Origin of the sequence: Allobosea lathyri, assembly GCF_900108245.1 — a bacterium.
GTDB lineage: Bacteria > Pseudomonadota > Alphaproteobacteria > Rhizobiales > Beijerinckiaceae > Allobosea > Allobosea lathyri.
This window is the reverse complement of record NZ_FNUY01000009.1, coordinates 169,352-227,022: the sequence shown is the minus strand read 5'-3', so window position 1 is coordinate 227,022 and position 57,671 is coordinate 169,352. Positions and strand designations below refer to the sequence as shown.

Sequence of the window (57,671 nt, the reverse complement as noted above, 5' to 3'; positions counted from 1 at the left end):
GCAGTACGCAGCTTATATGAGCGAAGTTTACCGCGCCGGCCTCGATGCTCTTCCCAAAGGTCAATGGGAAGCAGCGACGGCGCTGAATCTTTCGAAAACGCGGACATATCGAACCGTCGTTCTTCCGCAGATGATCCCGCGGGTCCTGCCGGCGCTCGGAAACTATCTGATTTCGATGATGAAGGACACGCCGGTGCTTTCGACCATCACCGTCGTTGAAATGTTGAACCTGGCTAACCGAATCGGGGACCGGACTTTCGAATATCTCGTCCCGCTTTCCTTGGTTGGCGCCATCTTTTTCGTCCTCACCTGTGTTTGTTCGGCGCTGTTGCGCGGCTTGGAACGCTTCGTTCCGCAGAAGGGAATTGCGCTGCGATGAGCGCCTCCATTGAATTCAACCAACTCCATAAGCGGTATGGCGCCCATCCCGTGCTCCGCGATTTCGATCTCAAGGTGCAGGCTGGAGAGACAGTGACGCTCATCGGGCCAAGCGGGTCTGGCAAATCCACAGTACTGCGGATTTTGATGACGCTCGAGCCGTTTCAAGAGGGGTGCCTCACGCTCGATGGCATCAGCTATCATCAGCCTCATGGAAAGCCGCCGTTCTTTGCAAGTGACGTGCATCTTCACAAGGTGCGGGCCAAGGTCGGCATGGTGTTTCAAAGTTTCAACTTGTTCCCGCACATGACGGTTCTGCGAAATTTGGTGGAGGCGCCGACGGCAGTCCTGGGTTTGAGCCGGGACGAAGCTGAAGGACGGGCTGTCGAACTGCTCCACATGGTCGGCCTTTCCGACAAGGCTAAGGCCTATCCGGGGCAACTGTCGGGCGGTCAGCAGCAGCGTGTAGCCATCGCCCGTGCTCTTGCGATGCGTCCGCAAGTGCTTCTGTTCGACGAGCCAACCTCAGCGCTCGATCCGGAGCTCGTGGGCGAAGTGTTGAGCGTCATTCGTTCCCTGGCTCACGAGCATGATCTGACCATGCTCATGGTCACTCACGAAATGCGGTTCGCCCGTGAAATCTCTGACCGGGTCTGCTTTTTCGAGGGCGGACGCATCGTAGAGCAGGGAAAGCCCGATCAGATTTTCAACGCTCCCGAGCAGGAGCGCACCAAACGCTTCCTGTCTTCGGTGTTAAACGGATGATCATCTTGGCCAGCTCCCCCGTACCTGCCCACAGCGTTGGCGAAATCGGTCCCTTCGCCCGTGCAGAGTTTGAACGGCGCATCGAGGACGCGCGGTCGGCGATGACCCGCTATAGGCTCGACGCGATCGTGCTGACCTCGGAAGCCAACATCGAATATTTGGCTGGATTCGAGACGCAGTTCGCTTGGAACACGCCCTCCCGCCCCTGGTACTTCGTTGTGCCTCGCGCGGAGTCGCCCATCGCCATCATCCCCGAGATTGGCGAAACTAATTGGCTGCTCACCTCCTGGTGTCAAAATATCGTAACTTGGCCATCGCCCCGGCCGCATGATGAAGGCATCAGCATCCTGACGCAGCATCTGGGTCAGGTCGCTCGGTCTTATGGGCGAATTGGCTTTGAGATCGGCCCCGAGTCCCGGATCGGCATGCCGGTTAGCGATGTTTTCAGGCTGCAAGCAGCCATCGGTGGCGAGATGGTCGATTGCACGTTGCTAATGGCCGGGCTGCGCGTGCTCAAGTCGGCAGCTGAAGTTTCGCGCATCCGCCACATCTGCCAGATTGCCGGTCAGGCCTTCCACGATCTGCCGTCATTCGTGAACGTTGGCGACAGCGAGCGGGAGATCTGCCGAAAATTCGCGGCGGACCTTCTTCTAAAGGGTGCAGACAAGGCACCCTACACCTCCATTGGTTCCGGCCAGGGGGGGTATGATAGCATTATCATGGGTCCAACCGACCGAAGGGTGGCGGTAGGCGATGTTCTGATGCTCGATACTGGGGCCAGGTATGGCGGCTACTTCTGCGATTTCGATCGCAACTTCTCGTTCGGTAGGCCGACGGACGAGGTCCGACGGGTCAATGAGGCGTTGTGGCTCGCCACTGAAGCAGGCATCCAGGCAGCTCGGCCCGGGCGAACCGCAGCCGACGTGTTCAAGGCGCAAGCGACGGTCTTGAGCCGATATGGCTTCGATGTCGGAAACGTCGGGCGTTTTGGGCATGGGCTCGGCAAGGTGCTGACGGAGCCCCCGTCGAATGCGCCGTCGGACCAAACCGTTCTGAAACCCGGCATGGTTCTGACGATTGAGCCTTCCGCCATGTTCGGGAACGGCCGCATCATGGCTCACGAGGAAGATCTTGTCATAACGGAAGACGCCGCGAATTTGCTGACACCACGTGCGGATCGCGAAATTGTCGTCATCGCTTGATCGAAGGCGAACGAACAAAAAAAGGGCCGCCGTCAGGGTGACGCGGCCCAAGTTACACCGTTGGCCGCCAGCCAATAGTGTGGGAACGGCAGGGAAGTGAGGGGAGAAGCTCTACTGCCCTGAGACCGCGAATACCTTGATCGCCAAATTTATCCGGTGACGCAAGATCCCGAACTACTTTTCGTGAATTGTACGGTTGTGGGCCTCTCTAGCGCACATTCCGCTCGCACCTGCCGCCTCTTCTGAAACAGAACCCGGGCCGGCCCCACGCCGTAATGGTAAGCACTGGTCCCATACTTGCAACCGAGACAGCGCTCGGATCACAAACGCCTCGGATTTTGTAAGATTTCGACACATGTTATGCGCCTGTCAGACGGAGGGCTGAAAGACGGCGTGGTGCTCGAACCGGTCGCCGCTGCCGCTCCGTTTGAGCCGTCCTAATGCGCGATTGTGGTGGGCGGCCGACGAAGCAGCCACAGAGCCGTGAGGCCAACAAGCGCAGCCTGAAGGGCGATGATGACAAACGGCCAGACAAAGCCTCCCGTCAGCGTCGCGGTGACCGCGAACACCAGCGGGCCGGATATCGATCCGAAGAATCCGAACAGGTTCACCGCCGATGTAACCGGGCCAACCTGGCTTGGCGGCGACGACCTGGCGATCTCGGCCATGAACACGCCGTTCCAACCCATGGTGGTGGCACCAGCCATGATCATACACGCGTAGACAAATACTGGGTGGGAACCGATGGGGCTGATCAGAAGCAGCAAGGCAACTCCTGTTGCGAGTCCTAGAGAGGCAAACAAGATCGTCCCTTTGCCGGTTCGATCGGCGATCCAACCAAACAGTATTCGCGCGAGTGCGCTCGCTCCAAGAAAAACGGCCATATACTGACCCGCTTCTAAAAGGCTCTTACCATGCTCCGTGACCATGTAGGTGGCGGTATACGCAGTCGTACTCGATTGAGCGACGGAAAAGGACACGCATATTAGGGTCAGGATTGGTAGCTCGCGATTCAAGCGGATCACAGCTACGGCTCTGCGGAGCGACGAAGGCGAGAGGAAATGTCGCGGCCAAGCACGGTCGCCGTGACCCTTTTCTCCATCAAGGGCTCGCTGGAACGGCTGAACTAATGCGGCGCTCATAACAAGCATCGCGATCAGCACAAACAACCCGGCGTTGAAGCCCATCCCTGCAACGAGCGCCGGTATTATCAGACCTGCGATCATGCCTCCCAAGGGCATGCCAGCTTGTTTGATCGAGAACACGAGAGTGCGATGACGCGGCGGAGCCGTTCGCATCAAAACCTGGCTGCCCGCAGGAATGTTCGGGGCCACACCGAGTCCGAATAGGAGGGCGCCGCTCAGTCCGATGGCACCGAGAGGTAGCAAAAAGACGACAAGGCCGAGGACCAGCGCAAGCAGGCCAATTTGTATGGTCCGGATTGGACCATAATGGTCGAGCATCGAGTTGCCGCACGCCAAAAACCAGCAGATTCCGGCGGAGGACGCAGCCGAGGCATATCCGATGCTGGTCGCGGGCAGTCCCCATTTTTGCGTGAGGAGCGGCCCCATGAGCGGAATGGTGGCGGCTGCCAGGGAGCTGATGACCTGAACAAAGAGCGTTGCGGCCAACGCACTTCGCCATGATGCCACTTTCAAGACGGCCCCCGGGTGGTCAACGCAAACCGGCTAAACGAGGCGATCAACACCAGCACGCTAGCTTGCGACGAACAGTTTGCGCTCCGTCTGAGTGAGACGCTCGATGCCACCGCCTCGAACCACAATGGATTCGCTGATGGCCAATCCCTCCGCGGATAGATACATATGCAAAGTCATCCCCTCCTTCAGCTTCCATTCAGCCACAGGAGTGAAGTTGTGGACGAACTCGCTCACTTTTTGAGTGGTGTTGGGGAAGCAACCTAGCGTGTAACCCGTGATATTATCATATCTTGGTCGCAGCCCCGTTTTGATCATCGGCTCCCGTGCCAACGCGTCGATCACCTTTGCTTCGACTCCGGGGCCCATTTCGGATAGCTGCTTGTCCTGGATGGCGATCATCTGTGACATTACGTCGAGTTGACGCGGCGTTGGGTCTCCAACCGAGACGGATCGCATGATCCGGGAACTGTATCCATTCACCGATGGAACAAGTTCGATATGGACGATCGACCCAGGTTCGATGGGGTTGCTATGCTCATTGCCATGCAGCGCTCCCCAACCGACGCCCGAAGTCACGAGCCCGACGAACCCTTGATCGGCCCCCAGCTCCATAAAGGTTTGGGAGGCCGCAGCTACGACGTCCCGTTGACGGGCGCCCACGCGCACCACGGCAACTCCGTGGGCCAAGGCCTGATCGCATATTGACGCAGCTTGTCGATGGTATTGAATTTCCTCGCCGGACTTGACAGCTCGCTCGCGCCAGAATCGGTCCCCCAGGTCGACGAACGTTGCGCCCGGAAGCTCCTTTCGCAGGTCTTCCAGTCGGCGCGGCGACATCGATTGTGAATCAAACTCGATACCGACTGCCGCTGTGTCGAGCTTGCGTTTACGCAGTTCGCCGCCAAGTACCGAAATCGGATCGTCCCAGTCACGAAAGCCGATGATCTCAGAAAAATGCGTCCGTTCGAGCGCCGGAACTTCGTCTAAGCATCGGACGACCAAGAATGGATCACCATCACGAGGAATGACAACGCAACGCCACAGCGTCTGGGAAATGCCAAATCCACTTGTCCATAGCATAGATTCAATTTCGTCGAGCACCATCAGATCTAGGTTTTCGGCAAGCATGATTTCGGCGCAGATACGCAATCTTCGCTCGAACTCGGCGCGCGAAAATTTGAGCTCCATTTGAGCCATTCTCAGGACCTCCCCAGTCTTATGAAATGATGCCCTCATTCACAGGTGGCTTGGCCTCATATCCTAAATGGGTAACGCTATAATTGCGCTCTATTAGGCGGAATAATTTGCAATTTTGTTTCATGGACGTGCCGCTTGTTGCAGCTGCTCGCCTGTGGCGGCGCCTATCTGGGCTGCCCAGCATAGATGTCCTTATACTGCTCGCGCAGCACGTTCTTCTGGACCTTTCCCATGGTGTTGCGCGGCAGGTCGTCGACGATGAAGACCTGCTTGGGCAGCTTGAACTTGGCCAGGCGGTGCTCCAGCGTTTTGGCGATCGACGCGGCCGTGATCGTCGCGCCGGGCTTGACCACCACGACGGCCGTGACGCCCTCGCCGAAATCGGGATGCGGCACGCCGATCACGGCGCTCTCGATCACGCCTTGCATCTCGTCAATCTCGGTCTCGACTTCCTTCGGATAAACGTTGTAGCCGCCGGTGATGATCAGGTCCTTGCCGCGCCCGACGATGTGGACATAGCCTTGTGCATCGATCTTGCCGAGGTCGCCGGTGATGAAGAACCCATCTGGTCGGAATTCAGCCTTGGTCTTCTCGGGATTGCGCCAATAGCCCTTGAAGACGTTGGGGCCAATGATCTCGATCATGCCAATCTCCTCCGCCTCGAGCGCTTTGCCCGTCTCGGGCTCCACGACGCGGACTGACACACCTGGCAGCGGCAGGCCCACAGTGCCGGCGACGCGCTCGCCCTCATAGGGGTTCGAGGTGTTCATGTTGGTCTCGGTCATACCGTAGCGCTCGAGGATGGCGTGGCCGGTGCGCTCGCGCCATTCGCGATGCGTCTCGGCCAAGAGCGGCGCCGAGCCGGACACGAAGAGGCGCATGTGGTTCGTCGCCTCCTTCGTCAGGCGGGCATCCTGAAGCAGGCGAACATAGAAGGTTGGAACGCCCATCATGCAAGTCGCCTGGGGCAGATCCTTGAAGACCTGCTCGGGATCAAATTTTGGCAGCAGGATCATCGACGCCCCGGCGAAAAGCACGACATTCGTCGCCACGAAGAGACCGTGCGTATGAAAGATCGGCAGGGCGTGCAGCAGCACGTCCCTGTTACCGAAGCGCCAGTACTCGACCAACGCCAGCGCATTGGACGCAAGGTTGTCATGGCTCAGCATCGCGCCCTTGGAGCGGCCGGTCGTGCCGGAGGTGTAGAGGATCGCGGCGAGATCGTCGGGCCCCCGCGGTACATCCTCGAAGCTCGCGACGGCGGCATCCGCTTTGTAGACTAGGCTACCCCCCCGGTCGGAATCCAGGGTCTCCAACTTCGCGCCCGCCTTCTCGGCGTAGGGAAGCAATGCCACGGCACGCGCGGGATCGCAGACGAAGACGTCCGGCTCGGCATCCCCGAGGAAGTATTCGATCTCGGCGGGGGTATAGGCGGTGTTGAGCGGCAGGAAGACGGCGCCGGCCCGCACCGTGCCTAGATAGAGCATCAGCGCGTCGAAGCTCTTCTCGACCTGGACGGCGACGCGGTCGCCCGGCTTCACACCCAACCCGACTAGCGCGCTCGCAAAGCGGCCCGACTCGTCCAAGACATCACCGTAGGTCCGACGCGAGCCGTCGCCGAGCAGCGCGAATGGCGCATCCATCCCAAGCATACGCGTGCGGACCAGATCGAAGAAGTGATTACCCATGGTCTCGATCCTTTTGACCGTTGCCCGACGTCCGGAGGAGCTTGCGCACGCCTGACGACGCCACGACCGTGTTCCGAGTGGCGAAAGCCTCGTGGTTGGCCTCGATATCGTTGAGGTCGTAGCGGTAGTTCACCATCACGCCGTGGGACTCGCGTAGCCCCCGCGCCGAGAGGTTGCCGCCGACATTTATGCGCTCCAGACGCGCGCCGTTGCCGAGGTGGAACCGCGCGACGGGATCGATGACCCGTCCCGACGCCGTCCGGGCCCGCAGCATGTATTCCGCCGTCATTTGGCCGAGAAGCTTGTCGCGCCTTGCTTTCGCGGCATCATCGAGCGAGATCGTATCGCCGGCCGGGCGGGCGAGCTCAGCGCGTTCCTCGGCTGTCAGGGCGAGATCGCCGGGCTCAGCCGCGATGCCCGCGAGCCACCTCGCGAAGCCCGGCACCGGCGAGAGCGTGACGAAGGTGGTCAGTCCCGGCAGCTCGCGTCGTAGATCCTCGGCGACTTGCTTTATCAGGAAGTTGCCGAAGGAGATGCCGCGCAGGCCCTCCTGACAGTTCGAGATTGAGTAGAAGACCGCCGTTGTCGCCTCATGCGCCGGCAGCACGTTGCGCTCGGAGCTCAGGACCTCGCCAATGCTGCGCGGGATGTCGCTGGTCAACGCAACCTCGACGAAGATCAGCGGGTCGTCGACGAGTTGGGGATGGAAGAACGCGAAGCAGCGCCGATCCACCGGCTCCAGGCGGCGTCGGAGATCGTCCCAGCCCTGGATCTCATGCACCGCCTCGTAGCGGATGATCTTCTCCAGCACGTTCGCCGGCGAGCGCCAGTCGATGCGACGGAGCACCAGGAAGCCACGATTAAACCAGGAGCCGAAAAGATGGCGGAAGTCGTCATCGATCGCCTTGAGATCGCCTTGCGTCTCGATCGCCTCGAACAACGCTTGACGCATTCGCACAAGCACGGGCGTGCCGTCGGGCGCCAGATTGAGGCGGCGAAGCAGCTCCTGTCGGCGAGGCTCGGCGGCATGGTGCAACACCGAGATCGCCGCAGCCTGGGGCTTCGCACGATAGGCCTCGATGGCCTTGTCAAGGAGCGCGTGGTCCGGGCCAAACCGGTTCTGGAGAAGATTGAAGAAGGCGAGCCGGCCGGGTTTGTCGAGCCGCTCCCACAGGCTAAGCACCGCCTGCGCCAAGGCCATTCCGGAGGCCTCGCCCCGCCCGGAGAGCAAATCCTCGCAAAGTCGATCCAAGGGACGTCCGCGTTGACCGACATCTCGGTCAAAACCGATCAGGGCGCGCCCTCGATCGGTCACGCTTGTCAGAAGTTCGCTGAGAAACGAGATGTCCATTCGAGCCCTCGAGGTCCCTGGGATCAGACGTTCGCGCGAGTTGGCCTATCGAAGGCGTCGCTCCAGTCCGTGCTATTTGGCCTCGAAGATCACCCGCGGGGTTTGCGTGAGCCGCTCGCCACCACCGTCGGTGACGAGCACCGTTTCACTCACCGCCAGTCCGCCCGCCGAAGTATACATGTGGAACACCATGTCTCTTTCGACGGGCCACGAGGACGTCGGCGAGAAATTTCGGTGCAAGTCGCTCAGGCGCTGGGACATGGAGGAGTTGTATCCCAACGTGTAGCCCGTGATGTTGTCGTAGCTAGGCCGTAAGTTTTTTTGCAGTGCCCCGACGCGCATAATGGCGTCGACATCACTTGCAAGGGCTCCGGGCTTCATTGCCGCCAACTGCTGGTCCTGAAGCTCGCACAGTTGGGCAAATACGTCCTTTTGTTCGTCGGTGGCCGCTCCAACAACCACGGATCGCATAATTCGCACGGTGTAGTTTTTGAACCGTGGCAGGAGCTCGATATGTACAACCTGACCGTCTCCAAGTGGCTCATCGGTCATGGACCCGTGCAGCGAATCCCAACCGGTGCTCGCGCTGATGTGCCCGATAAAACCGTCGTCGAAGCCTAACCGGTAATAGGCTGCCGCCGCGATCGCGGCGATCTCCCTTTGCTTGATGCCAGGACGGATTGCAGCGACGACCTCGCTCACCACCTCGTCGAGAATTTGCGAACCTCTCCGCATATGGGCAATCTCGTGCGCCGACTTGATCCTCCGCAGATCCCACGTCGACCGCTCCAGATCCACGAACCCGGCGTCCGAAAGGTTGTGCTTAAGAGCCAGCACACGCGCTTGTGTCATCGAGTTCGACTGGAATTCGATCCCAATGCGGACCTTGCGGTTCTCGCCCGCCGGAAAGTGCTTGACCAAAACCTCGATAGGGTCCTCCCAATCGAGAAAGGTCACGATCCGATCTACCCAGGTCCGCTGACGAGCGGGCGCCGCATCAAGGCTTCTCAGCAAGAGAAACGGCTGCCCGCTGACCGGGACGATTACGGCGCGCCACAAATTCTCGCTAGTAACGTAGCCTGACAACCAGCCCATGGTCTCTGGCTCGTCCAAGATGGCCCAGTCTACGTTTCGAGCCCGCAAAACTTCCTGAACGCGCCGAAGCCGGTCGTGGAAATCCTCCAGCGGAAATGGGGATGCGAACTGTGCCATAAGAAAGGTCCTCGTGAGTTTGGGGCGTCGTTGGCGCAGGCGAGTCAACTCCCTCGCGCCTTGGCAATGGTGCGGATGGCGGATGCCACACGCTCTATCTCGTCATTTGAGTTGTAATAATGCGGCGAAACTCGAACGACGGGGGGGAGCTGTCGGGCTGCGGCGTCGATGGGCGTGCTGGTGGGCGGCGATACAGACACGTTGATCCCCATCGCAGTAAGCCTCCGCATCACTTCTGCGGCCTCCACTCCATCGACTGTCAGCGATAGAATTGCGGCCCGGCGTCGGCCGAGATCGTGCAAGCGAATGCCCTGGATCTCCGCCAGTTCACTCCGCAACGTGTTGGTCAACTCTGCGCAGCGCCCCTCGATTGCCTGCAACCCAACCGCCAGGGCGTATTCGACGGCCGCGTTCAAGCCCATACGGGTCGAATAATTTGTCTCCCACGTCTCGAAGCGCCTGGCATCCGGCCTTAACCTGTAGGTACTCGGCCCGGTCATCGTTGCACCGAAGAGGTCGAGCATGGCCGGTTCAGTGCGGTCGAGGACCGCCTTGCGGATGTAGAGAAATCCCGTACCCCGAGGCGCGCGGAGATATTTCCGACCGGTGGCCGTGAGCATGTCGCAATTGAGAGCTTCCACGTCGATCGGCATCTGACCGACGGCTTGGCAAGCATCGAGGAGGAAGGGAATGCCATACTTGCGGGCAATCCTGCCAACTTCCTCCGCGGGGTTGACTAGCCCCCCATTGGTGGGAATCCAGGTGACCGCTATCAGCCGAACCCTCTCGTCGAGCATGGCTTCAAGCGCCGATGGGTCGAGCGCGCCTGCTTCGTCATTTGGCACGACCTCGATCGAGGCCCCCGTGCGCTCGGCAACTTGCAAGAACGCGATATAGTTCGCCGCAAATTCGGCATTGGCGGTGAGAATCCGGTCGCCTGATCGAAACTGCATTGCATAGAATGCGCGCTGCCAGGCGATGGTCGCGTTCTCGGCAATCGAGATCTCGTCAGGCCGAGCGCCGATCAAGCGCGCGACCGAGCCGTATACTGCGTTCAGCTCATCGTAATGCTCGGCGGCGGCCTCATAGCCGCCGATCTCGGACTCCCGAACAAGATAGTTCTGCACGGCCGCCAAAACCGGCTTTGCAATAAGCGCAGCGCCTGCGTTGTTGAAATGAGCTCGGTGGGCGACGCCTGGCGTGTCGGCCCTAAGAGCATCGATATTCAAAACTGTTTCAGCAGTGTCGGTCATTATTTCGCGAGATCTCCGCTTGCGGGCATCCACCGGTGATGAGGTGTCGTCTGCCAAAGGCGCCGAACGCAGGCAATTGGCATTTTTGCATGTATCATTGCGTACCTGATGCGCCCTGCCCGCTGTCCGAGAAATCATTCCAAAATCCACGGGCGAGCTTACGGCGATGGAAGTCTGCCAGCGCGGAGCGGACATTAAAAGTCAGCCCGACGCGGGCTGGAGCCCCTTTTCACCTCAGCAAAGCCCGGATCCTCGTTTGTTTCAGAGAGCCTCGCCAGATGGCAACGTCGCTGGCCCGAGCGGCGGCTTCGGGGTGGCTGTCACGCCATCTCTCAAGTTCCGGCCTTGACTAATCCAGGCGCCCCACCAGCAACAAGCTATCGATCAACTGAAAACAGCGTCCCCCTTAGCTATGTTTCGCGCATTCTCGTTTCAGCGAAGGCATGATTATCCGGCCCTCGCACAAAGCACTTGAAGTCAGGACTTGCCGACCGACATGTCTCATTGCGAACCGGAAGGCTCATCCGCGGCCCGTCGATATTCCGAAACTGGCGTGGCGCGGTACGTTCCCTAGCGTAACTCACAACTGGGCGGCCAGACGCCTCCGAGTGATTGCAGCATGAACATTGGCGCCGTGCAGGAGGCCCCCGTCGTCAAAGTCAAATTTTGGGTTGTGAGCAGAAGCGCTGTCACCATTCCCAATGCGGGCGAACACTCCCGGAACATGCTCTAAGAAGCGGGCAAAATCTTCAGAACCCGTTCCCGGTACCGTGGAGAGTTGGACTTTGTCGGTTCCAAGCACGCTCCCGGCAGCTGCCAGCATTTCATCGACGAGAGCGGCGTCGTTTACGACGGGCACGAACTCGCGCAAATAGGAGAGCTCGGCCGACAGGCCGTATGTTTGAGCCGTGCCCTTCGCGATCTCGAGCATGTGCTTTTCAATCTCAAGGCTCACTTCCGGCACAAAACTGCGAACATCCCCCAAGATGCGCGCCTGCCCAGGCAGCACATTCCGAGTGCCATCGGTTATTACTTCGGTAATGGAGACGACCGCCGTCTCGTTAGGGCGAAGCCTCCGTGAGACGATCGTTTGCAAGCTGCAGATGAGGCTCCCCACCGCCACCATCACTTCGCGCCCCGACTGAGGTCTCGACGAGTGTCCGCCGACGCCCTTCAGCGTGATCTCGAAATTGTCCTCTGCGGAGGTGACCGCGCCAATGCCCGCCTGTAGCTGCCCCACTGGCATCCCCGCAGCATTGTGCAGTCCATAGATTTCATCGAATGGGAAGCGCTCCATCAGCCCATCGGCGAGCATTGCGAGCGCACCCTTGCCCCATTCCTCCGCGGGCTGAAAAACAAACCGGACCGTGCCGTCGAAGCCCCCTTCCGCCGCGAGCAATTTCGCGGCTCCGAGCAACATTGTCGTGTGCCCGTCATGCCCGCAAGCATGCATGAGACCTGGCTTTTTTGACTGATAGGAAAGGTTCGTATCCTCGAGGATGCGCAGCGCATCCATATCCGCTCGAAGGGCAACAGCACGATTTCCGGTGCCTCGTTTGAGGGTACCGACGACTCCGGTGCCGCCTATGCCCTCGGCAACCTCGTCCAGACCAAATTCGCGCAGCTTCGAAGCCACGAAGGCGGCGGTACGATGCTCCTCAAAGCCAAACTCCGGATTGGCGTGCAGCTCGTGCCGCCAAGTGGTCATCTCGCGCTCAAGTTCCAAATAATCGAGCTTGCTGTCGTTGCTCACGAGACCCTCTCAAATTCTAGAAGCCGTATCGGACATCCGCTAAACGTTATTGCAATCCACCAGAGAAAGGCGCTCTATTTGAGCGCTCTGAATGCACATTTGTAACGCGTGGGCCATGAATACAAATCTCGACAGCTTCGATCGCGCGATCCTTGAAATTCTCCAGCAGGACAATCAAACGCCTCAGCGAACGATCGGGGAGCGCGTCAACCTCTCCGCCGCCGCAGTCCAACGACGCATTAAGCGCATGGAAGAGGGCGGGGTGATCTCCAGAAACACTGCCGTTGTCGATCCATCGGCCGTGGGGAAACCGATCACATTGTTCGTGGAAGTCGAGCTTGATAGCGAAACGATACGCCACATTGACGAAGCGAAACGGCAATTTCTAGAGTGCCCATTTGTGCAGCAGTGTTACTACGTCACCGGAGATGTCGAATTCATCCTCGTGATAGTCATATCGACAATGTCAGCATACGAGGATCTGACGAGACAGCTGTTCTTCAACAACACGAACGTGAAGAAATTCAAAACATTTGTAGCGATGGACCGTGTCAAGGTTGGATTGACGGTCGCGATCTAGATTAAAGCGTATATTTTGAAGAAGCCATGACGTTGATGCTTCGGGAATAATTTTTTCGCCGATTTTAGGCAACGAAATAGCGCGACTTCTTCATGTCTGGCACCAAATGTATCTCCGATCCATGTTCTATCCCAGAACACAACTCGTTACTGGGCAAACGAACTTTCAGCTCTCCGAATTCGGTCTCAACAAGCAAAGTCGTTGTCTCACCTGCATATGCTTTTTCCAGCAAAACAGCCTTCAGCCCCTGCCGCTCGGTCGAAACTGCAAAGTGCTCCGGGCGCACGCCCAGTCTGTTTTTGCCGCCAGCGATTGTTGATTTCGCAGTGGGAACGGACTGACCTTGCTCAAAGCCGGGAAATGTCACCACCGCGCTTCCATTGGTAATCTCTTTGGCAGCGACTTCGATGAAGTTCGTCTCTCCGATGAAGTCGGCCACAAAATCAGTGGCCGGCCGCTCGTACAGACATGTTGGGTCACCGATCTGCTCTATCCTACCTCCCCGCATTACCGCGACGCGGTCGGCCATCGAGAGCGCTTCTTCTTGATCATGAGTGACAAAGATGATTGTGCAGCCGATGGTTCGGTGAAGTCGCTTAATTTCGAGCTGAAGTTGCTGTCTGAGCTTTCTGTCCAGCGCGCCGAGCGGTTCATCCATTAGCAAAACCGATGGCTTGAATACGATCGCGCGTGCCACCGCAATGCGCTGCTGCTGGCCGCCGGAAAGTTGCGCGGGGTACCGTGCTCCATAAGCGCCGAGGTCTACGAGTTCCAGAACCCTCTCAACCTCATCGGCAATGACTTTCTGCTTCCACCCACGACGCCGCAGCGGATAGGCAATGTTCTCCGCCACGGTGAGGTGTGGGAAGAGCGCATAGCGCTGAAAAACCATTCCAATTCCGCGCTTATGCGGCGGCTTGTCGGTCACCACCTCCGAACCGATGCGAATCTCACCGGCGGAAGGAATATTGAAGCCAGCGATGTTCATGAGGATCGTAGACTTTCCCGATCCACTCGGCCCCAACAGCGCAAGGAACTCGCCTTCGGCGACATCGAGCGTCACGTTGTCGAGTGCCACCATGGAGCCATAGCGCATGGTGAGGTTCGATACAGACACCGAAGCGCCTTGAATGGTCATATCCGCCGATGGAGAGTTCACGAGCACAACCCTTTGCGAGCTTATTGTTTATTTACTTACGCGGCGACGCTGAAGAGCTTTCGTTCACATTGGGTCAGGCGTTCGATCCCGTTCGCTCGAACCACTACAGCCTCACTAATGGCCAAGCCTTCGGCAGATAGGTACATGTGAAGGACCATCCCCTCCTTGAGCTTCCACGTCTCAGCCGGCGTGAACTTATGAACGAACTCGCTGCCCTTCTGAGTGGACGACGGATAGCAACCCAGTGTGTAGCCGGTGATGTTGTCGTAACTCGGACGAAGACCGGCGGAGAGGATCGGCTCGCGAGCCAGGGCGTCGATATCCCCGGCTGTAGCTCCCGGGATCATTGCCGCGAACTGGCCATCCTGAATTTTGATTAACTGATCCATGACATCGAGCTGCTCCTTGGTCGGTTCGCCAACGACAACCGATCGCATGATCCGCGAGCTATAACAGCAAACCCTGGGGGTAAGTTCGATGTGGACGATGCTTCCTTTCTCAATGGGATGAGTATGCTCATTCCCGTGGAGCGCGCCCCAACCAATCCCTGTCGTGATCGGTCCAACGCGGCCCGGATCCGCGCCCATCTCGAGATACGTGTTCGCGGCAGCCTTCACGACGTCGCGCTGTCGGCCTCCAACCTTGATGGCTGCAACGCCTCTTAGCACCGCCTCATCGCAGATCTGCGCTGCGCGACGAAGATACTCGATCTCCGCCGGCGACTTAACGGCCCTCAGCTCCCAGATGCGAATGCCGATGTCCTTGAATTGAGCGCCAGGGAGCTCGCGCTTCAGATCCGCGAGCCGCCGAACAGACATCGACGACGAGTCGAATTCGACGCCGATATCCACCTTGTCGAGCCCCCGCTTGCGGAGTTCCTCAGCAAGTACCGAGACCGGATCATCCCAATCCTTGAAGCCGACAATCTCGGAGAACGGCGACCGTTCGATCGCCGGCACGAGGTCGAGACTCCGAACGATAAGGAATGGCTCACCCTCAAGCGGGACGACCGCGCACCGCCACATCGTCTGTGAAATGCCGAAACCGGACACCCATTGCATAGATTCCAATTCGTCCAAGACGAGAACCTGCAGATTCAAGTCGGCCATAATCCCGCGCACTGCGGACAAGCGCTGCGCGAACTCTTCCTTGGAAAATTCAAGATCGATATGTTGCATGATCAGTCGTCCTTCGAAGAATGGCCAACGGCTGGCGTTCGCAGTGACAGGAGTTGATGGACCAGATAGGCGGCTGCCAGTGCAGCAAAGAAAATCACTGCGACAACAGAAACTTGGGGGCTGATTTCTTGCTTGATGTCTTCCCACATCCGGACAGACAACGGCACGCTGCTCGGACCGCCTAGAAACAAGCCCAAGATGACATCGTCGAATGCCATGATGAATGAGAAGAAGATCGCACTCAGCAACGACGGGAGGAGCAATGGAAGCGTGACCGTCCTGAAGGCCGTTATCGGAGTCGCACCGAGGCTTTGGGCCGCACGCTCAAGCGAGGCGTCGAGCTGGCGCAAGCCACCGACGACCGCGATCAGCGCATAGGGGATCCCGACGATGGTGTACGCTATCACGAAACCCGTTTTGGTCCCGAGAAGCCCGATCTTTCCGAGGAAGAAATACAGACCCAACGCAAGCACGACGTGTGGCAGAACGATCGGCGAGATCAGCAATATGTAAATCGCGATACGGGCCGGCGCCCGCTGGCGAACGATCGCGTACGCTGCCGGAACGCTCAAAGCCACCGCAAAGAAGGAGGCAAGCAGGCACGTTTGAATACTGAACCAGGCGGCCCGCAGCCATATGTCGTTGGAAATGAAGGTGTTGAACCAACGCAGGGAATAGCCGGGAGGCGGGAACGTCAGGTAGGACGCCGAGCTGAAGGCGAGCGGGAAGATGACCAGCAGCGGCACAAGCAGAAAGATGAACGCCAGGACCGTCGTAGCCCACAACAGGGGGGTCCGAATGACGGCAAGCGCCTCCGACAGGGATCGGGCGAACGGGTGAATCCGGCACCGTAGGCTTTCAACCACATCCGGATAGCGGGTGAGGCCCGTCCCGTTCTTAGCGGTCAGCTTTTTCGTACTCCTGTCCTCTCCCGTGTCTGGGGCCAGCGTCGAGCGGAAGATAATCAGCATCGCAATCACGATGCTCAGCAGGATCACCGATTGCGTGGTCGCACCAACAAAGTCAGCGAGCGCCGTCACACGGACGGTAATACCTTGCGCAAGCATGTAGTCCCCTGCCCCGCCGAGCAGAGCCGGCGTGACGTAGAAGCCAAGGCAAGACAGAAAGACGAGTGTGCAGCCGCCAACAATGCCAGGTGCGGTCAGAGGCGCGAATGCGTGAAGGAATGCGCTGACGGGATTGCTGCCGAGATTGGCGGCCGCGTCGGTCAAAGACCGATCGACACGCATCATCGCGGCATAAAGCGGAAAGACCATGAGCGGCAACTGGATCTGAACCATGCCGACATAAACGCCGAACGTATTGAAGACCAGATCAAGCGGATCCTGGATCAGACCCGCACCCAGAAGAGTCTTGTTCACCACGCCATTGGGCGCCAAAATGATGACCCATGCATAGGTCCTGATCAGGACGCTTGTCATGTACGGCAACGAAACAAGCAGAAGTAAAAAGGCCGCCGCCCTGCCTTTCACTTTCGAAAGTTGGTATGCAAGCGGGTACCCGATCAACAAGCAGATGATCGTGACGATGATCGAAAGAGTCAGTGTCCTGAAGAAGATGCGTACAAACGCCGCCTGCGATAGAGTTTGCCGGTAGCCGTCCAGGGTCCACTCGCCCCCGATGCTAAAGCTTCCACCCAAAAGTTGGACGAGGGGAACGAGATAGAACGCAGCAACAAATATCAATACTGGCCCCAACAAAATAAATGGAGCCAAGTATGCCGCTTTGTTCGATTTTGTCACCAGTACAACCCGCCAATGTTGCTTTGAAGAAAGACTACGGCGCACATGTTGCGTCATCCCGTAGTCATGCTGAAGGCCAGGCCGGACTTACGAGCCGCCTGCAGCACTTGGTGCAAGCGGCTCGATAGATCCTAAGATCAGCGAACGCCTGAGATCCAGGCTTCCCACTGGGAGACAGCGTACCGCTCGTTGTCCTGGCCCTTAGTCTGCTGAGACCAGAAGTCGTAGTTTTGCACGATCTGAAGGCCACGCACTTTCTCGTTGGTCGGGAGCAGGGACGCGCGAGCTGGATCAATCAGCTTGAACGCGTTTGCGTTCGGCGGGGAGTACAGAATGTGCTTGGCGAATTCCGCTTGGCGATCGGCCCGAGCGCTAAATCCGAGAAACTTCATCGCGTTCTCAGCATTCTTGGCGCCCTTGAGCACGTACCAGTTGTCGTACTGGATAATGCCCTGATCCCAGCTGACGCCGAGGTTCGCGCCTTCCTCAATCGCGCCGAAAACACGTCCATTCCAGGCGCTGCCTATCACGGCCTGCTTATCGATAAGCAGCTGGGAGGTCTCAGCCCCGCTGGTCCACCACTTCAGGATGCTTGGCTTGATCCGCTCAAGGCTTTTGAAGGCCCTATCCCAATCGATCGGGTAGAGCTTTGCCGGATCCACGCCATCCGCCAGCAACGCGATCTCAAACGCCGCAGCGGTGGGACCCCAAGTGCCACCAGCGAGCGTGCGCTTGCCTGGAAAGCGCTTCACATCCCAGACATCAGCCCAAGTCTTGGGGGCCTCGTTCGGGAACGCCGCTTTACTGTACACGCTAATAAGGGAGTAGACGATGTGGGGGCACGTGTATTTCGATGTCGCGATGGGCGTGAACGCCTCAAGGTCCTCCTTCTCGAAATACTGGTAGTCGATGGGCATGAGGAGTCCGTCGCGCTCGAAGCCCGGCGTGACGCCACCCGCCGCAACGGCGACATCGTAGCGCGGCGCGCCGGCCAAGATGCTGGCCCGAACAGCGCCAGTCTCCACACGAGGGTTCCGGATGACCTTGACGCCGGTCTCCCGCTCAAACGGCTCGAAATAAGCTTTGCGCTGAGCCTCGCCCCAGACACCGCCCCCATCGAATACGACGAGCTCGCCGGTTCCGCGAATGGTCTTAGCAATCGCCGGCTTACAGATTCCAGTAATTGCAAGGGCGGTTGCACCGGCACCTTGAAGAATATTACGCCTATTGATTTGTCGAGACATGTCTAACCTCCACCTTTTCAAATTCCCCGTTGGCAGATTGGTTGATCCCGATCCGTCCAGATTGCCAAGAAGCATAGACCGCCTTCCGCGATCCTTGCGCTCGAATTGCAGGCCACTTCTGCAAGTTTGTCTCGCGAAAGCGGTGAAATTGGAGGCGATGCCTCAAACACGTTGATTAAGTACGTACGACCTATCAGCGTCGTTTTTTCGCTATCTGCACAATTTATCGTCATTATTGGGGCATTTATCGGTCAAACGTACGCTTAAGCGCTTGCCATTGGAATCAAAGCCACACGCGACGGAATGAGAAAATGCTGCATTATCCTAGCGAAATTGAAGCGCATGCATCTCGAGGACTTGATACCCTCTATCGCATAGCGGTGGGCCTGAAGCGGCGCCTGCCCGGTCTTCAACTCACAGGAAGTGCCAATGATCTATACTGATGGAAGCGCCAACATCTCGCTGGCTCATGACCCACTGAAGGCCATTGTGGCGCCCCGGCCGATTGGGTGGATCACGGCCCAAAGCGCGAGTGGTTCGATTAATCTGTCACCTTATAGCTTCTTCAACGCTGTCGCGACTCGACCACACATCGTTTCCTTCTGCTCCGAAAACCGGAAAGACGCGGTGACGTTTATTGAGGAAACGCGTGAATTCACTTGCTCCTTCGTTTCCAGGGAGCTCGCAGATGCGATGAATGAAACGTCGGCAAATCTCCCGCGCGGGCAGAGCGAGTATACGCATGCCAAACTTGACATGGAGGCGTCCCGATATGTGAGCCCTCCCCGAGTTTCTGGCACTCCCGCCGCTCTCGAGTGCAAGTTGATCTCGGTACTTCAAATGCGAGACATTGAGGGCGCTCTCATCCCGACTTTCATGGTCATCGGCCAGGTTGTCGGCATCTATATAGACGCCGCCTACCTGAAGGATGGCCGGTTCGATACTGCTGCGGCCAACCCGGTAGCCCGCTGCGGATATTCAGACTATGCCGAGGTCAACGAAATGTTCTGCATTCTCCCGCCCGGTTGGAGGGATAGGTCATCCTGACAGCGCAGGCATCCCCCTTCGGGAACGGCGGGCGATTGACCAATCGGCCTGGCCGCTTCGATCGACTTAAGACTTTCGTATCACTAGCTCGCGCGGACAAAGGGGCTCCTCCAAATTAGCTGAGGCGCGATTCAAGCCTGTTCTTTGGGGAGAACAGCGGCGCCTCGCGCGCTGGATAAGGTGGATCGTCAGTTCTTGGCGATGCCCTTGAGCGCCCCGGGGCACCCGAGGTCCCAGAACAGTCCGGCCATGATCTGCATGCCCTCTTCGGCGATCGTGACTGGCATGTGCTCGTCCGGCGCGTGTTGCGAGCAGGCAGGGTAGGAATGCGGGATCCAGAGCGTCGGCATGCCGATAATCTCAGCAAAAACGTCGTTTGGGAGTGATCCGCCGAAGTTCGGTTGAAGGGCTACATCACGGCCAATCGTTTGCTCCATCGACGCCAGGGCAAACTTGGCCCAGGGATTGTCGGGGTCCGTGCGCGTCGCTAGGTAGAAGTCCTCGGGAAGTCCCTCGATACGAATGTCAGTGAAGCCTCTCGCGTCAAGATAAGCTCTCAAAGCGGGGACGACATTGTGCGGATCGACGCCGACAACGAACCGCAACTGGCATGTTGCTCTGGCAGAGGGAGGAACTGCCCCAATTGGGGCCTCAGGGCGTCCGCACGTGAACGCCAGTATCTCAAAGTTGCACCAGCCATAGACTTGCTCCGGCCCAACCAGGCCAGGCTCACCCCAATTGTCGTCGATCTCAGGATCGTCGGCGCCCTTTTCAAACTTCAGCTTCTTAAACGCGGCGCGGACGTTGTCGGGGATCCGCTCTGGACGCCATTCTGGCAACGCAATGCGGCCTTTCTCGTCGGTGAGCGTAGCCAGTGCATGTGTCAGCCGGATACCCGGATTGGCCAGCAGGCCGCCCCAGTTGCCGGAATGATAGGCGCCTTCGCGTAGTTCGCAGTGCAGATTGAAGCCGACAGTACCACGCGCCCCTAAGAACAGAGTCGGCGAGTTCAGTCCAAGTCGCGGCCCGTCGGACGCGATCAAGCAATCGGCCTTCAAGCGCGCACGGTGAGTCCGCGCGATAACGGCCAAGCCCAGAGAGCCGGTCTCCTCCGCCATTTCGATCAGGACTTTGACATTGAAGCCGAGGTAGCCGCGCCTATCCAAGATCAGTCTCAAAGCAGCCAGGTTGATCGAATGCTGCCCCTTGTTGTCGGCTATGCCCCGACCATAGAGGCGGCCTTCAGCTTCGACGAGCGTCCAAGGGTCGCGCCCCTCCTTCCAGTCACCGGACATACCCCAAAGCACATCGCCATGGCCGTAGATCAGGATGGTAGGTAGTGCGGGATCTTCGATGCGTTCGGCAAACAGAGCAGGAAGCCGAGCCTCGGCCGGATTGGCCAGTTGCTCGCAGCGGAAGCCCATGGCTTCCAATAGAGGTCGTATCTCGCCATTAAGGTAGCGCAAATTGTCTTCTCGGGAGTCCAAACGGGGGCTCTCACTGGCAATGGCAATCCGCGGCCTCATCTCCGCAAAAAAGCTGCCATCGCGAACGTAGCGAAGGGCCGCGGCAATAACGTCTTCACGATCGGCCGTCTCGGGCGAAAGGCTGTTCATATTCGGACCTCGACTAGCGATATGCAGACGCAGAAATAAGCCGACGCCGGCCAGATGAATTAATATTGCAACGGTAGCGAGAAACGCGCTTTTATTTCATTGCAAAATTGCAAATTTTGTTCATTTTCAGCTGGCCTTGCGCATAATTAGTAAGCGGACGATCCCCTTCACCGCCAGCGCTCATATGTCGTGGTAGGGGGGAGTGTTCGGCTCAAATGCGTCAGCCAGAACGCGGGCCACGTGCACTGCGTTGGCATCCGCCGAGACCGCGAGCCGTTCGATGATTTCGCGCGAATCGGCAGGACAAACCGGAGCAAAATTGCATCGAAGTTACTCAATTGGAGCGCAACACTCGATAAAATCGCAATATTGTATTTGTTCCGACTGCTGCAGCTGAAGGCCAGACACATGCTGATCGCCAATCAAAACCCCGATCACGGCAAGCCTCTCGATCCAGTTGATGCGAATATGCTGGGACCGTCGGCGGCATTAGAGGTCGAGCGGTTTCTTCAAAAGCGTGAGGGGCACAAGGCGACGCCGTTGGTTTCCCTGCCGCAGTTGGCCGGTGCGCTTCGCGTCTCGTCGATCCACATGAAGGACGAGGGTCACCGGCTTGGCCTCGGGAGCTTCAAGGCCTTAGGCGGCGCCTACGCTGTCATTCGACTGATCGTGGAGGAGGCCTCCAAACAGCTGGGCCGCGAAATCGACATTGCCGATTTCAATTCGCCGGACGTCCGCAATGTGGCCTCTCAGTTCACCGTGGCTTGTGCGACCGACGGAAACCACGGTCGCTCAGTCGCTCAGGGCGCGCAGTTGATAGGTGCTCGCTGCGTGATCTTCGTCCACTCCGGCGTCAGCGATGAACGCGTCGCCGCTATCGCTCGCTATGGCGCTCGAATCGTCCACGTCGCCGGCAATTACGACGACTCTGTCGCAGAGGCTGCCCAAGTCGCCGAGAAAAATGCGTGGGTCATTGTATCGGACACCTCCTGGCCCGGTTACGAACGCATTCCAGGTTTAGTTATGCAGGGCTACACCGCGCTTCTGAGTGAGACTCTGAAGGAGATTCCTCAGGCGCCCACGCACGTCTTCGTTCAGGCAGGCGTAGGGGGCATTGCGGCAGCTGCGGCCGCTTATTTCTCAGAGGTACTGGGTGACAAGCGCCCCTACTTCGTCGTCGTCGACCCGTCTAAGGCCGCATGTCTGTTCGAGAGCGCCCGCGTTGGTCGTCCGATCAAGGTCGACCACGGCGAGCCGACCATCATGGCGATGCTCGAATGCTATGAGCCATCGCTCGTGGCGTGGCGTATCCTTTCGCGCATCGCTGACGCCTTCATGACGGTCGAAGACAGCGAAGCTGTGGATGCCATGAAGCGGTTGGCTTACCCGCTCAGCGGCGACCCAGCGATAGTCGCCGGCGAAAGCGGCGGCGTTGGCTTGGCTGCCTTGAGCCAGGTTGCTCGTCTCCCGGAACTTCGGAAGCAGATCGGACTAAACGAACAGTCGAGGGTTTTCCTGATCAACACCGAAGGAGCTACGGACCCCGTACTCTATGAGAAGATCGTCGGCCGGTCCTCCGATGAAGTATCGGCTACCAACGCCAAGGTGGCGGCATGATCTGAGGATTTCGCTCGTTTCCCTAAGCATGTGCCGCGCTGCTTCTCATTTATCGGAAATGGCGAGAATTCCGCGCCGCTGCAGGCTGATCATTCCCGGGGTTTGTGTTCTGTCCATCAGCGCGCCTGCTTAGAACACCGCGAGGGGCAGCTCCGAATGCCCATCGAGACTTAATTCCGTGGCGGGCGGCCGAGAGCCTCTCTCGACCGTCCCCCTTCCCTCTTCTTCCTCTCGCGGTCACGGCACGCACTGGACGGCGTTGAAGAAGGCACTCTCTCCTGTCGCTTGAGCTCGCAGCTGAGCGGGTTACCAAGATGTGGCGATATATTTTGCCTCGGTGAATTCCAGCAGCCCATGATGAGCGCCTTCTCGACCGAGGCCGCTCTGTTTGGTGCCTCCGAAAGGCGCCGCCGGATCGGATACGAGGCCGCGATTGAGAGCCACCATGCCCGCATCGAGCTGCTCCGATACGCGTAATCCTCGCGCCAGATTTTGCGTGTAGACGTATGATACGAGGCCGTATTCCGTGTCGTTGGCCAGCTCTATCACTTCGTCTTCGGACTCGAAGCTGACGAGCGCTGCGACCGGTCCAAAGATTTCATCGTGTAGCAACGTAGAGTCTTTCGAGACGTCGGTAAGAACTGTCGGCGCGAAGAAATACCCCTTGCGGTCCAGTTGGCTACCGCCCGTAAGCACTTTTGCGCCGCGTGCGACGGCATCGTCCACAAAATCGACCACCTTACGAAGGCTGGTCTTGTTGACCAGTGGGCCACAATCAGTCGTCGGAAGCCAGCCATCGCCAACCCGTATCGCGCTCATCTTGGCCGTCAGCTTCTCCGCGAAGCTGTGATAGACCGCCTTGTGCACGTAAAACCGATTTGCTGCCGTGCAGGCCTCTCCGCCATTGCGCATCTTCGCGATCATAGCACCGTCGACGGCAGCATCGATGTCCGCGTCCTCGAAGACAATGAACGGCGCATTGCCGCCGAGTTCCATGGAGCAGTTGATAACACAGTCGGACGCCTCCGCCAGAAGGCGCCTGCCGACTGCCGTCGAACCCGTAAAGGACAGCTTGCGGACACGGGGATCGTGCAGCATGGCGCTGATCACGGGCCCCGGCGACGAGGTGGTGATTACGTTGACGACACCTTTCGGCACGCCGGCCTGCATCAGAATCTCGACCATAGCAAAGGCGGTCAAAGGCGTCTCCGTCGCCGGCTTGAGAATGCAAGTGCAGCCGGCCGCCAGAGCTGGTCCGATCTTACGTGTAGCCATGGCGGCGGGAAAATTCCACGGCGTGACCAGGACCGCGACGCCGACGGGCTGGTACTGGACGATAATACGATTGGCGCCGCCCGGCGCGATCGAAATGTCGCCGTTGATGCGCACGGCTTCTTCGGCATACCAGCGGAAGAATTCTGCCGCGTAGATCACTTCGCCCCTGGCGTCGGCGAGGGCCTTGCCGTTCTCGATCGAAATTAGCTCGGCCAGCCAGTCCGCCTTCTCGAGCATCAGGTTGTAGGCCGCCAGGAGGATCTGAGCGCGCTTCCGCGGCGCTGTCCTAGCCCAGTCCTTCGCCGCTCGGGCCGCAGCGTCGACCGCCGCAATGCCGTCTTCCACGCTCGCATCCGCGATCGTCGCCAGACGCTCTTCCGTGGAAGGATTGAAGACGTCGATCCGCTTCCCGGAGCCCGCCGGCAGCCACTGGCCGTCGATGAACAGATCGGACGGGATCGATGCGATATCGACTGTCGTATTCGTCGTCGCAGAGGCAAGATTCATAGCCACACTCCTCGTTCAGGCCGCTTCGCCTATGAGAATTCCAGCAAAGGCCGCTTTGACGATCGTCGAAAGCGAGCCGACGTCGAGAGCCTTGGGGTTGTTGTTCACGAGGCGCTGGATTGTGAAGGACTGCTCCGCGATCCAGTCCAGCTTGTCCGCCGGCACGCCGAGCTCGGCGAGCGTGCTCGGCACGCAGACTTCGGCAAACAAGGCGGCGACCCTGCGGATTGCCTCACCCGACAACTGCTCGTCGGTCATTGCAGCGCGGGGCGAGCCCATGGCCATTGCGATCTGCGCGAATTCCGACACGCAGGCGGATCGATTGAAATCCATCACATACGGCATCAACAGAGCGACGCCGGTGCCATGCGGCGTGTGCGTGAAAGCTCCGATTGGATACTGAATCGCGTGCGCGGCCGCAGTGCCAGCAGTGCCGAATGCAAGGCCGGCCGACAGTGCGCCGAGCATCATGTCGTCTCGCGCCTCTTCGTCGTGGCCAGGGCTGCAGGCACGAGCAAGGCTTCGCGATATGCGTTCGATTGCGATGAGAGCGTGGTGATCGGAGAGCGCATTTTTGCCGATGAAAACGCGCTCATTGGTCAGTTGTGGCGTGGCAGGGCGACGGATCGCCGTAAATGCCTCGATCGCGTGGGTCAGGGCGTCCGCCCCGGCAATGGCCGTTAGGCTTGCGGGGCAGCTGTACGTCAGCTCCGGATCGCAGATCGCAGTGTGCGAGATGATATGGGGGCTCGCAATGCCGACCTTCATCAGCTTGTCGGGGTCACTGAGGACCGCGACCGGCGTCACCTCAGAGCCGGTTCCTGAGGTGGTGGGAACAAGGATCAGAGGCAGAACAGGGCCCGGAACCTGAAACTCTCCATAATAGTCGCGAATATTGCCGCCATGAGCGAGCATGACCGCAACCGCCTTGGCGAGGTCCATACATGAACCGCCGCCGATGCCGATGACGAGATCGGGGCCGAAGGGGGCAGCCGACGCGACGCAGTCGGCGACGCAGGTCAGCGGAATTTCCGCGATCGTTCGATCATAGACCTGAACCGACACGCCGTTGTTGTTGAGATCATCCATCATGGCGACGAAGTCGCGATCGGTCGTCATTCGGCTGTCGGTACAGACAAAGGCACGCGCGCCGAGGGATTTCGCTGCCCCACCGAGAGCGCCCCGCTGGCCCTTGCCGAAAATGATTTTTCGAGGAGTTCGAAGAGCACCAAAGCTCGCCATGTCGTTGATCCTGCTGAGGGGGCTGTTAGCTACGCTTCGGCGAGCGCCACGATTTCGGTCCAGACCGCGTCGGTAACGGGCACACCATCCCGTAACCGGGCTTCGCGAACGCTCCGGGAGCGGTCGCCAGGAATGGCGACGCTCCTGAAACCGTCGGCCGGAATGTCTGCGCGTATGGCATCGAGATAGGCGCCGATGCCGCGCGCCATAGCACCCGACGCGGACGCGTGGATCACGATGAAGACGTCGCCCTTGTTGCAAATCTCCGTCGCGTCCAAGGTCCCGCGGACGTCGCGGCCAATCGCCGACGCCGTCAAGCTTGCAACCAGGATCTCGAAGGCAAGGCCGAGGGCGTATCCCTTTGCTTCGCCGAATGGCGCGATTGCACCGTCACGTGCCGCATGTGGGTCACTCGTCGGATTGCCATCTCGATCCAGGGCCCAGCTGGGTGGGATCGCTTCATCGCGCCGCGCGTGATCGTGGATCTGGCCCATCGAAACGAGACTGGTCGCCATATCGATGACGAAAGGCCTCGGCACTGCCGGAACACCGATCGCGATCGGGTTCGTGCCGACCATCGCCCGCCTTCCGCCCCATGCGTGGACAAGCGCTTCGCTCGTCGACAGCGCCAGAAGTGTGGAACCACGGGACGCCGTTCGTTCCGCATACCAGGCCATCATGCCAAGATGGTTGTTGTTGCTGATTGCCGCGATCGCGATCCCTGTGGAGCGGGCCCTCTCCTCGATGGCGTCGAGGGCGGCGCAGGCGACGACCGGCCCCAGTCCCGCCTGGCCGTCGACCGCAAGCAAGGCCTGCCCTTCCCAGATGTGTTCTCCCGTGGTCGAGGGGTTCGTCACCTGGTTCCGGATTCTTTCGACGATGCGCGCGAGCCGAAGCACACCGTGAGATGGGCGGCCGCGGAGTTCGGCTTCGAGCAGCAAGTCGACCTGAAGACGCGCGTAAGCGTCCGGAACACCGGCGCGGAGCAGGGCAGTTGTACAGACCCTTCGAACTTCCTCGGCGCTCAAGTCCATGATCAGATCCTATAGGATATCGGATTTGCGATCTGGGCGGTCTATGCTAGAAGATGCGGATCGGTCAAGAGCGAATCGACGATGAGAGACGACACCGCACGGGCGACACGAGAGTCGCAGTCAATGATGCTGAGCCGGAACGTGGCGCGGCCGCCCGCGCTAGTGACGGAAGTCTACAATGCGATCCTGGATCGGATCACATGCCTCCAGATTCCGCCGGGTGCGAGGATCACCGTGGACAGTCTCGCGCGCGAACTCGGCGTCTCCCACACCCCGATCCGCGAGGCGCTCAGCCGATTGGAAGCGGAGGGATTGGTCTTAAAGACGCATTTGGTGGGCCCTCACGCCGCTCCTCAACTCAACCGCGCTCAGGTCGAGCAGCTTTTTGAATTGCGCTTACTGATAGAACCGGCCGGCGCGGCAATGGCCGCGTCCCATTTGACCGATAAAGATCGAAACGTACTCCAAGCTCTTTACGACGAGATGCTCAGTTTGCCTGACAAGCCTTTTCCCGCCTATGGCGAGTTTGCGCGAAAGGATGCCGAGTTCCACTCCGTAATCGCAAATGCAAGCAACAATGTTTTCCTCACAGAAGCGTTGGCAAAGCTCCACACCCACGTTCACATTTTTCGACTTGTATTCAACACTCGCGTGACTACGGAAGCGATAACCGAGCATTATGACTTGCTGTCCGCTTTGCTGCGAGGCGATTCTGGCAGAAGCGAAAGGGCGATGAGAGATCATATTTCAGCATCTCGGAGCCGTATACTTGAGCTAACCCCACCTTAGCCTATACCGATAGCTGGCCCGGCCAAACCGTGGCCATTGTCGTCCCCTATGCTGCAGGTGGCGGCACGGATGTTATCGCGCGGGCCGTCGCGCAGAAGCTGAGTGAACGCTTCAAGACGAGTGTCGTCGTCGAGAACAAGGCGGGCGCCAGCGGCAACCTCGGCACATCAGCCGCTGCAACAGCGCCGGCAGATGGCGACATTGGTGCTCATCAGCAATGTCGGCCTATCAGCGCGTGGGCAAAGATGCCATCGCTCGACCAACGTCGCGTTGCCTCTACCGCCAAGTGCGCACTTGCATGGCGGAGCGGCGCGACTTCGCTGCCGGTGGCAGTCCGTATTCGGCTTATCGACGGCACCCCGAATGCCGTTTGAAAGCGGTCATTTTACGCTTTGCCGCGGGCCGGAGCGATCCGGTACAAATTACCCACAATTACTCAGCGAGTCTCTACAAGCTGATTGAGGCCTCACCCTCGATCTGCTGTCCTGCTCCCAACAAGAAATAACATGGGAGGATCGACAATGATGGGGCTTTCGCGCCGCCAGCTTACGCTGGGCGCTCTCGCCACCGGCGCCTCGTACACCGCGCTCGTGCAACATTGTGCCGCTCAGGCCGCGACTGCGACCGCCACGCGCAATTTGCCCAGGACCCATGCCGGCAAGACGGTGAAGGTGGTCTGGGGCAATACGCCGGCCTATGTCGCCTCCGCCGAAGTGGCGAAGGAGTTCACGGCCGCCAGCGGCATCCAGGTCGAGTTCTCGGCGCTGCCGACGGCCGAGCGGTATCAGAAGATGGTGCTCGACACGACGACCAACACCAACTCCTTCGACGTCTACCTCGTCGCCTATCAATGGAAGGAGCAGGTCGCGCCCTTCGTCGTCGACCACGCCAATCTCGACAAGGAAGTCGCCGGCATTCCGGCAATGAATTGGGACGACTATGCCCCGCGCGCGCTCGCGGCCTATTCCAAGGTCGGCAACAAGCTGGCAACCATCCCGATAAACGGCGACACCTCCTTCACAGTCTGGAACAAGGACGCCTTCAAAAAGGCCGGGCTCGACCCCGAGCAGGGGCCAGCGACCTGGAAGCAGCTCGTCGAGAACGGCGTCAAGCTCAAGCAGGGCGACCAGTTCGGCTACAACATGCCGGCCGGCAAGACGATCCAGACGGGCTGCGTCTGGATCACGCTGTTCCACAGCTTTGGCGGGCAGTATTTCGACGCCGCCGGCAAGCCGCTTCTCGACAGCAAGGCCAGCGTCGAGGCCTTCCGCTTCATGAAGGAGCAGCTCGGCCCGGTCAGCCCTCCCGGCAACCTGACCTGGGATTTCCCCGAGATGATCGCGAGCGTCTCCTCGGCGCAGGCGGCGCAGGGGTATATGTGGGCCGGCGGCGTCGGCTCGCTCTACGATCCAACCAAGTCGAAGATCGCCAAGTCGATCGGCTACGCGCCGACGCCCGAGACCGTGCTGCTCGGTGGCTGGGGCCTTTCGGTCGGTGCCAAATCGCGCAATCTCGACGCGGCGAAACTCTTCATCGGCTGGTTCACCTCGCCCGAGATCGTCAAGCAGACCGCGCTGGTCGGTCTTTCGCCCGTGCGCCGCTCGGCCCTGCTCGATCCCGACACGAACGCCCGCTACCCCTTCTTCCCGACCGTCCTCAAGGCGATGGAGGGCAACGTCGCGACCTATGCGCCAATCAAGGACGCCGAACAGGTCAACATCCAGATCTATGACGAGGCCAACGCCGTCTGCTCGGGAACCAAGACGCCGGAGCAGGGCGCGGCTGCCCTGCAGGAGCGCGTCACCACGCTGCTGAAGCGCCGCGGCTACATCCAGTGAGCGACAGGCTGTGACGAGCTCGCAATTGCTGGCGGCCGGACACCAGAAGATGTCGGCCGGAATCCGCAAGGTCGGGAGCTACCGCCGCGCCCGGGCGACGCTCGAACCGTACTGGTTCATGGCGCCGGCGGCGATCATGCTCGCGACCGTCTATCTCGGGCCGATGATCTACGCGGTCATGACCAGCACGACCCATTGGGTGCTGACCGAGCCCGGCAGCGAGAATATCCGCGCCGGGCTGGAGAACTACAAGGACGTCCTGGGAGCCCCGTCCTTCTGGCAGGCCGTGAAGATCACGCTGCTGTACACGCTGACCTCGGTCACGCTCAGCCTGACGCTGGGAACGTTGCTGGCGCTGCTGCTCGACAACGAGCTGCATTTCGCCTCGTTCTTCCGTTCGATCATGCTGATCCCAATGGTGATCACGCCGGCGGTGATCGCGATCTTCTGGAAGCTGCTCTACGAGCAGGAACAGGGCGTGCTCAACTCGCTGCTGGTCGCGATGGGCTTCGCAAAGGTCGCCTGGCTCGGGCTCGACCATGCCTTCTTCGCCATGGTGATCATGGATTCCTGGCAGAACACGCCCTTCTTCATGCTGGTGATCCTGGCTGGGCTGCAATCGGTCGACAGCAACCTGATGGATGCGGCCAGGGTCGACGGCGCCAACGTCTTCCAGCGCTTCCGCTATGTCGTCCTGCCCCATCTCGTGCCGTACATGCTGATCGCGGCGGCCTTTCGCGGCATCGCCACGATGAACGACTTCGACAAGATCTGGCTGCTGACCCAGGGCGGGCCGGGCGAGGCGACGACGACGATCACGGTCTACACCTACAAGATCGCGTTCTCTTCCTTCGACATGGGCCGCACCACGGCGATCGCACTGATCTTCGTCGTCATCGTCCTGGTCACCAGCGCGCCGCTTCTCAGGCACCTGTTCCGGACCGCGCGGAGGCCGGCATGACGTTCACGCTCTCGCATTCCACCAAGCGGCTGCTGCTCAGCCTGCTCTGCCTTTGCCTCGGCATCATCTATCTCTTCCCCTATGCATGGATGGTGCTGACGGGCTTCCGTTCGGCGGTCGACACGCTCTCGCTGCGCTTCATCTTCGAGCCGACGCTGGAAGGTTTCCGCAGCGTGCTCGGCGACAGCATCTTCCGCGCCTATATGCTCAACAGCATCATCGTCTCGACGCTGACGACGGTCGTGGTGCTGACAGTCGCAGCACCTGCCGCTTTCGCGCTGGGTCATCTGCCGATCCGCGGCACCGGCTTCCTGCTCTTCGTACTGGTCGTGCGCATGGTGCCAGGCATCGCCATCCTGATCCCGATCTACCTCGTCGCCTCCCGCCTGGGCGTACTCGACACCCATGGCGTGCTGATCGTGCTCTACGCCACTTTCAACCTGCCCTTCGCGATCTGGCTGCTGCGCGGCTTCTTCTGCGACGTGCCGGGCGAGATCCGCGAAGCCGCCATCATCGACGGCTGCTCGGAACTGCAGGTCTTCCTCAAGATCATGCTGCCCTTGACCTCGAGCGGCATTGTCGCGACCGGCGTCTTCGTCTTCATCGCCGCCTGGAACGAGTTCCTGTTCGCGCTGGCGCTGACCAACAGCTTCGCCTCGACCGCGCCGCTCGCCATGGTCGCCTTTCGCAGCGAATACGGCGTGCAATGGCCCTCGATCGGCGCTGCCGCCTTCATCATCTCGACGCCGGTTGTGCTGTTCGCGGTGGTGATGCAGCGCTTCCTGGTGCGCGGGCTGACCATGGGCTCGGTCAAGGGCTGAGCCCCGCGCCACCTGATCCACGATAGGAGACTGACTTGAATTATCGACGCCTCGGTTCCAGCGGCATGCATGTCTCGCGCCTGTGTCTCGGCGCCATGATGTTCGGCGACCAGACCGCGGAGGACGAGGCGCAGCGCATCGTCGCGCGCGCGCGCGAGGCCGGCGTCAACTTCATCGACACGGCCGACAGCTACACGAAAGGGCGTTCCGAGGAACTGGTCGGGCGCGCTATTGCCGGCGATCGCGATCACTGGATCCTCGCCACCAAGATCGGCGCGACGGTCGACCCGTCGCAGCCGAATCGCGGCGGGCTTGGCCGACGCTGGCTGATGCAGGGCGTCGAGGAGAGCCTGAAGCGACTCGGTACCGACCGGATCGACCTCTACTATTTGCACATGGACGACCGCGCGGTCGCCAGCGAGGAGACCGTCGAGACCCTGGGCGAACTGATCCGTCAGGACAAGATCGGGCACTGGGGGGTCAGCAATTTCGCGAGCTGGCGCATCGCCGAGCTGATCCGGCTGTGCGGCGTAATCGGCACGCCGAAGCCGGTTGCGGCGCAGCCACCTTACAACGCGATGACGCGGATGGCCGAGGTCGAGTACATTCCAGCCTGCGTCAATTACGGGCTCGGCGTCGTGCCCTACAGCCCGCTCGCGCGCGGCGTCCTGACCGGCAAGTACCGGCCGGGCGTTGTTCCCGGCGCCGACACCCGCGCCGGCCGCAACGACCCGCGCCTGCTGCAGACCGAGTTCCGACCGGAATCGCTTGCGATCGCCGAGCGTATCCGCGGCCATGTCGAGGCCCGCGGCGGCAGCATGATCGGCTTTGCGCTGAATTGGGTCCTGGCCAACCCGGCCATACCGGCTGTGATCGCCGGCCCCAGGAGCGATGCGCAATGGGCTCAATACCTCGCCGCGCTCGACCAGGAGTTCGATGCCGAGGACGAGACTTTCCTCGACAGCCTCGTACCGCCCGGCCACGCCTCGACACCGGGCTATACCGACCCGCTCTATCCCGTCGCCGGCCGCGGCACCGGCTCCAGCCTCGTTCGGGCATGACGGCCTCCACCTCCGCGCGGCACCAGCGCCGCAACGCGCTGCTGTTTCTGGCGCCCGCCGCCGCCGTACTCGTCCTGATCTATCTCGGCCCGATGCTGTTCGCGTTTCACGCGAGCTTCACGGCCTGGATCTTCACCAGCCCCGGCAGCGAGGACATCTATGTCGGGTTGGAGAATTACAGCGACGTGCTGATGAGCCCGGAGCTGTGGTCGGCGGTTCGCGTCACGTTGATCTACGCCTTGGTCTCGATCTGCTGCGGGCTGACGCTCGGCACCATCTTCGCGCTGCTGCTCGACACGCAGTTCTATGCCCGCTCCTTCTTCCGCTCGATCATGATCATTCCGATGGTGATCACGCCCTCGGTGATCGGCATCTTCTGGAAGCTGCTCTACGAGGAGGATTCCGGCGTCTTCAACACGGCCGTGCGCGGGCTCGGCCTGCCCGGCTTCTCCTGGCTCGACCTCGCCATGGCGCTGCCCTCGATCATCCTGATGGATGTCTGGCAGACCACGCCGTTCTTCATGCTGGTCATCCTGGCCGGGCTGCAGGCGCTCGACCGCAACACCGTCGACGCGGCCAAGGTCGACGGCGCGACCGCGCTTCAGCTCTTCCGCTACATCACCCTGCCCCATCTCGTGCCGTACATGCTGATCGCGACCTCATTCCGTGCCATCGCCGCGATGGGCGATTTCGACAAGATCTGGCTGTTGACCGGCGGCGGGCCGGGCGACCGGACCACGACGATCACGATCTTCGCCTACAAGACCGGCTTCTCCGCCTTCGACATCGGCCGCACCACCGCCATCGCCTGCATCTTCGTCGTGATCGTGCTGGTGGCGAGCTCGCCGCTGCTGCTCCGGCTCTTCCGCAGCGCGCTGGAGGATCGCGGATGAAGGGCGTCGATCCCGGCCAGACGAGCATGGGCCGCATGGTCGCGCTGACGGCGCTGTGGACCGTGATCGCGCTCGTCTACCTCTTTCCCTACACCTGGATGGTGCTGACCGCCTTCCGCCAGCCGGTCGATACATTGGCGATGCGCTTCGTCTTCAGGCCGACGCTGGACGGCTTCCGCACCATCTTCGTCGACAGCAATTTCCAGCTTTATCTGCAGAACAGCCTGCTCACCGCGATCCCGACCACGCTCGTCGTGCTGCTGCTGGCCGCTCCCGCAGCCTATTCGCTGGCGCACCTGAACAAGCGCAGCCGGCTCTTCCTCGGGTCGGTGCTGGTTGCGCGCATGGTGCCGGGTATCGCCATCCTGATCCCGCTCTACCTCGCTGCCTCCAGGGCGGGCCTGCTCGACCGGCGCCTGACCCTGATCGTGGTCTATTGCGCCTTCAACCTGCCCTTCGCCGTCTGGCTGCTGCGCGGCTTCTTCCGGGAGATCCCGAACGAGCTGCGCGAGGCCGCCATCGTCGACGGCTGCTCCGAGTTCCAGGTCTTCTGGAAGATCATGGTGCCGCTCGTCGGCGGCGGTCTCGTCGCGACCAGCGTCTTCGTCTTCATCGGCGCCTGGAACGAGTTCCTGTTCGCGCTGGCGCTGACCCAGTCCAACGCCGCGACCGCGCCGCTGGCCGTGATCGGCTTCCGCAACGAATACGGCGTGCAATGGGGCGCGATCGGCGCCGCCGCCGTGATGATCTCGACGCCGGTCGTAGCCTTCGCCGTTGTCATGCAGAAATACCTTGTCCGAGGTCTCACCATGGGCGCGGTCAAGGGATGAGAGGGGAGCGCCACAAGGCGCTCCGGCAAAAACGCAAGCGAGGGAGGAGATATCCATGTACGGCATCGACCGACGCCAATTCGTCGTTGGAGGCCTGGCCGCCGGCACGCTCGCAGCCTCGGCCCCGGCCCCGGCTTTCGCCGCCGAGGCCCTGCCCAAGACCTATGCGGGCACCACCCTGAACGTGCTCTCCCGCACCAGCCCGCCCTTTGACCCCACCATCAAGATCGGCGAGGAATTCACCGAGGCGACCGGGATCAAGCTCCAGGTCACCCGCAGCGCGCCCAGCGACCACTACGCCAAGCTGATGCTCGACTGGTCGAGCGGCACCAATTCCTACGATGTCAGCCTGTTCGTCTACCAGTGGAAGAACGATCTGGCGCCCTATCTCGCCGATCTCTCGTCGACGGCTGCCAGCGTCCGGGGCGCGCCGGCGCTCGATCTCGACGATTACGCCCCCAAGGTGCTCGACATCTACGGCCGGCACGATGGCAAGCTGGTCGGCCTGCCGATCCTCGGCGACGTCGCCTTCCTGCTCTACAACACCGCCGACTATGCCAAGCGCGGCATCGCGGCCAAGGCGCCGGCGAGCTGGGAGGAGGTCGTCGAGCGCGGCAAGGCGCTGACCGGCGATGGCAGCTATGGCTACGCCCTGCCTGCCGGCAAGACGCCGCAATGCTACGTGATGTGGTCGCTGCTCTACCACGCCTTTGGCGGCACGTATGTTGATGCCGCGGGCGTTCCCGATCTCGGCGGTCCGGCCAGCATCAAGGCGCTGAAATTCATGGCCGAGCAGCTCCAGCCGATCAGCCCGCCCGGCAACCTGACCTGGGACTATAACGAGGTGCTGAACAGCTTCTCGACCGGCAAGTCGGCCCACGCCATCATGTGGGCCGGTGGGCTCGCCGCCCTGTCCGATCCGGCCAAGTCGCAGGTCGCGGGCAAGTTCGCCGCCGTCTCGCCGCCCTCCGGCGCGCTGCTCGGCGGCACCTCGATCGGCGTCAACGGCAAGGCCAAGAGCCCGGAGGCGGCAAGGCTCTACGTTGCCTGGCTGACCTCGAAGGCGATCGCCAAGCGCAATGCCGAGGCGGGCCTGTCGCCGGCCCGGCTCTCCCTGCTCGGCGATGCCGACTTGGTTGCGAAGAACCCGCACTACCCGGCGGTCCGCGCCGCCTTCAGCGGCGAGACCTTCGGCTACATCCCGGTCAAGGAGGCCGAGCAGATCCTGCTGATGGTGGCGGACGAAGCCAACGCCGCCTGCGCCAAGACCAAGACGCCGGAAAAGGCTGCAGCCGACCTGCAGGCCAAGGCGACCCAGTTCATGCGCCGGCGCGGCTACATCAAATAGGCGATCGGACGCACAGGAGCGCAGCAGGACTGGGGGCTGCGCTCAGCCGTCTTCGATGACCAGCGGATGCCCGGGGCCGCGATGGCGCAGCACGAAGTCGAACTGCGCCATCCTCCCGGGCGCAGGCTCGGCCTCCGCGCGCGCGCACAGGGCCGTGCCGAAGCCGAGGCTGCGCGCCTGCGCCAGGAAGGCGATCTCGCTCTCCAGGGTGAAGGAGAGCCGGCCGAATGTCTGCGCGGTCGCGCCGTCGAAGAAGCTGACGCTCGGCAGGTTGATCAGCCGGGTGACGCCCCTGTCGCGCAGGGGGGCGAATATCTGCGGGCCGGAGCGCAATCGGTCCAGCGCAAAGACGCCGACATAGCAGCGCTCGCGCAGCTGCGCCGGGGCATTGAGCACCCAGTCACCGTCGATAAAGGCGTTGCAATCATGGATCGGCAGTGCTGCAAGCCACAGGCCGGTTGCGGGGTCGAGCCCCGCCAGCCAGGGACAGACCAGCACGAGCTCATCCTCTGCGACGCCCTCCCAGTCCTGCTCCGTGCCGGTGACGATGCGGAACGGCCGGAACGGCTCGCCGGGCCGGACAGGCGGCCCCGCTGCGCCCGGCACGCGCCAAAGCGATTGCGGCTTCGCATAGGTTGAATCGGTCACGGCGCTCCTCCTGGCGAGGGTTGCAGACCCGTCTGCCCCGCGCCATTCCCGGATGTCCTTGCTGGCACCCGGCTTTCCCAATTCTACCCACCATTCCCGGTTTTGTCCTATCGGCATGATGGCGGCTCGGTCATTCTAACCGTGGAGATTCACTTCGGCCGCTCAAGGCTGCGGGCAGGGTCTTCGCCGGGAGGTTGCCAGGACGGGCTCGCGCGGGCGCGACGACCGCTGCCTTTCACCTCCGGCCGCCATCCATGTCAGTCCGAGGTGCCGATCTTGTCGCTCTTCCGCAGTCTTGAAGCGCCGCCGGCCTGGTGCACGCTTCGCTCCTTCGAAATCATCGATCTTCCCGAGAACCAGACGGCCTCCCGCAAGCAGGCAACCGCCAAGGAGCGCCTGCTCTGCACCGGCGGCACGGCTCAGATCATGGGTCCGGATGGCTCCGTCATCCTGAAGGAAGGCCAGTTTCTCGACATTCACGACAAGCCCGCCTTCGCCGCCTGGAGCGTAACCGGCCATGGCGCAAACACGCAGGTCGTGCGGCTGTGCGGGACCTGGGGCGAGGATATCTCCGGCTGCGGTATCTTCCGCGTCGCCGACGAGCCGAACGCGACCAACAATGGCGACCCGGTCTCATACCCCAAATCGACCCGCGTCGATTCGCACTACCACGACTGCGACGAGTACTGGCTACTCCTCGAAGGCCGCGGCACCGTCGTCGTCGGCGACCGCTTCTTCGACAGCGGCCCAGGCGATTGCGTCGCTCTCGGCATGGGCCACCATCACGACATGGCGAGCGTCTCGGAGCCGGTGAAGGCCGTCTATTTCGAGACATCGCTCGAGGGCCGCAAACGCGTCGGCCACCTCTGGAACCATACCCACGGCCCTGCCCAGCCTCAGCCCGAGAGAATCTGAACCATGACGAAGAAGGTCATCCATGTCGGCGTCGGCACCTTCGGCCGGCGCTGGTGCACCGAGTTCCTTGCCTCGAATATCGCCGACGGCACGATTGAGGTCGTGGCGTTGGTCGATATTGACCCGAAGGCGCTCGAATTCGGCCGCAAGGCGCTGAAGCTGCCTGAAGCCGCCTGCTATACCGATCCCCAGGCCGCCTTCGCCGCCCACAACGTCGATTTCTGCACGATCGTCGTGCCGCCGGGCTACCACGAGGCCGTGATCGACATCGCGCTGGCGCATAATGTCGACATCCTCTGCGAGAAGCCGATCGCCGACACCATGGCGGCCAGCGCCCGCATCGCCCGCAAGGTCCGCGCCGCCGGGCGCAAGATGGCGGTGACGATGAGCCACCGTTTCGACCAGGACAAGACGACGCTGCGCCAGGTCATCCGAGCAGGCCAGATTGGCCGGGTCAACAATGTCAGCTGCCGCTACTTCGCCGACATGCGCGAGCATCTCGCCTGGGGCGCCCTCTTCCGCCACACGATGCAGGATCCGCTGATGATCGAGGGCGCGGTCCACCATCTCGACCTCGTCGCCGATTTTGCCGGCGCCCAGTGCCAGTCGCTGACCGCCTCGACCTGGAAGCCCGACTGGGCCAAATATGCCGGCGATACCGACGGCATCGTCATGATGGTGTTCCAGAACGGCGTGCGCGGCATCTACGAGGGCTCATCCTCGGCCGCGGTCGGCCTCAACGACTGGATGAAGGAATATGTCCGCGTCGACGGCGAGTTCGGCACGGCGATCCTGAACAACCGCGAGATCGAGATCTTCTCGCGCAGCCAGCTCGTGCGCCAGCGTTGCCGCGAGGGCCAGGGCCAGAAGATCCAGCTCATTACCCAGCCGAAATGGCTGAACAACTGGCTGATCGAGAAATTCTGCACCTGGCTTGACGGCGGTGCCGAGATGGAGACCCATGTCGAGGCGAATCTCCACGCGGCTGCCCTGATATTCGCGGGGATCGAGAGCGCGCGCAGCGGCAAGACTATCGATGTCCAGGATTATATCCGCTCCTTCGACGGGTCGTAACGCCAGAGCCCTGGCGCAGATGGGGCCGGACCTCTCGGGCTCCCAGCGGGAGCAGCCGCGCTTCATGGTCGGCGCCGCGATCGGTACCGGCATGGCGGCCCAGTCGGCGACGCGCGGCGGCGCCGATTTTCTGATCGCGCTCAGCGCCGGAAGGATGCGCTGCATCGGCGAGCCCTCGGTTGCCGCCATGCTGCCTTTGCGCGACAGCAACGACTTCGTGCTGAGCTTCGCCCGTTCCGAGATCCTGCCGCGCGCCACCGTGCCGGTCTATTTCGGCGCGGCGAGCTTCGATCCGCGCCTCGACCTCGCCGAGTTGGTCGAGCGCATCGCTAAAGCCGGGTTCGCTGGCATCGCCAATTTCCCGACCTCGATCCTGATCGACGGCCAGTACCGCGCCTTCCTCGAACGCAGCGGCGTCGGCTTCGGCCGCGAGCTCGAACTGCTTCGGGTTGCACGCGAGCGCGGGCTCTCGACACTCGCCTACACCCATACCGCCGAGGAGGCCGTAGAGGCTGCGCTACAGGGCGCCGACATCGTCAATATCGATCTCGGCTGGAATGTCGGCGGCGTGCTTGGTGCCGTTTCGCATCTGCGCGTCGACGATGCCGGGTTGATAGCCAATGCCATCGCCCAGCAGGTTCGCGCGGTCTCGCGAAAGACGCGCTGCCTAATCGAAGGCGGACCGATCGTCAGCCCGAAGCAGCTTGAGGAGTTCTGCCAGATCGCCCGAGTCGACGGCTATATCGGCGGCTCGACCATCGATCGCGTGCCTTCGGAAAGCGCGATCGAGGTTGTCACCGCTGCGTTCAAGGCGATCGGCATGGCGCGCCAGCAGCCTGACGGGCTCGACAGCCGCTTCAACCCGCGCCGCTTCCCGCGCCCACTCTGGGGTCATTCGCATGCAGCCGAGACTGCCCGAGCCCTTTTCAACCGGCTGACCACGACCGATTATCCCGTGGTCATCGCCGGCGAGGCGGGCACCGGCCGGCGCGAGATCGCTCGCGCCCTGCATCGCTTCGGACCGCGCCAGGCGCGCGACATGGTCAGCCTGCCCTGCGCCAACCAGGGCGCCGAGCGCCTCAAGCTCGACCTGTTCGGCTGCATGGCCGGGATGCACCCGAGCGCCGTCAAGCACCGGCTCGGCTGGCTCGAGATCGTCCATTCCTCCTCGCTGCTGCTCGACGATGTCGACGAGATGCCGCTCGAGGTGCAGCGTGCCCTGCTCGACGCGGTCGAGGCCGGCTCCTTCTGGCGCTATGGCAGTGAAACGCCATCGCCGCTCAATGTCCGCTTCCTCGCCATTGCCGGCGAGGATCTGCGCCACCTGCCGGCCGCCGGGATCGATGCACGCTTCGCCGAATGGCTGGGCTGCTTCACCATCGTCTTGCCACCGCTGCGCGAGCGCAGCGAGGACCTGCCCTCGCTGATCGATGAATCGTTGCGCATGATCGGCCTGCGCCGGCAGAGCGAGCCGAAAAGCCTCGACCCTGCCGCCTTCCGCGCCCTCGCCGCCCATCGCTGGCCCGGCAACCTGCGTGAGCTCGATTCGGTCTTGGAGCAGGCCGTGCTGGCCTGCAGCGGCAGCGTCATTCTGGAGCAGCATTTGCCGCCGCCCGGCGCCGAAGCGACCTCCTCGGCGAGGAACTTCCGCTCGGAGAAGGAGTGGATCCTGCACGGACTGAAGCGCAACCGCTTCCGCCGCAGCCAGACGTCCGAATACCTCGGCATCTCGCGCAAGACCCTCTACAACAAGATGCGCACCTACGGGCTGCAATCGGCCGCGGGGCTGGAGGAGTAATTGTAGACGGCCACTTCTCGTCATGGTCGGGCTTGTCCTGACCATCCACGTCTTCCCTTAGTCCATGTCGCAAGACCTGGATGCTCGCCACAAGGGCGAGCACGACGACGGAGGCCAGTCGTGGCGAGGAGTGTCAGCCCCGCGCCGTCACTGCCTTTTCCAGCGCCTTGATACCCTCGGCAAACGTGCCCCGACCAACTTTTTCCTTGATGCCGGCCTCGTCGGCCGGCGAGACGTCGAACTCGGCCATCCACTCGACGAAGGTCTTGTTGCCCTCGGTCACGGGCTTGACGCCGAAGGTCGCGACGTAGTTCTCGATCGGCATGGGCGAGACGATGATGTTGTAGGTAAAGCGCCGCTCCAGATCGCTGAACGAGAGGAGGCGCTCGCGCAGATGCCCGCCATTGGTCAGCGTGAAATTGCGCACGCAGCCGACTTGGTCGCTCGGCAAGCCATCCTCGACATGACTCTTGGCAATCAGCGGATGCCATTCGCCATGGCCGTTGAAATCGCGGGCATAGGCCCAGACCTTGTCGACCGGCGCATCGATGATGCCGCTGATATAGACTTTCGCCATCTGTTTCCTCCTGTCCTGTTATCTTTAGCCGCGCCTATTCGGCGGCCTTTGCGATCGCCTTGAAGCTTCGCGTCTGGGCCGTCAGCGAAGCCTCGGTCGGCAGCCGCTCCAGTGAACTGGCGCCGTAGAAGCCATGGCAGTGACGGCATTGTGAAAGGATGTAGCGGGCGTCGTCCGGCGAGGAGATCGGCCCGCCATGGCACAGGATGATGATGTCCTCGCGCACGCTGCGTGCCGCCGCGGCGATGGCGTCGATGCGGGGGACGCAATCGGCCAGGCTGAAGGCGGTCTCGGCGCCGATCGAACCGCCGACGGTCAGGCCCATATGCGCGACGAGGATGTCGGCGCCGGCCTCGGTCATCGCGACCGCTTCGGCTTCGTTGAAGACGTAAGGGGTGGTCAGCATGTCCTTCGAGCGCGCCATCCGGATCATCTCGACCTCATGGCCATAGCCCATCCCGGTCTCCTCCAGATTGGCCCGGAAGACACCGTCGATCAGCCCGACTGTCGGGAAGTTCTGCACGCCGGAGAAGCCCATGCACTTCAGCTCGTCGAGGAAAGAGTCGAACAGGCAGAACGGGTCGGTACCGTTGACCCCGGCGAGCACCGGCGTGCGCTTGACCACCGGCAGCACCTCGCGGGCCATTTCCTTGACGATATCGTTGGCATTGCCATAGGCGAGCACGCCGGCGAGAGAACCGCGCCCGGCCATGCGATATCGCCCGGAATTGTAGATCACGATCAGGTCGATCCCGCCTTCCTCCTCGCATTTGGCGGAAAGGCCGGTGCCGGCGCCGCCGCCGACGATCTTCTCGCCGCGACGGACCATGTCCTGAAAGCGGTCGACCAGCTGTTGTCTCTGGAATGGGGGCATGGTTCAGGCCTCTGCTAGGGCTTCATGCATCTGGGCGACGAGGGCGTCGGCGAATGCAGCGTCGTTGATGGCGTAGGGCAGGCGCAGCAGCTTGCAGCGCGATGTCGGCTTGAGCGTTCGCTCCAGCGCCGCAAACAGAGCCGCGTCCGCGGCCGGATCGTGAAAAGGCTGGCCCGGCAAATCGAGCAGCGAGACGCCCCCCTCGGGGATCAGGAAGCGCACCGGCCCCTGACAGCGATTGAGCCGTTCGCCGAGCCAGGCGCCCATCCGGGCATTCTCCTCCGGCGTGGTCCGCATCAGCGTGACCTGCGGATTGTGCTGGTAGAACAACCGCCCGGAATAGCGCGGCGGCACCGTGTCGAGCGGGCCGAAATTGACCATGTCGAGCGCGCCGCAACTGCCGACATAGGGCACGCCGGTGCGTGCGAAGGCGCCGAGCCGGTCCTCCGTGCAGGGGAAGATGCCGCCCATCAGCAGGTCGCAGAGCTCGGTCGTGGTCGCGTCGATCGCGGCTGTGATCAGCCCGGAATCGACCAGCTTCTCGAGCGACTGACCGCCGGTGCCCGTGGCATGGAAGACAAGGCACTCGAACGCGCCCGAGAGCTGCGCCACCGTCTGGTTCACGCAGGGCGTGGTGACGCCGAACATGGTCAGCCCAATCGGGGGCTTGTCCTCGGCCGAAGGCGCGATCATCGCCGCGCTGCGCACCATGCCGGCGACCGCATGCGCGGCGTTGGCGATCACCAGCCGCGAGATTCGGTTCAGCCCCGCAATGTCGGTGACCGAATACATCATCGCGATGTCGGTCGGCCCGACATAGCCGGCGACATTGCCGGAGGCGACGGTCGAGACGATCAGCTTCGGCGTGCCCACCGGCAGCGCCCGCATGGCCGGCGCGATCAGCGCCGTCCCGCCCGAACCGCCGAGCCCGAGCACGCCCGCGATGTCGTCCCGAGCCGGCAGGAAGCGGGCGAAGGCCTCGGTCATCGCCGCGATCGCAGTGCCGCGGTCGCCGGTGAAGACGGCCTTGGCGCCACCCGGATGGTAGGCCGCAACCACGGCAGCGCTAATATCGGCGGCATGGCCGTGCGGCTGCGTCGAGAGATCGACGATCACAGCCTGCTCGCCCATCGCGCGGATGGCGTCGCGGGCGTACGCCAACTCGGCACTCTTGGTGTCGAGCGTGCCAGCGATGTAGATGCGCTTGCCCATCGCGCAGCCCTCAGATCGGCTCGAGCGGCGGCATGATGCGCCGGTTCTGGAAGGGCTCGGCCTCCATCACCGCAGGTGCGGCCCAGCGCACGGCATTGGCGATGACCTTGCGGATCGTGGCGTCGTTATAGGTCGGGAAGGTCTCGTGACCGGGCCGGAAATAGAAGATCCGCCCGCGCCCGCGCCGATAGCCGCAGCCGCTGCGAAACGCCTCGCCGCCCTTGAACCAGCTCAGGAAGACGAGCTCGTCCGGCGGCGGCACCTCGAAGGGCTCTCCATACATCTCCTCGCGCTCCAGTTCGAAGAAGGGCGGGAGGCCAGCAGCGACGGGATGGGCGGGATCGACCACCCAGAGCCGCTCAAGCTCGCCCTGGGCGCGCCAGCGCAAGGTGCAGGGCGTACCCATCAGCCGCTTGAACACCTTTGAGAAATGCCCGGAATGCAGCACGATGAGGCCCATCCCGGCATTGACGCGCTCGCAGACCGCCGCCGCCAGCGCGTCCGAGACCTCGTCATGGTGGCGGTGGCCCCACCAGAGCAGTACGTCGGTCTCAGCCAGACGCTCGGTCGAGAGCCCCTGTTCCGGCTCGTCCAGAGTTGCGGTGGTCACACCCAAAATGCCGTTCTCGACGAGACCGGAGGCGATCGCGCCATGGATGCCGGCTGGATAGATTCCGGCGACGATCGGGTTGGATTTCTCGTGACGGAACTCGTTCCACACGGTCACGCGCATTGTACTGGCCTTCGATAGCGGGTTTCGGTCATTTCAGTGCCCCTGCCGTCAGGCCGGAGACGATCCGCCGCTGCATGGCGAGGAAGATCGCCAGGATCGGCAGCACGAAGATCGAGGAGAAGGCCATGACCCGGTGCCAGTCGGCATATTCGGCGCCGACGAAGCTGTAGATGCCGACCGTCGCCGGCTGCAGCTCCTGCTGGCTGAGCAGTGTCAGCCCGTAGACGAACTGACCGTAGGCCTGGACGAAGCAGAGCGTGCCGACGACGATCAGCGGCACCTTCATCAAGGGCAGCACAATCAGCCGGAAGGTCTGCAGCCTGGTGCAGCCATCGACGAAGGAGGCTTCCTCCAGCTCGAACGGCACCTGCCGGAACATCGGCCGCAGGATCACCAGCGCGAAGGCGAGCGTCTTCGAGGTCGTCGCCAGGATGACGGCGGCGAAGGTGTTGAGCAGGTCGAGCGAGCGGAAGATGATGAACATCGGCGTCGCCAGCAGCGCCTCCGGGAAGACCTGGAGCAGCAGCACGATGACGATCGCGACATCGACCACGCGGTTGCGCAGCCGGCTCATCGCATAGGCGCCCATCGCGCCGAGCACGAGCGTCAGGATGGTCACAGGGATGGCGATAGTCAGGCTGTTGCGCAGGTAGCGCAGCACGTTCTCGCGGACGAAGACGTACTCGAAGGCGGAGAGCGACGGCGCCCGCGGCACGAAGGTCGGCGGGTTGGCGAATATCTCGGCCGAATCCTTCAGGCCGGAGATCAGCATCCAGTAGATCGGGAACAGGTAGAGCCCGATGCCGATGGTGGCGATGGCGGTAACCGGCCAGCCGCCGAAGGGCAGCACGCCGAGCTGGCGGAGCCTGACGCTCATGACGCCGTCTCCTGCTTCAGCGTGCGTACGTAAAGCAGCGCTACGCCGAAGACGATCAGGAAGGCAAAGGAGCCCATGGCCGAGCCTACGCCGAAATCGAACTGCTTGAACGAGAACTGATACGAGAGCAGCGGCAGCACGTTCGAGGCGTCGAGCGGCCCGCCCTGCGTCATCGCGAAGATCAGGTCGAAGGCCCGCATGGTGTAGATCGTCACCAGGCAGGCGACGGCGAGCAGCGCCGGCTTCAACGCCGGCAAGGTGATGTACCAGAAGCGAGCCGCGCTGCCGGCGCCGTCGAGCGAGGCGGCCTCGTAATGCTCCTTCGGGATCGCGGTCAGCGCGGCGGCGATCAGGATCATGCTGAAGGGCATGCCGAACCAGATATTGGCGAGGGTCACCGAAGTCAGCGCCACCGCCGGGTCGGAAAGCCAATGGATCGGCGAGCCGATCAGATGCAGGGCCGAGAGCACGGAGTTGGCAACGCCGTACTCGGTGGCGAAGATCCATTTCCACAGGGCGCCGACGACGAGCGCCGGCAGCATCCAGGAACAGAGCAAAAGCCCGCGCATGAAACCCGCTCCCGGAAAATCCTGGGCGAAGAACAATGCCACGCCGAGCCCGATCCCGACCTGCGCCACGACGTTGCAGCCGACGAAGAGCAAGGTGTTGACCAGTACCTTCTGGAACGATTCGTCGGCGAGGACCGTGCGGTAGTTGTCGAGCCCGACGAAGGGGCGGATGAACTCGGTGATGTTGCCGAGATTCACCTCCTGCACGCTCATCATCAGGTTATAGGCGATCGGAAAGCCGACGAAGCCGATGAGATAAAGGATCGGCAGCGCCAGGAAGACATAGAGCAGCGCTGAGGGAGATCCCGGCATAGGCAGTTGGCTCCGAACTCGGCTTGGGCAGGCGGGAGCGGCGCTGGCCGCTCCCCGTTCGCAATCACAACGGCGTCTTGGCCAAGATCGGCTTGATCTTGCGCGCCGCGTCGGCAAGCGCGGTTCCCGCGGGCTTGGTGCCTGTCACGGCCTCCTGCATGGCGATCTGAATGGCGCGCGAGATCTCCGGCCATTGCGGATGCGGACCACGGGCGCGGGCGCTTTCGAGCTGCTTGCGGTAGATGCCGTAAGCCTGCGGCCAGAGCGGATCGGAGACGGTGACGTCGGTGCGCGGCGCGAGCCGGCCGGTTTTCCAGCCCTCGTTCAGGATCTTCGGATCCGACATGAACTCGATGAAACGGAAGGCGCCATCGACCTGCTTGGCGCCCTTGGGCACGACCCAGTCATAGCCGCCGAGCGCGGATGCCGCGATGTCCTTGCCGGGCTTGACCGGCAGCAGCGCAAGGCGCCACGCGAACTTGGCTTCCTTCTGCAGGCGCGGCAGTTCCCATGGCCCGCACAGCACCATCGCGGCATTGGCGGCCATGAAGGTATTGGTCACCTCGTACTGGCGCTGGTTGATGACGTCGCGGGAGGCGATCCCGTCCTTGACCATGCCAGCCCAGAACTCAAGCGCCTCGGTCGCCTCCGGCGCGTCGAGCTTGTCGATCGCACCGCCGGCCTGATGCAGGAAGGGCAGGAATTGGAACACGCCCTCGTCGGCCTGCACGGCGCTGAAGCCGAAGCCGTAGACGTTCTTGGCCGGGTCCTTCAGCGCCTTGGCGGCGTCGAGCAGCTCGGTCCAGGTCTTGGGCGGCTTGTCCGGATCAAGCCCCTTCGCCTTGAACATGTCGGCGTTGTAGCAGAGCGCCAGGGTGTTGGCGTCGCGCGGCACGGCGAAGATGCGTTGCTTCCAGAGGCCGGAGGCCCATGGCCCCTTGAAATAGACGTCCGGCTTGACGACCGCCGATTTGCCGACGCGCTCGGTCAGGTCTGTCAGCGTGCCCTGCGCCGAGAAGCTGGCGACGACGGGATTGTCGAGTGTCACCAGGTCCGGCACCGAGCCGCTGGCGATCGCCTTGATCAGCTCGGAATCCATTTGCGGCCCGGGCACGATACGCGGGTCGATGCGGTATTCGCTCTGCGACTCGTTGAAGGCCTTGATGCCGCCATAGATCATGTCGGTCTCAAGCGTGAACGGGTGCCAAAGACTGATCGTCTTCGGCTGGGCGATTGCCGGGCCGGCGATCGCGCATAACATCGCGGCGGCGAATAATCCTGACCTTGTCAGCACAATATCCTCCCAGGAGAGCTTTTCTCATTTTAGCTCTTGGGGCGACTTCACCGGGTCGGGTCCGCGGGCGCAATCCCCCCACTTAAGCGAATGTGTAAAGTTGGGCAACGACAAGGCCTTCGTCGGCTTCTTGTGGCGCCGAACTTGCCATCGCCGAGTAAACCGGTCTGCGCCTTCAACATATGCCACTTAGAAACGCAGGACGCGCTGATCTTCAAGGCCGCGCCGCTCTCGCCCCCATCAGCCCACGGTCGCGGCGTCCCTATCTCATCGAGGATACAGCCGTCTTGATCGGCCGCGCGCCACAGCAAGTGCTTCTTGCCGGCGATCGTGACCACGACCTCCTCGAGATGCCGGAGATCGTGCCGGCTCGGCTTCTTTCGCTTGAGGCCGCGGGCGTAGCCCCGCCCTAACTTCAGGGCCTAGCGCCGCTTCGCTCGCAGGAAACGGCGATGCCGCGCTCCGGTAGTATTTCCTCCACCAGGCGCAGGCTCAGGCGAAAGCAGAAATACAGGTACACTGCATGGGCGATGATCGCCGTGGGAACAGATGGCGCTTGTAGCTGATGGGCGGCAGGGCCATATCCGCCAACCTACACGACTGGCCGCCACGTCAGAGTTAGCGTGACGACGCCTGCCGGCGCTGCCGAGCACGGCGATGGTGTCGACGTCGGCCGCGACGAGCCGGTCCAGAATTAGGGCGAAGGCGTCGGTATCGACTACACCCCCGGCATCGACCGGGGTCAGCGGAAATGCGGAAAGCCCGCGAAAGATCGATACGGTCGGTCGTGAGGTCGCGTCCGCGATCGCTTCGGCAGCAACATCTTCGGTCGGCACTCTTCCGCGTATTGTTGGATCGCTCACCGCCAACCGTCAGGCTCGATTGATACAAACGACCTTCGGTTGGGTCATGTCTTCGAACGCGAATCGTACGCCCTCGCGTCCCATGCTGCCATACTTGGAGCCGCCAAACGGCATCGCGTCGAACCGATAGTCCGAGGAGTCATTGATCATGACGCCGCCCGCATCAATTCGCTGAGCAGCTTCGAGCGCTTTCGACAGGTCGTTCGTGAAGATGCCGGCATGCAGGCTGTATTCGGGATCATTGGCCATTTCGATTGCCTGGTCGAAGGTCTCGAACGGCGCGAGCATCACCACCGGCGCGAAGACCTCTTCGTGCCACAGCGAGCAGGTTGGGGGCGTGCCTTCCAAGACGGTTGGGTGATAGAGCGAGCCTTTCCGCAGATTGCCGCAAAGCAAGATCGCGCCGGACTCTATGGCCTCATTCACGGAGGCTTGGGCCCGCCTCGCTACATCCTCCGAAATCATCGGCCCAACATCGGTATCCTCTCGTGACGGATCGCCCGCTCTCAGCTTTGCGGTGGCCCGAACGAAGGCATCCCGGAAGCGCTCGTACAGTTGCGCCTGGACGAGAATGCGCTGGGCGCCGATGCAGTTCTGTCCGGCAGCCCAGAAGGCCCCCGAAACGCAGCTTTCGACGGCCTTGTCGAAGTCGCAGTCGGCCATGACGATGACTGGGGCGTTGCCGCCCAGCTCCATTGCAAGCTTCTTCAATCCGGCAGAACGCGTGATCGCCTCGCCTGCCGCAAAGCCGCCGGTGAACGACACCATGCGGACCTCCCGGGCGGAGACAAGTGCCTTGCCAAGATCGACGCCGCCGATGGCGATCGTAATGATTTCCTCAGGCAACCCGGCTTCGATGAGAGCCTCGACCAGTTTCATCGCGGAAAGCGGTGTCAGTTCGGACGGCTTGAGGAGGATCGCATTTCCGCCAGCGATGGCCGGCCCAAGCTTGTGCGCCACCAAGTTGAGAGGATCGTTGTAGGGCGTTATCGCAGCGATGATCCCGAGCGGCTCGCGCGTGAACCAGCCTTGACGCAGCTCCGATCCCGGATAGGCATCGAACGGGATAACCTCGCCGGCACTGCGCTTCGCCTCCTCAGCCGAGAGCTTTAGCGTGTTCACGCAGCGCATCACTTCCTTGCGCGCCTGAACGATCGTTTTTCCGGCCTCGGCAACAATAGTGCTTGCGAAGGTCTCCCGGCGATCATCGATGAGGGCCGCGGCGCCTTCGAGAACAGCGGCGCGCTTGTGACGCGGCAGTTGGCGGGACGCGACCGCGCCGCGGCGGGCGCGAGCGAGCAAGTCGTCAAGAGCTTCCGCTCCGGTCGAGGGAACCTTCTCAACGATAGAACCGTCGAACGGGTTCTCGACGGCGATGACGGCGTCGTTCTCAGCGGCTTTGAGTTTTGCAGCGATCATGCACGCTATCCTGAGTTGCCGTCGCGTCCAGTGAGGAACGAACGGCCGATATGGAACATCGGGGACAAGGCCGCCGGACACCGTGACCGACGGCCGAAACACGGCTCAAGAGCCTGACTTCCACCGCTCAGCCGCAGGTCGTCGGTTCCGGCTCCCCGCTTGAGGCCGGAGGCCCCTGCGCTGGTGGAATCTCAAGCTTGCACGCCACACCATTCGGCAGCGAACAGTGCCAACGTCTTCGTAACGCGCTTCAGCGAGGGCAGGCTGACGCGCTCGTCAATGCCATGAATGCTCTCGGCGATCGGCCCATAGACGAGCGACGGAATATTCCCGTGCACGGCGAAAACAGCGGCATCCAGGTAGCAGGTCATAACCGAGGCGTTCAGCTCCTCGCCGTTTTGGACGCGACGGTGCGCCGCCCGAAGGGCCGCTTCCGCTGGCGAGCCTTCAGTCAACACGTACCCGGCGTGCATAACGCCGACCCACTCCACGTCGACGAGGTCGCCGGCGGCGAAGGCCCGGTCACTTTCATGAATCCCGGCGACGAAGGCCTCGAACTCTTCGGCACGTGTCTTGGGATCCTCTCCCGGATAAAACCCGATGCGCCCTTCGACCACGCAGTCGCTCGGAATCGAGGCGATCCAATCGCCCCCCCTTATCGTTCCGAACGTCAGCGCGACCGGATTCCGGATATCGGCAAACCACGGCCTGTCTTTGGCTTCGCTGATCCACTTGCGTTCCAATTCGCGCAAGTGGCTCGTGAGCCGGATCATCAGATCAATCGCACTATTTCCTGACTCGGGCTCGCGCGGATGCGCCGGGCGACCGCGGACGGTCAGGCGAAACTTAAGCACGCCGGAATTGGCGCGCACCAGTTGCTCGTCAGTTGGTTCCGGGCTGATGATGGCATCCGCCACGTAGCCGTTGACGAAGGCCGTTGCCGCTCCATTGCCGGTAATTTCCTCTTCAACTACGGACTGGATCTGCACATCGCCGCGCAGCGATAGACCGGCGTGAGCTATGGCGTCCAAAGCAAAAATGGACGCAGCCAAGCCCCCTTTCATATCGCCGGCACCGCGACCGTAGAGCCAATCGCCCTCCCGACGAGGCTTGAACGGCGGAGACGCCCAGCGCGCCGCACTGCCGGCCGGAACAACATCCATGTGGGAGTTGAAGGCCAGAGAGCGGCCGCCGCGTTCGCTGGCATCCTTTCGACCGACGATGTTCCAACTCGATCGGTAGTCGACCGTCGAAGGCGAGAAAGCCGGATGCTTGCCGATCCGGGAAGCATCCGTCTGAAATCGGCTGATGGCGTAGCCGCGCTTGATGAGAGCCGACTCCAAGAAACTCTGCGCCTCCGCCTCCTCATTGCGAAGGGTTCGGAAGCTTACGAGTTCACCGAGGAACTCGACCTGTTTATCAAACAGGTCGTCGACGGCTTGCAGGATGCGGTCTTCGGGAGAAGCCATGATGATATCCAGGCAGCGCGGCAGGATGTATCGTCAGGCGATCGCGGTTTCGCGCGACAGCTCGTCCATGACCTCGCGCACGGCGGCCTCGGCGATAGAGACGATCTCGTCGACTTCTTCCTTTGTGGTCACCAAAGGCGGAGCGAAACCGAGGATGTCACCATGCGGCATCGCACGGGCGATCAAGCCGCGGTCGCGAGCCGCCTTCGAGACCCGAGCGCCAACCTTCAATCCGGCGTCGAAGCGGGTCTTACGATCCCGATCCGCGACGAATTCGATCGCGCCCATCAGTCCAACGCCACGAACCTCGCCGACGATCGGCAACTGAGCGAACGTGGCAGAGAGCCGCTTCTGGAAGTAATCGCCGACGACGCGGGCGTTGCCTGGGAGATTCTCCTTCTCGACGATGTCAAGGACTGCATTCGCCGCGGCCGCACCAATGGGATGGCCCGAATAGGTGTAGCCATGGGAGAACGCGCCGACCTTTGCCGCACCTTCTTCCATCACCTGATACACCTTCTCGCTGACGATCGAACCGGACAACGGGAAGTAGGCCGAGGTCAGGCCCTTGGCGATGGTGATCAGATCCGGCTCGATTCCGTAATGGTGGCAGCCGAACATCGACCCAGTACGCCCGAAGCCGGTGATCACCTCGTCCGCGATCAGGAGCACGTCGTGCTTCTTCAGCACCTCCTGGATGGCGGACCAATAACCCTCCGGCGGCGGAGTGATGCCGCCCGTACCCAGCACCGGCTCTGCGATAAAGGCGCCAACCGTGTCGGCACCCTCGCGCTGGATTAGCTCGTCGAGTTCGGTCGCGCGCCGCGCCGAGAAAGCGAGCTCCGACTCGCCTGCTTCTGCGCCCCAATAGTGATGCGGCGCTCCGGTGTGGATAATCCCGGAAACCGGCAGGTCCATGTGATCATGATAGAAGCTCATACCGGTTAGCGACCCTGACACGACGCTGCAGCCGTGGTAACCGCGCATACGCGAGATGATCTTCTTCTTTTTCGGCTTGCCGCGGAGGTTGTTGTAGTACCAGACGAGCTTCACATTCGTCTCATTGGCGTCGGAACCCGACATGCCATAGAAAATCTTGCTCATCTTACCGGGCGCCATACGCACCAGGCGGTCGGACAGAATCGCCAGCTCGTCGGTGGTGTGAGCGGCATAGGTGTGGTAGTATGCAAGCCGGTAGGCCTGACGGGAAATCGCCTCCGCCACCTCCGTCCGACCATAGCCGATATTTACGCAGTATAGCCCGGCGAAGCCGTCGATGAGCTCCTTGCCAGTAGCATCCTGAATGCGGATGCCCTTCCCGGTTTCGACTATGATCGGGTCACCGAGCTTGCCGCTCGCGAAGTCGGCAAGCTGCGTGAATGGGTGAAGGACGCTGGCGCGATCCAGCTTGCTGATCTTGGCGACATTGATCGTCATAGTCTGGCTCCTTCATCTATCGAACGATTATCCGTGGTAAAGAGAGAGACATCCGCCTGCTTCCGCAGACGATCTGTTTCCACCTTTCAGCGTCTGGGCCATTGGGCCCCATAACGCTCGTCGTTAGTGAACTTATACAGCACCTAGACGCAGTTTGCCGGCGTTTGCAGGTGCATGACAGAGGATTTCCGGTGTTGTGATCGCCTCAAGCGCAGTATGCGTGCGAAACGAGGCTGGATCCGATCAACATACGAATCACTTGGGCCTCAAAAACACGCTCCGCCCGCAGGCGGGGACCACACCTGCGAGGCTGACGAAGCTCTCGCAGCGGTTTCCATCGAAAACGAGAAGGAAGCGCGATACTCGCAGTGCAACCGAGCGTTTAGGAGTAGCGGGCGACCGAAAGATCGGTGGCGTCGATCTCCGGCTTGCGGCCCGAAACAAGGTCGGCGACGACGCGCGCCGAACCGCAGCTCATCGTCCATCCGAGCGTGCCATGGCCGGTATTTAGGAAGAGGCCAGCTACTGTCGTCGGGCCGATGACTGGTGTTCCGTCCGGCGTCATCGGTCGCAGGCCCGACCAGAAGCTTGCCTTGGACACGTCGCCACCGGGAAAGAGGTCGGTGACGGAATGCTGGAGCGTCAGGCGGCGAGGTTCGCCAAGATCGTTAGTGTAGCCGGAGATTTCCGCCATGCCACCAACGCGAATGCGGTCGCCGAGCCTTGTAATGGCGATCTTGAAGGTCTCGTCCATCACGGTCGATTCCGGCGCCCGCGAGGCGTCGGTAATCGGGATTGTTAGTGAATAGCCCTTAACCGGATATACCGGCAGCCGGATGCCGTGCGGGCGTACGAGGAGTGGTGAGAAACTGCCGAGCGCGACAACTGCGGCCTCAGCCTCGAGCCTGCCATGCGCGGTGACGACGGCACGCACGCGGCCGCCTTCGACGTCCAGACCTCTGATAATGCTACCATAGTTGAAGCGCACGCCGAGGTCTTCGGCCTTTGCCGCCAGCGCAGTGGTGAACTTGAAGCAGTCACCCGTCTCGTCCTTCGGCGTCAGGAGACCGCCGACGATTTTTTCGCGCACATGCTTCAGGGCGGGTTCGACCCGAATGCAGCCTTCTGGGTCCAGCACGTCGTAAGGGATGCCGTCGGCGGCTAGCGCCTTGACGTCCTTAGCGGAGGCTTCGAGTTGCGCATCGGTGCGGAAGAGTTGCAGCGTGCCCTGCATGCGCTCGTCGTAGGCGATGCCGGTTTCTTCGCGCAACGCAGCAAGCGCGATGCGGCTGTAGTCTGCGAGGCGCAGCATGCGGCTCTTATTGATCGCATAACGAGCGGAGGTGCAGTTGCCCAGCATCTGCGCCATCCAGCTGAGCATGGCCATGTCGACCTTGGGACGTAGGATCAGCGGCGCATGCTGCATGAACAGCCACTTCATGGCCTTCAAGGGGATGCCCGGAGCGGCCCAGGGCGAGCAATATCCAAAAGAGACTTCGCCGGCATTCGCGAAGCTGGTCTCCAGCGCCGAGCCAGGCTGACGGTCGACGACTGTGACGTCGTGCCCCATCTTGGCGAGCTGATAAGCCGACGTGACGCCGACGATGCCAGCTCCAAGAACAATGACTTTCATGATGTCCTCAAGGAGAATGAAGCGGATGGCTCAGCGGTAGCGTCGCTCATAGCGGTGGCCGAGGCCGGTGAGAATTTCGTAAGCGATGGTGCCAGCGTCACGTGCGACATCCTCCAGCGTCTGGTGCGGCCCCAGCACCTCCACGAGACTACCCGGCGCGAGGCCGCCTTCGGGAACGGCGGAAATGTCGATGATGATGCTATCCATGGAGACCCGCCCAACAATCGGCAGGCGCACGCCGTCGTGATAGACTGCACCGCGGCCTGAGAGGCTGCGCAGTAGCCCGTCCGCATAACCGGCCGCGATGGTAGCAAGCCGCGCTTTACCAGTAGTCACATGGGTCGCGCCGTAGCCCACGCGTGTACCTGATGGCACTGTTCGCGTTTGCACCACGGCGACATCAAGACTGACGACGGGTTCCATCGGATTGGCTTGGCCGACGGTGGGCGCGCCGCCATAGAGGGCGATGCCGGGTCGAGCGAGCACGCTGTGATAGGCCTTGCCCAGGAAAATGCCGCCGGAATTGGCAAAGCAGACAGGGAATTGCGGGAATTCCCCGGTAATGCGCTCCATCTCCGCGCGCTGATCCTCGTTTTGGCCACTATCTATATCATCGGCAGAGGCGAGGTGGCTCATAATGAAGAGCACGTCGATGCCGCTTTCGGCCTCGAGGAGGCCGGTCAGGGTTGCCCGGTCCTCCGGAGGAAGACCAAGACGCGACATGCCGGTATCGAATTGCAGCACTGCAGGCAGGCGCCGGCCAAGCACCTCAGCGGCGCTTGTCCATTGGTACCACTGCTCCAGCGTGTTGATGACGGGCACGATGCCGCGTTCAACGGCGGCGGTTTCGTTGCCAGGCTGGAGGCCGTTCAGCACGAATAACGTGGCCTCTTCGGGAAGATGCGGTTTAAGGCGGAGCGCCTCGACAAAATGGGCGACGAAGAAGTGACGGCACCCCTCGGCATACAGCGTGGACGAGACTCGTTCGGCGCCAAGCCCGTATGCATCCGCTTTAACGACGGCCGCAGCGCGGCCCGGTGCTACCTCGGCCGCCAGCCGCTGATAGTTGCGGGCCAGAATCGCGAGGTCGATCGTCAAATAGCCCGAAGCGCCGCCGAAACCTTCTTCCGTCGCATGGTTCATTGCCGCTCTCCCCTGTCAGTGGAAGACTAGCGCAACGATCATGAAATAGCCGACGAAAGAGCGCTTGCTTGTTGCGCAAGAAGATAATTTTTGTAAGAATCCGCGAAGAAATGGAATGATCTGCAATGTCGGCCTTGGACGCGATCGATCGTAATATCCTTCGGCTCCTGCGGCTGAACGCGCGTATGAGCAATGCGAGCCTCGCTGCAGAGGTCGGCCTGTCGCCTTCTGCCTGTCTCAGGCGCATCAGGCTGATGGAACGGGCCGGCATCATTCGCGGCTATACGGCGCTGGTAGATGCGAGCAATTCTGAGTCGACCATAGCGGTCATCATCAACATCACGCTGGAGCGACAAACTGAGGATTTTCTCGATCGCTTTGAGGCGGCGGTTCGCAGACACCCGGAAATCCGCGAGTGTTTCCTGATGACCGGCGGCTCGGATTATCTTTTGCGCGTCGAGGTCGCCAATGCCGGGGAGTTCGAACGCATCCACAAGGAAATCCTATCGGCGATGCCGGGCGTCTCGCGTATTCATTCGAGCTTTGCGATCCGCAACGTGCTAGCGACACGTCCCAGCACTAGGGGATCACCTACGCGCTAGCGCTTCCCCATGCCTATTCCGGACACGGTCTTGGAAAACTTGGGTAAAGGCGGAGGACATCATGTCAGAGGTCGAACTCCGGCGCAGGGCCGAGTTCGTTCTGCCCCGATGTCGGACGTGTCCCCCACAGGCGCTAAATTGACGGACAGCGGCCGCGTGGAATGCGGCATAGATCGGTAGCGGCTGGGATAATTCCTGACCCGTCGCGTTCTCCCGGATGAGAACCCCAAAACCGGTCCCGCGTTCCGAAACGTCGTGCGTTGCAGATTATCGTCGGCCCGGCTTCCGCGCATCGCTTGTGAGTCCGAGGAGAAATTGGGAGCAACTAAAAATTCTCAATAATATTATGATAGTTCTTCAATACGCCGCGAAGGTTCGGTTTTCGCCCGCAGAAAACGAATTAAATTGGGACGATCATTACTTCGACATTTCAAAGTATTACCGGCATTTTGGCTTCTTGATCGCAAGCAGCCACGGCTCGAAGATCGGCCACATTTCTGCGATCCGCTCTTTTTGATTGTCGGTTCGGATATCTGCGTCGCTGAACTCGTTCCTGATCCAATCAAACAGACGTGCGATAAAGGACATGCGCGCGTGGCGTAGATTCCAATTTTTCTGAGCCATCCCAGTACCTTTCGACCGCATGGGCGTGTCAAGCAATGTCCGTACCAATGCAAGAACGATCGTACGGATTAGGTGAATTCTCTCCTCGACCGGAGAAAGCTAAAGCTATTACAACAGGACATCATGTCTGATCGAAAGCAGTCATGTTACCATCGCGCGACCTTGGCTGCTGAGCCCTCTATTCCTCGGGCAGCCCAGCAGCTTATCCAGCCCGTTACCTTTCGAACGTCCCGCCTAATTTCTTGAGCTCCCCGTACAGTGTTGCTGGGATGGAGAAGCCATTTCGATCGCTTTCGGCGCGTCGTGCATATCGTTGGTGAGAGGGCAAACGGAGGTCCTCGTCCTCCAGCCAGCCGAACAGCGTTTCCGCCCGGTCCTTATAAGTGGTGCCGAAGCGTTCCGCCCCGATCGCGATCAGAAATTGCCCGTGTTGAGGGGCGGCTCCACCTGCTCGCGCGACAGCACCAGATTCTTGGCTTAGATAATCACCGACGAGAGGGCCAGCGAGCAGTTCAATCATTGTTGCCAAAGCCGCGCCTTTGTGGCCGCCGAACGTCAAAAGATCTCCCTCGGCCGCCCGCTTCGGGTCGACGGTCGCCCTTCCCTGAGTGTCTACGGCGACATCCGCCGGCAGCTGGGATCCAGTTGCGATCAACGCTTCCAAACCGCCCCGGGAAATGGCGCTTGTCGCGAAATCGAACACGAATGGCTTGCGATTGTCACGCGGCCAGCCGAAGGCAATGGGATTGGTGCCGAAAAGACGTCTCGACGCACCGAATGGCCTGACCCAAGGATGGCTTGTCGTCATGCTCAATGCGACAAGCGTTCTGTCGGCCAGCCATTCAACATCGGGCCAAAGAGCAGACACGTGGAAACAATTCCGCACTGCAAGTGCCGCGATTCCGAGAGTGCTCGCTACCTCCAAAAGCAGGGGAAGTCCCACGGCGAGAGCGCAAGGCGAAAAGCCTGAGTGAGCATCCACCATGACCACAGCTGGCGATGGATACGAGGCAACGGGCGACGCTTCCAACGTTTCGGGGTGCGTGCGCGCAGTCTCGATGCAACGTAGGATGCGCTTCAGACCGTGCGAGCTGCAGCCATCGGCTTCGACCGCGGCGAAATGAAGCGCAAGCGTCCGTGCTTGCCCTTCCGGGAAACCCGCGCCTTGCAACGCTTGGGCCGCGAGCTCGGCCGCCTCAACGACCGAAACCCTGACCTCGTCGCCTGTTTTATTCGCAGATCGCATAGGACGCCCGCCTGGGGTCTGCCCCTGCTTGGCGGACGCCGTTCTTTGCAACGAGGATTGCATTAACACCGCCCATAAGCCGCGACCACGCACCAACGTCGCGAACGACGAAGCCACTTCTGGTGATTTCGTCGTGCCACGGCTTGGGAGCCCGTGTTTCCAGCATGACCTCCAATCCGGTATCGTGACGATACCGCGGTGCTTCGATCGCTTCCTGAATGTTCATGTCGCGATCGAACACGTTGTTCAGCACCTGGAAGATGGCTTGCGGCTGCCCATGGTCCCCGGGCGTCGCGATCGCCACTTCGCAGCCGTCTCCAATGAGAAGCGCCGGACACAACGTGTGGAAGGGGCGCATTGCGGGCTGCAGGCCCCGCGAGGGGTGATCGCTGATCTCTTCCAGGTAGGACCGATTGTGCATCACGATACCGGTCGAGGGCGAGATCACGCCGCTGCCGAAATCCTCAAACAAACTTTGGACCCAGCTTACCGCATTGCCCCATTTGTCGATGACCACGAAAGTGCTGGTGTCTCCGCCGCCGGCCCTGGATTCGGCTTCGTGCGAAATCCGTTTCGCCAAAAGCTCGGGGAAGTCGAAATCGGCAAGGTTGGGCGCTGTGAGAGAGGAGCGGCTCGGGTCAGTCGCCAACGCGTCCCGGTACTCGAAGGCGATCCGCTTCATCTGAAGCACTGCGGCCGGGGGCAGCGGCCTTCCCGGATCAACCTCTGAGAGCCCCGCCATGAAAGCAAGGGCCAGCCCCTGCGAATTCGGGGGGGCGACATGCAGCTCGCGGCCCCTATAGGGGGTCGACAGCGATGGTCCGACCAGGGTTTCATGGCCGCGAAGGTCGTCCAGAGTCAAGAACGACCCTGCCGCCCGCAGATCGGCGATCAAGGCCTCGCCCAGCCCGCCGCCATAGAGTTCCGCCGGCCCTCCAGTCGCCAACACTCGCAAGGTCCCGGCCAAAGCGGGCTGGCGTAAGCTTGAACCCAGCTCACGATATCCCGGAGGACCATATACAGCCGCCAAATCGGGAAATTGCTCCGCTAGCTCTCGATAGGTGTCGCCCGCGAAGAAGGTCTGCAGCACGG

The 57,671-nt window shown here is 61.5% G+C and carries 49 protein-coding genes and 1 pseudogene (2 of these 50 running past the window's edge); 19 read left to right on the top strand and 31 right to left on the bottom strand.

Going from position 1 to position 57,671, the window contains the following annotated elements; genetic code table 11:
- The 3 genes in view from ehuD to C4S73_RS20835 are tightly spaced (at most 5 nt apart) and all read left to right on the top strand, a layout consistent with a single transcriptional unit that may run on beyond the window.
- Window positions 1–379, top strand: the 3' portion of a protein-coding gene (gene ehuD / locus C4S73_RS20845; protein WP_103874445.1) for an ectoine/hydroxyectoine ABC transporter permease subunit EhuD. It extends 314 nt beyond the left edge of the window; 379 of the gene's 693 nt are visible here — the last part of the coding sequence; the start codon falls outside the window, past its left edge; its stop codon occupies window positions 377–379.
- Window positions 376–1,143, top strand: a complete 768-nt coding sequence (gene ehuA, locus C4S73_RS20840) for an ectoine/hydroxyectoine ABC transporter ATP-binding protein EhuA (RefSeq protein ID WP_103874444.1) — start codon at window positions 376–378, stop codon at window positions 1,141–1,143. The genes ehuD and ehuA overlap by 4 nt, the downstream gene beginning before the upstream one ends.
- A 5-nt stretch (window positions 1,144–1,148) precedes the next feature.
- Window positions 1,149–2,345, top strand: a complete 1,197-nt coding sequence (locus tag C4S73_RS20835) for a M24 family metallopeptidase (RefSeq protein WP_160115863.1) — start codon at window positions 1,149–1,151, stop codon at window positions 2,343–2,345.
- Window positions 2,346–2,782: 437 nt separating this feature from the next.
- Here the strand turns inward: C4S73_RS20835 and C4S73_RS20830 are convergent, their stop codons facing one another.
- From C4S73_RS20830 to C4S73_RS20800, 7 genes are all read right to left on the bottom strand, one after another.
- A complete protein-coding gene (locus C4S73_RS20830) occupies window positions 2,783–3,976 on the bottom strand; it encodes an MFS transporter (protein ID WP_160115862.1) in 1,194 nt (397 codons plus the stop codon).
- An 84-nt stretch (window positions 3,977–4,060) separates the two neighbouring features.
- Window positions 4,061–5,200, bottom strand: coding sequence for a M24 family metallopeptidase (locus C4S73_RS20825; protein ID WP_160115861.1), 1,140 nt, complete (start codon window positions 5,198–5,200; stop codon window positions 4,061–4,063).
- Window positions 5,201–5,364: 164 nt separating this feature from the next.
- Window positions 5,365–6,888 carry a malonate--CoA ligase gene (locus C4S73_RS20820; protein WP_103874440.1) on the bottom strand — a complete coding sequence of 508 codons (1,524 nt, stop codon included), beginning with the start codon at window positions 6,886–6,888 and terminating at the stop codon, window positions 5,365–5,367.
- Window positions 6,881–8,089, bottom strand: a complete 1,209-nt coding sequence (locus C4S73_RS20815; RefSeq protein WP_342210585.1) for a malonyl-CoA decarboxylase — start codon at window positions 8,087–8,089, stop codon at window positions 6,881–6,883. Before C4S73_RS20815 ends, C4S73_RS20820 begins: the two co-directional genes overlap by 8 nt.
- Before the next feature lie 222 nt (window positions 8,090–8,311).
- Window positions 8,312–9,451 (bottom strand): M24 family metallopeptidase, encoded by a 1,140-nt coding sequence (locus tag C4S73_RS20810; RefSeq protein ID WP_103874438.1) that lies wholly within the window; start codon window positions 9,449–9,451, stop codon window positions 8,312–8,314.
- Between the two features lie 44 nt (window positions 9,452–9,495).
- Window positions 9,496–10,704, bottom strand: a complete 1,209-nt coding sequence (locus C4S73_RS20805) for an aminotransferase class V-fold PLP-dependent enzyme (RefSeq protein WP_103874437.1) — start codon at window positions 10,702–10,704, stop codon at window positions 9,496–9,498.
- A 580-nt stretch (window positions 10,705–11,284) separates the two neighbouring features.
- Window positions 11,285–12,412: an amidohydrolase gene (locus tag C4S73_RS20800; protein ID WP_103874475.1), complete on the bottom strand. Its 1,128-nt coding sequence runs from the start codon at window positions 12,410–12,412 to the stop codon at window positions 11,285–11,287.
- Between the two features lie 160 nt (window positions 12,413–12,572).
- On the opposite strand from C4S73_RS20800, the gene C4S73_RS20795 reads away from it, so the two are divergent.
- Entirely contained in the window at window positions 12,573–13,037 is a 465-nt protein-coding gene (locus C4S73_RS20795) for an Lrp/AsnC family transcriptional regulator (protein ID WP_103874474.1), read from the top strand.
- 64 nt (window positions 13,038–13,101) lie between these two features.
- Here the strand turns inward: C4S73_RS20795 and C4S73_RS20790 are convergent, their stop codons facing one another.
- From C4S73_RS20790 to C4S73_RS20775, 4 genes are all read right to left on the bottom strand, one after another.
- Window positions 13,102–14,196, bottom strand: coding sequence for an ABC transporter ATP-binding protein (locus C4S73_RS20790; protein ID WP_160115860.1), 1,095 nt, complete (start codon window positions 14,194–14,196; stop codon window positions 13,102–13,104).
- Between the two features lie 35 nt (window positions 14,197–14,231).
- Window positions 14,232–15,374, bottom strand: a complete 1,143-nt coding sequence (locus tag C4S73_RS20785) for a M24 family metallopeptidase (protein WP_103874436.1) — start codon at window positions 15,372–15,374, stop codon at window positions 14,232–14,234.
- Between the two features lie 2 nt (window positions 15,375–15,376).
- The gene (locus C4S73_RS20780; RefSeq protein WP_103874435.1) at window positions 15,377–17,194 is read right to left on the bottom strand and encodes an ABC transporter permease subunit; all 1,818 of its coding nucleotides are present in this window, start codon (window positions 17,192–17,194) and stop codon (window positions 15,377–15,379) included.
- A gap of 80 nt (window positions 17,195–17,274) precedes the next feature.
- The gene (locus C4S73_RS20775) at window positions 17,275–18,381 is read right to left on the bottom strand and encodes an ABC transporter substrate-binding protein (protein WP_160115859.1); all 1,107 of its coding nucleotides are present in this window, start codon (window positions 18,379–18,381) and stop codon (window positions 17,275–17,277) included.
- Between the two features lie 429 nt (window positions 18,382–18,810).
- On the opposite strand from C4S73_RS20775, the gene C4S73_RS20770 reads away from it, so the two are divergent.
- Entirely contained in the window at window positions 18,811–19,428 is a 618-nt protein-coding gene (locus C4S73_RS20770; RefSeq protein ID WP_103874433.1) for a flavin reductase family protein, read from the top strand.
- A gap of 188 nt (window positions 19,429–19,616) precedes the next feature.
- On the opposite strand, the gene C4S73_RS20765 is transcribed toward C4S73_RS20770, so the two are convergent.
- Window positions 19,617–21,044, bottom strand: a complete 1,428-nt coding sequence (locus C4S73_RS20765) for a M20 family metallopeptidase (RefSeq protein ID WP_103874432.1) — start codon at window positions 21,042–21,044, stop codon at window positions 19,617–19,619.
- A 408-nt stretch (window positions 21,045–21,452) separates the two neighbouring features.
- Here C4S73_RS20765 and C4S73_RS20760 point away from each other — a divergent pair, with 408 nt between their 5' ends.
- Window positions 21,453–22,661, top strand: a complete 1,209-nt coding sequence (locus tag C4S73_RS20760; protein ID WP_103874473.1) for a diaminopropionate ammonia-lyase — start codon at window positions 21,453–21,455, stop codon at window positions 22,659–22,661.
- 306 nt (window positions 22,662–22,967) lie between these two features.
- Here C4S73_RS20760 and C4S73_RS20755 read toward each other — a convergent pair whose 3' ends face one another.
- From C4S73_RS20755 to C4S73_RS20745, 3 genes are read right to left on the bottom strand one after another with little or no spacing between them, the layout of a single operon-like run.
- Complete coding sequence (locus C4S73_RS20755) at window positions 22,968–24,443, bottom strand: NAD-dependent succinate-semialdehyde dehydrogenase (RefSeq protein ID WP_103874431.1); 1,476 nt, start codon at window positions 24,441–24,443, stop codon at window positions 22,968–22,970.
- Between the two features lie 15 nt (window positions 24,444–24,458).
- Window positions 24,459–25,685, bottom strand: a complete 1,227-nt coding sequence (locus C4S73_RS20750; RefSeq protein ID WP_103874430.1) for an iron-containing alcohol dehydrogenase — start codon at window positions 25,683–25,685, stop codon at window positions 24,459–24,461.
- 29 nt (window positions 25,686–25,714) lie between these two features.
- A complete protein-coding gene (locus C4S73_RS20745) occupies window positions 25,715–26,719 on the bottom strand; it encodes an Ldh family oxidoreductase (RefSeq protein ID WP_103874429.1) in 1,005 nt (334 codons plus the stop codon).
- Window positions 26,720–26,800: 81 nt separating this feature from the next.
- Between C4S73_RS20745 and C4S73_RS20740 the strand changes: the two genes are divergently transcribed.
- The 9 genes from C4S73_RS20740 (at window position 26,801) to C4S73_RS20700 (ending at window position 35,260) form a co-directional block, all read left to right on the top strand.
- Window positions 26,801–27,508 (top strand): GntR family transcriptional regulator, encoded by a 708-nt coding sequence (locus C4S73_RS20740; protein WP_244595701.1) that lies wholly within the window; start codon window positions 26,801–26,803, stop codon window positions 27,506–27,508.
- 29 nt (window positions 27,509–27,537) lie between these two features.
- Window positions 27,538–27,882 carry a tripartite tricarboxylate transporter substrate-binding protein gene (locus C4S73_RS20735; protein ID WP_103874428.1) on the top strand — a complete coding sequence of 115 codons (345 nt, stop codon included), beginning with the start codon at window positions 27,538–27,540 and terminating at the stop codon, window positions 27,880–27,882.
- Between the two features lie 132 nt (window positions 27,883–28,014).
- Complete coding sequence (locus C4S73_RS20730; protein ID WP_103874427.1) at window positions 28,015–29,346, top strand: extracellular solute-binding protein; 1,332 nt, start codon at window positions 28,015–28,017, stop codon at window positions 29,344–29,346.
- A gap of 49 nt (window positions 29,347–29,395) precedes the next feature.
- A complete protein-coding gene (locus tag C4S73_RS20725; protein WP_103874426.1) occupies window positions 29,396–30,307 on the top strand; it encodes a carbohydrate ABC transporter permease in 912 nt (303 codons plus the stop codon).
- A complete protein-coding gene (locus C4S73_RS20720; protein ID WP_103874425.1) occupies window positions 30,304–31,128 on the top strand; it encodes a carbohydrate ABC transporter permease in 825 nt (274 codons plus the stop codon). The genes C4S73_RS20725 and C4S73_RS20720 overlap by 4 nt, the downstream gene beginning before the upstream one ends.
- Before the next feature lie 35 nt (window positions 31,129–31,163).
- Window positions 31,164–32,189 (top strand): aldo/keto reductase, encoded by a 1,026-nt coding sequence (locus C4S73_RS20715; protein WP_103874424.1) that lies wholly within the window; start codon window positions 31,164–31,166, stop codon window positions 32,187–32,189.
- Window positions 32,186–33,082: a carbohydrate ABC transporter permease gene (locus tag C4S73_RS20710; RefSeq protein WP_103874423.1), complete on the top strand. Its 897-nt coding sequence runs from the start codon at window positions 32,186–32,188 to the stop codon at window positions 33,080–33,082. Before C4S73_RS20715 ends, C4S73_RS20710 begins: the two co-directional genes overlap by 4 nt.
- A complete protein-coding gene (locus tag C4S73_RS20705) occupies window positions 33,079–33,912 on the top strand; it encodes a carbohydrate ABC transporter permease (RefSeq protein ID WP_244595700.1) in 834 nt (277 codons plus the stop codon). Before C4S73_RS20710 ends, C4S73_RS20705 begins: the two co-directional genes overlap by 4 nt.
- Window positions 33,913–33,967: 55 nt before the next feature.
- Window positions 33,968–35,260 (top strand): extracellular solute-binding protein, encoded by a 1,293-nt coding sequence (locus C4S73_RS20700; RefSeq protein WP_103874422.1) that lies wholly within the window; start codon window positions 33,968–33,970, stop codon window positions 35,258–35,260.
- Between the two features lie 42 nt (window positions 35,261–35,302).
- Here C4S73_RS20700 and C4S73_RS20695 read toward each other — a convergent pair whose 3' ends face one another.
- The gene (locus C4S73_RS20695; protein ID WP_103874421.1) at window positions 35,303–35,908 is read right to left on the bottom strand and encodes a hypothetical protein; all 606 of its coding nucleotides are present in this window, start codon (window positions 35,906–35,908) and stop codon (window positions 35,303–35,305) included.
- A 276-nt stretch (window positions 35,909–36,184) separates the two neighbouring features.
- Between C4S73_RS20695 and C4S73_RS20690 the strand changes: the two genes are divergently transcribed.
- From C4S73_RS20690 to C4S73_RS20680, 3 genes are read left to right on the top strand one after another with little or no spacing between them, the layout of a single operon-like run.
- Entirely contained in the window at window positions 36,185–36,823 is a 639-nt protein-coding gene (locus C4S73_RS20690; RefSeq protein WP_103874470.1) for a cupin domain-containing protein, read from the top strand.
- Window positions 36,824–36,826: 3 nt separating this feature from the next.
- A complete protein-coding gene (locus tag C4S73_RS20685; protein ID WP_103874420.1) occupies window positions 36,827–37,897 on the top strand; it encodes a Gfo/Idh/MocA family protein in 1,071 nt (356 codons plus the stop codon).
- On the top strand, window positions 37,860–39,695 hold the full coding sequence (locus C4S73_RS20680) for a phosphoenolpyruvate hydrolase family protein (protein WP_103874419.1): 1,836 nt from the start codon (window positions 37,860–37,862) through the stop codon (window positions 39,693–39,695). Before C4S73_RS20685 ends, C4S73_RS20680 begins: the two co-directional genes overlap by 38 nt.
- A 133-nt stretch (window positions 39,696–39,828) precedes the next feature.
- On the opposite strand, the gene C4S73_RS20675 is transcribed toward C4S73_RS20680, so the two are convergent.
- The 13 genes and pseudogenes from C4S73_RS20675 to alr all read right to left on the bottom strand — a co-directional run bounded on the left by C4S73_RS20675 (window position 39,829) and on the right by alr (window position 54,107).
- Window positions 39,829–40,272 carry an SRPBCC family protein gene (locus tag C4S73_RS20675; protein WP_103874418.1) on the bottom strand — a complete coding sequence of 148 codons (444 nt, stop codon included), beginning with the start codon at window positions 40,270–40,272 and terminating at the stop codon, window positions 39,829–39,831.
- 34 nt (window positions 40,273–40,306) lie between these two features.
- Window positions 40,307–41,146, bottom strand: a complete 840-nt coding sequence (locus C4S73_RS20670) for a phosphoenolpyruvate hydrolase family protein (RefSeq protein ID WP_103874417.1) — start codon at window positions 41,144–41,146, stop codon at window positions 40,307–40,309.
- A 3-nt stretch (window positions 41,147–41,149) separates the two neighbouring features.
- Complete coding sequence (locus C4S73_RS20665; protein ID WP_103874416.1) at window positions 41,150–42,358, bottom strand: Tm-1-like ATP-binding domain-containing protein; 1,209 nt, start codon at window positions 42,356–42,358, stop codon at window positions 41,150–41,152.
- A gap of 10 nt (window positions 42,359–42,368) precedes the next feature.
- Entirely contained in the window at window positions 42,369–43,091 is a 723-nt protein-coding gene (locus C4S73_RS20660) for a ThuA domain-containing protein (RefSeq protein WP_103874415.1), read from the bottom strand.
- 28 nt (window positions 43,092–43,119) lie between these two features.
- Entirely contained in the window at window positions 43,120–43,968 is an 849-nt protein-coding gene (locus C4S73_RS20655) for a carbohydrate ABC transporter permease (protein ID WP_103874414.1), read from the bottom strand.
- Complete coding sequence (locus tag C4S73_RS20650; protein WP_103874413.1) at window positions 43,965–44,849, bottom strand: carbohydrate ABC transporter permease; 885 nt, start codon at window positions 44,847–44,849, stop codon at window positions 43,965–43,967. The genes C4S73_RS20655 and C4S73_RS20650 overlap by 4 nt, the downstream gene beginning before the upstream one ends.
- A 64-nt stretch (window positions 44,850–44,913) precedes the next feature.
- Window positions 44,914–46,143 carry an ABC transporter substrate-binding protein gene (locus C4S73_RS20645; protein WP_146071454.1) on the bottom strand — a complete coding sequence of 410 codons (1,230 nt, stop codon included), beginning with the start codon at window positions 46,141–46,143 and terminating at the stop codon, window positions 44,914–44,916.
- A gap of 263 nt (window positions 46,144–46,406) precedes the next feature.
- Window positions 46,407–46,687 (bottom strand): annotated as a pseudogene (locus tag C4S73_RS28755) (IS6 family transposase); the annotation flags it as partial.
- A 328-nt stretch (window positions 46,688–47,015) separates the two neighbouring features.
- Window positions 47,016–48,425 carry an aldehyde dehydrogenase family protein gene (locus C4S73_RS20635; RefSeq protein WP_103874411.1) on the bottom strand — a complete coding sequence of 470 codons (1,410 nt, stop codon included), beginning with the start codon at window positions 48,423–48,425 and terminating at the stop codon, window positions 47,016–47,018.
- 191 nt (window positions 48,426–48,616) lie between these two features.
- On the bottom strand, window positions 48,617–49,894 hold the full coding sequence (locus C4S73_RS20630) for an ArgE/DapE family deacylase (protein WP_103874410.1): 1,278 nt from the start codon (window positions 49,892–49,894) through the stop codon (window positions 48,617–48,619).
- 33 nt (window positions 49,895–49,927) lie between these two features.
- Complete coding sequence (locus C4S73_RS20625; protein WP_103874409.1) at window positions 49,928–51,331, bottom strand: aspartate aminotransferase family protein; 1,404 nt, start codon at window positions 51,329–51,331, stop codon at window positions 49,928–49,930.
- 382 nt (window positions 51,332–51,713) lie between these two features.
- Window positions 51,714–52,964 (bottom strand): D-amino acid dehydrogenase, encoded by a 1,251-nt coding sequence (locus C4S73_RS20620; protein WP_103874408.1) that lies wholly within the window; start codon window positions 52,962–52,964, stop codon window positions 51,714–51,716.
- Window positions 52,965–52,994: 30 nt separating this feature from the next.
- A complete protein-coding gene (alr, locus tag C4S73_RS20615) occupies window positions 52,995–54,107 on the bottom strand; it encodes an alanine racemase (RefSeq protein ID WP_103874407.1) in 1,113 nt (370 codons plus the stop codon).
- A 125-nt stretch (window positions 54,108–54,232) separates the two neighbouring features.
- Here alr and C4S73_RS20610 point away from each other — a divergent pair, with 125 nt between their 5' ends.
- Window positions 54,233–54,709, top strand: a complete 477-nt coding sequence (locus tag C4S73_RS20610; RefSeq protein ID WP_103874406.1) for an Lrp/AsnC family transcriptional regulator — start codon at window positions 54,233–54,235, stop codon at window positions 54,707–54,709.
- An 838-nt stretch (window positions 54,710–55,547) separates the two neighbouring features.
- On the opposite strand, the gene C4S73_RS20605 is transcribed toward C4S73_RS20610, so the two are convergent.
- The gene (locus C4S73_RS20605) at window positions 55,548–56,579 is read right to left on the bottom strand and encodes an Ldh family oxidoreductase (RefSeq protein ID WP_160115858.1); all 1,032 of its coding nucleotides are present in this window, start codon (window positions 56,577–56,579) and stop codon (window positions 55,548–55,550) included.
- A protein-coding gene (locus tag C4S73_RS20600) for a gamma-glutamyltransferase family protein (protein WP_103874404.1) crosses the window boundary here: on the bottom strand, window positions 56,563–57,671 show its 3' portion. It continues 442 nt past the right edge of the window; 1,109 of the gene's 1,551 nt are visible here — the last part of the coding sequence; the start codon falls outside the window, past its right edge; its stop codon occupies window positions 56,563–56,565. The genes C4S73_RS20605 and C4S73_RS20600 overlap by 17 nt, the downstream gene beginning before the upstream one ends.

Excerpts from the sequence above, each read along its gene's own strand:
- ehuA (WP_103874444.1), top strand. The coding sequence starts at position 376 with ATGAGCGCCTCCATTGAATTCAACCAACTCCATAAGCGGTATGGCGCC.
- C4S73_RS20825 (WP_160115861.1), bottom strand. The coding sequence starts at position 5,200 with ATGGCTCAAATGGAGCTCAAATTTTCGCGCGCCGAGTTCGAGCGAAGA.
- C4S73_RS20820 (WP_103874440.1), bottom strand. The coding sequence starts at position 6,888 with ATGGGTAATCACTTCTTCGATCTGGTCCGCACGCGTATGCTTGGGATG.
- C4S73_RS20815 (WP_342210585.1), bottom strand. The coding sequence starts at position 8,089 with ATGGCCTTGGCGCAGGCGGTGCTTAGCCTGTGGGAGCGGCTCGACAAA.
- C4S73_RS20810 (WP_103874438.1), bottom strand. The coding sequence starts at position 9,451 with ATGGCACAGTTCGCATCCCCATTTCCGCTGGAGGATTTCCACGACCGG.
- C4S73_RS20805 (WP_103874437.1), bottom strand. The coding sequence starts at position 10,704 with ATGACCGACACTGCTGAAACAGTTTTGAATATCGATGCTCTTAGGGCC.
- C4S73_RS20800 (WP_103874475.1), bottom strand. The coding sequence starts at position 12,412 with ATGACCACTTGGCGGCACGAGCTGCACGCCAATCCGGAGTTTGGCTTT.
- C4S73_RS20795 (WP_103874474.1), top strand. The coding sequence starts at position 12,573 with ATGAATACAAATCTCGACAGCTTCGATCGCGCGATCCTTGAAATTCTC.
- C4S73_RS20785 (WP_103874436.1), bottom strand. The coding sequence starts at position 15,374 with ATGCAACATATCGATCTTGAATTTTCCAAGGAAGAGTTCGCGCAGCGC.
- C4S73_RS20780 (WP_103874435.1), bottom strand. The coding sequence starts at position 17,194 with ATGACGCAACATGTGCGCCGTAGTCTTTCTTCAAAGCAACATTGGCGG.
- C4S73_RS20775 (WP_160115859.1), bottom strand. The coding sequence starts at position 18,381 with ATGTCTCGACAAATCAATAGGCGTAATATTCTTCAAGGTGCCGGTGCA.
- C4S73_RS20770 (WP_103874433.1), top strand. The coding sequence starts at position 18,811 with ATGATCTATACTGATGGAAGCGCCAACATCTCGCTGGCTCATGACCCA.
- C4S73_RS20765 (WP_103874432.1), bottom strand. The coding sequence starts at position 21,044 with ATGAACAGCCTTTCGCCCGAGACGGCCGATCGTGAAGACGTTATTGCC.
- C4S73_RS20760 (WP_103874473.1), top strand. The coding sequence starts at position 21,453 with ATGCTGATCGCCAATCAAAACCCCGATCACGGCAAGCCTCTCGATCCA.
- C4S73_RS20755 (WP_103874431.1), bottom strand. The coding sequence starts at position 24,443 with ATGAATCTTGCCTCTGCGACGACGAATACGACAGTCGATATCGCATCG.
- C4S73_RS20750 (WP_103874430.1), bottom strand. The coding sequence starts at position 25,685 with ATGGCGAGCTTTGGTGCTCTTCGAACTCCTCGAAAAATCATTTTCGGC.
- C4S73_RS20745 (WP_103874429.1), bottom strand. The coding sequence starts at position 26,719 with ATGGACTTGAGCGCCGAGGAAGTTCGAAGGGTCTGTACAACTGCCCTG.
- C4S73_RS20740 (WP_244595701.1), top strand. The coding sequence starts at position 26,801 with ATGAGAGACGACACCGCACGGGCGACACGAGAGTCGCAGTCAATGATG.
- C4S73_RS20730 (WP_103874427.1), top strand. The coding sequence starts at position 28,015 with ATGGGAGGATCGACAATGATGGGGCTTTCGCGCCGCCAGCTTACGCTG.
- C4S73_RS20725 (WP_103874426.1), top strand. The coding sequence starts at position 29,396 with ATGTCGGCCGGAATCCGCAAGGTCGGGAGCTACCGCCGCGCCCGGGCG.
- C4S73_RS20720 (WP_103874425.1), top strand. The coding sequence starts at position 30,304 with ATGACGTTCACGCTCTCGCATTCCACCAAGCGGCTGCTGCTCAGCCTG.
- C4S73_RS20710 (WP_103874423.1), top strand. The coding sequence starts at position 32,186 with ATGACGGCCTCCACCTCCGCGCGGCACCAGCGCCGCAACGCGCTGCTG.
- C4S73_RS20705 (WP_244595700.1), top strand. The coding sequence starts at position 33,079 with ATGAAGGGCGTCGATCCCGGCCAGACGAGCATGGGCCGCATGGTCGCG.
- C4S73_RS20700 (WP_103874422.1), top strand. The coding sequence starts at position 33,968 with ATGTACGGCATCGACCGACGCCAATTCGTCGTTGGAGGCCTGGCCGCC.
- C4S73_RS20685 (WP_103874420.1), top strand. The coding sequence starts at position 36,827 with ATGACGAAGAAGGTCATCCATGTCGGCGTCGGCACCTTCGGCCGGCGC.
- C4S73_RS20680 (WP_103874419.1), top strand. The coding sequence starts at position 37,860 with ATGTCCAGGATTATATCCGCTCCTTCGACGGGTCGTAACGCCAGAGCC.
- C4S73_RS20675 (WP_103874418.1), bottom strand. The coding sequence starts at position 40,272 with ATGGCGAAAGTCTATATCAGCGGCATCATCGATGCGCCGGTCGACAAG.
- C4S73_RS20670 (WP_103874417.1), bottom strand. The coding sequence starts at position 41,146 with ATGCCCCCATTCCAGAGACAACAGCTGGTCGACCGCTTTCAGGACATG.
- C4S73_RS20665 (WP_103874416.1), bottom strand. The coding sequence starts at position 42,358 with ATGGGCAAGCGCATCTACATCGCTGGCACGCTCGACACCAAGAGTGCC.
- C4S73_RS20660 (WP_103874415.1), bottom strand. The coding sequence starts at position 43,091 with ATGCGCGTGACCGTGTGGAACGAGTTCCGTCACGAGAAATCCAACCCG.
- C4S73_RS20655 (WP_103874414.1), bottom strand. The coding sequence starts at position 43,968 with ATGAGCGTCAGGCTCCGCCAGCTCGGCGTGCTGCCCTTCGGCGGCTGG.
- C4S73_RS20650 (WP_103874413.1), bottom strand. The coding sequence starts at position 44,849 with ATGCCGGGATCTCCCTCAGCGCTGCTCTATGTCTTCCTGGCGCTGCCG.
- C4S73_RS20635 (WP_103874411.1), bottom strand. The coding sequence starts at position 48,425 with ATGATCGCTGCAAAACTCAAAGCCGCTGAGAACGACGCCGTCATCGCC.
- C4S73_RS20630 (WP_103874410.1), bottom strand. The coding sequence starts at position 49,894 with ATGGCTTCTCCCGAAGACCGCATCCTGCAAGCCGTCGACGACCTGTTT.
- C4S73_RS20625 (WP_103874409.1), bottom strand. The coding sequence starts at position 51,331 with ATGACGATCAATGTCGCCAAGATCAGCAAGCTGGATCGCGCCAGCGTC.
- C4S73_RS20620 (WP_103874408.1), bottom strand. The coding sequence starts at position 52,964 with ATGAAAGTCATTGTTCTTGGAGCTGGCATCGTCGGCGTCACGTCGGCT.
- alr (WP_103874407.1), bottom strand. The coding sequence starts at position 54,107 with ATGAACCATGCGACGGAAGAAGGTTTCGGCGGCGCTTCGGGCTATTTG.
- C4S73_RS20610 (WP_103874406.1), top strand. The coding sequence starts at position 54,233 with ATGTCGGCCTTGGACGCGATCGATCGTAATATCCTTCGGCTCCTGCGG.
- C4S73_RS20605 (WP_160115858.1), bottom strand. The coding sequence starts at position 56,579 with ATGCGATCTGCGAATAAAACAGGCGACGAGGTCAGGGTTTCGGTCGTT.